The organism is Halorubrum miltondacostae, from assembly GCF_041379815.1.
GTDB lineage: Archaea > Halobacteriota > Halobacteria > Halobacteriales > Haloferacaceae > Halorubrum > Halorubrum miltondacostae.
Genome location: NZ_JBEDNY010000003.1, coordinates 279688 through 333407 on the forward strand (window position 1 = coordinate 279688; position 53720 = coordinate 333407).

A 53720-nucleotide genomic window follows, 5' to 3' on the forward strand; every position below is an offset into this window, starting at 1 on the left:
GGGTCGAATTCTCGGGATATACCGGCCTCGCCAGGTCGGGCCCTACAGCGCGTCGGCGAACTTGTCCCGCCGGAAGAGGTCGATCTCTTGGGCCGTCGAGCCGGGCCGCGACGCGGCGAAGGCGATCGCCTCCGCCACCTCTTCCGGCTCGGTGACGCTCCCCGGCTCGAACCGCTCCTCGAACGGCTCGCCGTCCTCGCTGCCGAACTCCGTCCGGACCTCCGAGGGGTTGACCACGGAGACGGCGACGCCGTCGTCGCCGACCTGCGCCGCGACGCTGTGGGCGAACCCGCGGACCCACCACTTCGTCGCGGCGTACACGGGGTTGAACGACCGCGGGTACTCCCCGGCGAAGCTGCCGACTGCGACGAGGCTCCCCTCGCTCTCCGTGAGGTGCGGGAGCGCCTCGCGCGTCAGGAAGAACGCGCCGTCCACGTTCGTCTCCTGCATCACGGAGTACTCCTCGTCCGTCATCGTCGCTACGTCGCTCCCGCGGGCGATCCCCGCGTTGACGACGGCCACGTCGAGGCCGCCGAATTCCTCGACCGCCGCCTCGACCGCCGCCGCCGAGGTCGCCGCGTCGCGCACGTCGCCGGCCGCGACCACGGCCTCAACGCCGTGCTCGGACCGCACGTCCGCCGTGACCGATTCGAGGGCCTCGCGTCGCCGCGCCACGAGAACGACGTTCGCGCCGCGCTCGGCGAGCGCGTGCGCCGTCGCCTCGCCGATGCCCGAACTCGCTCCGGTGATCACCGCCGCCGCGTCGTCGAGAGTCGTCATGTACGGGCCGTGGTCGACGGGGCAGCAGATAAAGGATCCGCGGGGCGGGGCTCACGGCCGGCCGCCGCTCGTCGCCGCCGGCGCGACGATTACGGGTCGGCGCGAGCGGTCGTCTCCCCCTCCGAAGCGTCGTCGAGTCCGCGCAGCACGTGCGCCAGCTCCCGCTCCACGACCGCGACGGCGTCCTCGACCGCGTCGAATCGATCCGTGCCGACGCTCGAACAGTCGACCGTCTTGTCGAGCCGTACCGCGCGCTCCGTGAACAGCTCTGGGCGGACGGTCAGCTTCGCCGCCGTACAGGGGCTCTCGTCGCTCGGCAGTCGGTACTCCACGGTGCCGGTGGTGTCGGCGGTCCGGGTCCACTCGCCCGGCGCCGGGGGGAGTCGATCCCGGAGCTCGTCCGGGTCCGCGGCCGTCTCAGCGGTCTCGAGGTCCATGAGTGAGAGTGGGACAGCGTCGGCATATCGGTTACGGCGGGGGCCGTCGCGTCCGGCCGCCAGGCGCGGCGGTCCGACCGTGGCCGCGCTCAAGTGCGTCCAGGCTCAACGATCGGTATGACAAACGATCCGGAGCACATCGCGAGCGTGGCGGACGTCGACTGTCGCGGCCGCCAGGCGCTCGTGACCGGCTCGACGAGCGGGATCGGTCGCGCCGCGGCGCTCGCCCTAGGGCGGCTCGGCGCCGACGTGATCGTCCACGGCCGGGACCGGGAGGCCGGAGAGGCCGTCGTCGAAGCGCTCGCGGCCGTCGGCGCCGACGGCCGCTTCGTCCGCGCGGACTTCGCCGACCCCGACTCGGTGCGCGAGCTGGCCGCGACCGTCCGCCGCGAGACGGACGGTCTCGACCTGCTGATCAACAACGCCGGCGGGTTCTTCCGCGACGGACGGCTGACCGACCTCGGCGTCGAGTACACGTTCCACGTCAACCACCTCTCCCCGTATCTGCTGACGGCGGAGCTGCTCGACCACCTCCGACCGGGCGCGCGGGTCGTCACCACGGCGTCGGCCGCGCACCGCGGCTCGGAGCTCGACCTCACGCGGGTACGGACGGTCGACGGGTACTCGGCGACGTGGGCGTACGGCCACTCGAAGCTCGCGAACGTGCTGTTCGCGGCTGAACTCGCCGACCGCCTCGACGCGGCCGACCGCGACATCACCTCGAACAGCGTCCACCCCGGCGCGATCCCGGGCAGCGGCTTCAGCCGGTTCCTCCCGGGACCGGTCTCGCGCGTGCTGGGGGCGCTCGACGGCCTCCCGTTGGTGACGAGCGTCGCCGAAGGAGCCGCCGAACTGCTCGTGCCGGCCGTGTCGCCGGAGACGGCGACCGTTTCTGGGCGATACTTTGCGGATCGAGAGCCGACGGCGCCGTCGCGCGCGGCCCGGGACGAGACCGCCGCCCGCCGGCTGTGGACGGTGAGCGCGGACCTGCTCGGCGTCGAGCCGCCCCTAGCGGCGGCGCCCGAGCGCGACGCGGCGGCGGACGGCGGGTGACGATCCGGCGGGCGATTGCTCGGCGGTCAGTCCACCGGACAGCGGTCGATCCCGAGCGCGCGGTAGAGCAGGCACCGGCGCGTCGCGCCCTCGACGACGAGCACGGCGCCGGCGATCGCGAGTCCGACGCCCGAGACGACCGGCACGCTGACGTCCGTCGTCGCGACGAGGAGCGCGAGGACCCCGATGGCGACGCCCCCGACGATCCGCGCGACCGCGTCGATCCGGCCGACGTTTCGTTTCATGGGCGATCGTCGGCGCCGCTCGGTCAAAAGCGTTGAGCCGTTCGTGAGCGACCGCCGACGGTGACCCGAGCGGCGGGCTGTGGCGCGTTGCGGTCAGGGCTCGTCGCGCCACGCGAGCGACCGCTCGTCGTACCGCTCGACCGCGGGGCGTCCCTCCGCGAGCATCGCGTCCGCGACCGCGATCGCCGCCTCCAACTCGTTGGCCGAGAGGTGTCTATACGCCGGCCGTCCCGAGACGTGCTCGTCCCACCGACCGCCGAACGCGTTGTCGAGCGCGACGCGGGCGAAGCAGTGGTCCTCGCGGATCGGCCAGTCGCCCGCGTCCCTGGCCCGCGCCGGAAGCTCGCGGTTGACCTTCCGGTCGTACTCCGTCCGCAGCGCGGTGATGTCGACGCCGTCCAAGGTCTCCTGTCCCATAGTCGTCCACCCGCCGCCGCGTCCGAACGGCCGTCGCGTTCGGTCGCCCCCAGCAGGTCGGTACGGCGACATGTACGCCCGTGTCGCACAAGACGGTTACGCGGACGCGGTCGGACGGCCGGACGCACCGAACGCGTCTAACCCTCGGCGCCCGAACGGTCGGTCATGCTCGGATACGCCGCGATGAACCGGACGCTCCGCGAGCGCGACCCGCCGCGGCGCTGTAACCGGGACATCCGCAAGCGGACGTGGGAGGCCGAGGGGATCGAGCGCGTCGCCGAACTCGCCGAGCGGAACTTCGAGGACCTGCGGGCGATCCTGCGGTGGAACCGCGACCGCGACGTCGACTTTTACCGGTGTAGCTCCACGCTCGTCCCGTGGAACTCGCAGTTCGAACTCGACGAGCTCCCGAACTACGAGCGCGTCCGATCTATCGCGACCGACTGCGGCGAGATCGTCCGGTCGAACGACATGCGGCTCACCTTCCACCCGAGCCACTGGTGTAAGCTGGCGAGCGAGTCGAGCGACACGGTCGCGCGGTCGGTCGAGTCGGTCGAACACCACGGGCGCTGGCTCGACCTGATGGACTTGCCACGGTCGCCGCGACACGCCATCAACGTCCACATCGGCGCGCACTACGGCGACAAGGCGGCCACGGCGGACCGGTTCTGCGACGTCGTGACTGACCTCGCGCCGCCCGCCAGGGATCGGCTGGTTGTCGAGAACGACGACAAGGAGTCGCTGTTCGGCGTCACCGAACTCGTCGACGCGGTCGCGTCCGACGCCGGGATTCCGGTGACGTTCGACTACCACCACCACGCCTTCACCGACCGCGGTCACACGTACCGCGAGGGGTTCGAAGCGGCCCGCGAGACGTGGGGCGACGTCAGGCCGATCACGCACTACTCGGAGCCGGCGCGGCTCCACGGCGATCCGGAGGCGGCGCCGCAGAAACACGCGCGCCACGTCGCGAGCGTTCCGGAGTGGCTCCGGGCCGAATCGGACGTGATGATCGAGTCGCACGGGAAGGAGAAGTCGGTGCTGCGGCTTCGCGACTGATAATCGCGACTCCAAAGGAAGACGGTCGCGGCTCCGAAGACAGGCGGTTGCGGCTACGAGGGTCGACGGTGAGCCAACGGCGCCGTCTCGAACCCAACAAAAACGGCTACGCTGCGGGGTGAACGGCGGCAACAACGAAGGAGCGGGCCGGGCGCGATTTGAACACGCGACCGACGGATTAAGAGTCCGTCGCTCTCCCTAACTGAGCTACCGGCCCTCACAAGTTCGTACCCGGGTCACGCTAAAAGGCCTTTTCATTCGACCCCGTCGGCGCTCAACGGACCGCAGTGGAATCGCACGAGTGCGACGGTCTCGCGTCCGGAGTCGTGAACGCTTCTCCGGCGCCGGAGGCGCCGGATTTCCGGCCCCGTCGACGGGGGCAACGCCGAGAGCGCACTCGTTAAGTGTCGTGCCGCGGAATTCCCTCCAATGAGTAGTGGGGCATCCGGATCCGCGCGGACCCGATACGCCATTCTCGGCTGCGGAAGCGTCGGCCACGCCGTCGCGGAGGAACTGACCGAGCGCGGCAAGGACGTCCTCATCCTCGACCGCGACGAGAGCCGGGTCGAGGCGCTCCGCGACCAGGACCTCAACGCGCGCGTCCAAGACATCGCCGAGCCGGACGTCGTCGACGAGCTCGCCGACCGCGACATCGTGCTGATCCTCGCCAGCGACGTGGAGGCAAACAAGGCCGCCGTCTCGGCGGTCAGGGAGACCGGCGGCGACCACTACCTCGTCGCCCGGGCCTCCGACCCGGTCAGCGAGGACGAGCTGCGCGAACGCGGCGCGGACGTCGTGATCAACCCCTCGACGGTGATCGCCGACAGCGCGCTCCAGTCGTTGGAGACGGGCGAGCTGGAGTACATGGCCCGCCAGCTGGCGGAGATCATCGAAGAGGGCGGCGACCGGATGGCGATCCTCACCCACGACAACCCGGAGCCGGACTCGATTGCGTCCGCGACCGCGCTCCAAGCGATCGCGGAGGCGTTCGGCGTCGACGCCGACATCATCTACTCCGGCGACGTCGGCCACCAGGAGAACCGGGCGTTCGTCAACCTGCTCGGGATCGACCTGCTTGCCCGCAGCGAGGCCCCGCCGCTCGCGGAGTACGCGACGGTCGCGGCCGTCGACCTCGCGAAAGCCGCCGCGGAGGACCTCGATCTCGACGCCTCAGTCGACATCTACCTCGACCACTTGGAGGCCGAGGTGCCGTTCGACGCGCGGTTCGTCGACGTGCGGACCAACGTCTCCTCGACGTCGACGATCCTCACGAAGTATCTCCAGGAGTTCGACCAGTCGCCCTCGGAGGCGGTCGCGACCGCGCTCCTCTACGGGATCCGCGCCGAGACGCTGGACTTCAAGCGGGACACGACCCCCGCGGACCTGACCGCCGCCGCGTACCTCCACCCGTTCGCGAACCACGACACGCTCGAGCAGGTGGAGTCGCCGTCGATGAGCCCGGAGACGCTCGACGTGCTCGCGGAGGCGATCCAGAACCGCGAGGTCCAGGGGAGCCACCTCTTCTCGACGGCCGGGTTCATCCGCGACCGCGAGGCGCTCGCGCAGGCGGCCCAACACCTCCTCAACCTAGAGGGGATCACGACGACGGCCGTGCTGGGGATCGCCGACGACAGGATCTACCTCGCGGCCCGCTCGAAGGACATCCGGCTGAACATCGGTAACGTGCTCGACGAGGCGTTCTCGGAGATGGGCGACGCGGCGGGCCACTCCACGCAGGGGTCGCTCGAGATCCCGCTCGGCATCTTCACGGGCATCGAGGCGAGCGGCGAGAACCGCGACACGCTGCTCCACCTCACCGAGGAGGCGGTCCGGCGGAAGCTGTTCGACGCGCTGGGCGTCGAAGGCGGGAGCGGCGACGGGTCGAACGGCTCCTGAGCCGCCACGGTCGCCGACCCCCGCCGCGGCCGTTTTCCGGCTCGGGAGCGTAGCGTCGACCGACACGCCGTATGTACGTCCCCGAGGACCCGCCGGCGAGCTGTCCCGCCTGCGGCGACCCGTACGACTCGGTTTCGCGACACACCGGCGGCTTCGTCGCGAACCTACTGGACAACGAGCGCTACCAGCGGGTCTGTTTCTACCCCGCGACCGACGGCGGCGACCCCGCGTTCGACTGCTACCACCACACGCACGCGCAGGCCGGGACCGACGAGTGAGCAGGCTCCGAGAACCGAGCCCGACGACCGGCGGCGGCCGCGGCGACTCCCGCTAGAAGTCGTCGCCCTCGGTGATCGAGGTGTACGAGCCGATCAGCGCGCCGGAGAGGTCGACGCCCGTCAGGGTCGCGCCCGTGTCGATCACGGAGTTGCGGATCTCGGAGTCGCCGATCGTCGCGTCCGGGAAGACGACGGCGCGGTCGAGCGTCGAGTCGGTCACCGTCGCGCCGTCCATCACGTGGACGACGTCGCCCAGGTCGCTGCCCTCGACGGTCGCGCCGTCGGCGACGAGCGTCCCGCCGTCGAGCGCGTACTCGACCGCGTCGAGGTAGCTGTCGGCGGTGCCGATGTCGAACCACGCGCCGTCAAAGGTGAACGCGTTGACCGCCCCGCGCTCCTGGAGCCACTGGAGGAACCAGCCTGGCTCGTCCGGGTTCTGGCCGTTTTCGAGGTAGGTCGTGAGCTTCGGGAGCGTCCCGGCGGGGAACCCGTAGCAGGCGATGGAGACGAGCGTCGACTCCGGATGGTCGGGCTTCTCTTGGAAGTCGATCACCTCGTCGCCCTCCAGCTGGACGAGCCCGTACGACTTCGCGCGCTCGCGGTCGCCGACATCGTAGGCCGCCAGCGTCGGCGTCCCCTTGTCCTCAAAGAAGTCCGCGAAGTCGCCGAGATCGAAGCTGATCATGTTATCGCCCGCGACGACGATCAGGTCGTCGTCGACCTCTTCGCGCTCGATGAGCTGTTCGAGCGCCCCCACGACGCCGAACTTCTCGTCCTCCTCGACCGTCTCCTCGACCGACAGCGTCGGCTTCTCGAAGGGACTCTCGTCGAGGTAGTCGGCGAACGTGTCGGCGAAGCGCTCGTTCGTCGAGACGAACACCTCGTTCACCCGGTCGTCCGCCTCCAAGTCCTCGAATATCTCGTCGATGACGGTGTTCTCGCCGACCGGGAGGAACATCTTCGGCCGGTGCTCGGTGATCGGCCAGAGTCTGGTCGCGTAGCCACCTGCGAGTACGACAGCTTTCATACTCCTCCGTCTCACCCCGGTGACATACCTCTTGTGCCCGCGTCACCGCCGGGTGGTGCGCCGGCGGCGTCCCGGGCCGTTTTAGCCGGCGCGGGGCGAAGGCGGCGCATGGAGACGACCCGCCAGCGGATTGCCGACGCGCTCCGGGAGGAGCCGCGGACGGCGAGCGACCTCGCGGCGACGCTGTCGCTGCCGACGCCGACGGTATACGAGCACCTCGAACACGTCTCGCGGTCCGTCGCCGACGAGAGCGGATCCGAAGCGGGCAACGGCGACGCAGACGAGGAGTTCCTCGTCGCGCCGCCGACCTGTCGCGACTGCGGGTTCGACGGCTTCGACGATCCGGTCAACGAGCCGTCGCGGTGCCCCGAGTGTAAGAGCGAGCGGATCGAGGAACCGGCGTTCGTGATCCGCTGAGCGGTCGGTCAGCGGCTCACTGCGCCGCGACGACCGCGTCGCAGCGAACGCCGCCCGGAATCCGCCGCATGAACAGGTCGATCCCGTACATCGCGTCGCCGGCGAGGCCGACGTCGAACGGTAGTTCGGCGACGCAGCACTCCTCCGCGGACTCGGACCGCGGGTCGCGAACGAGCACTCGGAAGCCGTCGGCCGTCGTTCGGGCGTCGATCGCCACCGCGTCGACCTCCTCCCCTAGCGCGGCTTGGAGGATGTTTCGGACGGCGAGGACGACGGTCGCACGGTCGCGGTCGACGGACCCGTCCGGTTCCACCGTCACAGTCGCCGTCCCCGAGAGGCCGCTCTGTGACACCGCTTCGCCGACGGCGTCGGAGAGCTGTACGGGGCGGGTCGAATCGGGGGTGGCCGGCGACGAGTCGCCGGTGTCGAGCGCTTCGAGGACCTCGGCGAAGTGCGTGTTCGCGGTCGACAGGAGCTGGGCGTCCAGTTCCGACGGCGGGCGCGAGAGGATCCGGCTCGCGGCCTCAACGCGGCTCCGGACCGCCTGGGGGGCCGCCGCCTCGTCCGCGCCGGTCGGCTGGATGAGCCCGAGGATCGCGGGCTCGCCCCGGTAGGTGACGCGGCTCCCGACCACCGTCGCCTGAAACGTAGAGCCGTCCGCCGCCAGGAGGTCGACCGTGTATCTGACGCGGTCGTCGTCGCCGGACTCTCGCCGTCGGATCGCCCGGACCACTCGGTCCCGGTCGTGCGGGGCGACGATCGACGACACCGATTCGCCCACGAGTTCGTCGCGCCGCATCCCGAGCATCTCGGCGAGGCGGCGGTTCGCCAGCTTGAAGCTCCGGTCCTGTGACAGCCCCGCGCCGATCAGCCGCTGTTCGAACAGCTGCGAGTACCAGTCCTCGACGCGCTCGCGGTCCCGTCGTTCCCTGAGTCGCGTGACGCACGTCCTGATCCGGTTCGCGAGGAGTTCGTACTGCTCTTTGCCGCCCGTCTTCTGGAGGTAGTCGGAGACGCCCGAGGAGATCGCCTCGCTCGCGATGGCCTCGCTGCCGCGCCCGGTGAACAGGATGAACGGCTTCGACGGGTAGCGCTCGCGGACGGCGTCGAGCAGTTCGAGGCCGTCGACGTCGGGCATATCGTAGTCGCTGACCACGCAGTCGAACGTCGACTCGTCGAGTCGGTCCAGCGCCGCCTCGGCGGAGGTGACGCCGACGGCCCTGATGTCGTCGTGCTGTTGGTCCAAGATGTCCGCGGTAAGCGTCGCGAACCCCGGCTCGTCGTCCACGCAGAGGACGCGTATCGGCGGCCGGTCGGCCATAGACATGTGTTCACACGAGACGCGATCGTTTAATAACTATTGTATATAGTATCGGACTATTTTGCCGCGAAACTGAGGGCATCACTTATTAATTCGCTCGGGGAGGTTGATGGCGTGATCGGCTCCTCGAAGGCACACAGCGAGGCCGACGCGTCGAACGCCGAGTCGTTCTACGCGGCCGATCGCCGGATTGGGAGCGTGTTCGGCGCAATGTCGCTGACCGCGACGCAAGTCAGCGCGGGGACGCTCATCGGGACGATCGGGATCCACTACGCCGTGGGCGTGAGCTTCGGGCTGGTGTGGCTCGGTATCTGGGCCGGCTGGGTCACGTCGCTGCTGTTCGTGGGGCCGCACCTGCGCGCCCGCGGCGGGATCACCGTCTCGGAGTTCCTCTCGGCGCGCTTCGACGGCGACAACGAGGTGGTCGGCGGGACGACCGCGGCCCTCGTCAGCGTCATCTACCTCGTGTACACGACCGCCCAGTACGTCGCCGGGGCGGTCGTCCTCGACGCCGTCTTCGGCGTGCCGCGGGTCCTCGGCATCGTGGCGTTCGCCGCGGTCGCGCTCTCGTACACGCTCGTCGGTGGGATGCGGCTGAGCATCTACTCGGACGCGGTTCAGGTCACGGCCCTCCTCATCGGCGTCGCGGCGGCGGCCGTCGTCGGAGTCGCCGAGACGGGGGGCGCGGGCGCGCTCGTCGACGCGGCCGCGGCTATCGACCCGGCGTTGCTGTCGGGCACCTCGGCGCCCGGGCTCACGACCGGGCTGGCGCTGTCGTTCGGGTTCGGCATCGCGGTGGCTCCGTACGAACTCTCGCGGGTCTACGCCATGCGAGACCCGGAGACGGTCAAACGAGCGATCCCGATCTCCATCGCGATTCAGGCCGTCATCGCCGTGTGTATCCTGACGCTGGGGCTGCTCGCGCGCGTCCGGTTCCCCGGGCTGGCCGATCCGGACGCGTCCGTCGTCCGGCTCGCGCTCGACCTGTTCGGTCCCGGGGTCGGCCTACTGTTGCTCGGTGCGATCGTCGCCGCGGTGCTCAGCACCGTCGACTCGGTGCTGCTGGTCACGTCGGCGGCCGTGGCTCACGACATCTACGAGCGGACGCTGCCGGCCCTGGGCCTCGTCCCGGAGCCGACACCGGCGCGCGTGCGACGAGTCAGCCGGATCGCGACCGTCGGCGCGGCGGTCGTCCCCGCCGCTCTCGCCGTCAACCCCGGCCCGTTGGGCGGGGTGGTCCAGCTCATCGTCGCGCTCTACACGTCCGTGCTCGGATCGACGCTGTTCGTGCCCGTCCTCGGCGGGCTTCACTGGGACGCGGCCACGAGAGGCGGGGCCCTCGCCGGCGTCGTCGTCGGGTTCGTCACCGCGACGGCGTGGCAGGTCCTCACCGAAGTCTGGACGGTCGGCGCGCTCGGCCCGCTGACGGCGCTCGACCCGGTCGTCCCCGGCGTCGCCGCGAGCGCCGTCGCGTTCGTCACGGTGTCGCTGGCCGACGGCAGTCGGTTCGGATCGACTTGACGCTGCCGGCGCGCTCAGAACTCGTCGAGTAGCGTCGCGGCCGCGGCGGCCGACGACTCCGGGCCGCGGGCCGTGATCAGGTCGCCGTCGACGGTGACGCTCGTGTCGGCGTCGAGTTCGGCGTCCCAATCGGCGCCCGCCAGCCGGACCTCGTCTTCGACCCAGTACGGGAGCTTCCGGCCGTCCGGCATCACGTCGTGGTCGTCGACGATGCCGTCCTCCCAGTCGTTCGGGAAGCCGGTGACGGCGCGCCCCTCGACGAGCGGCGTCCCGTCGGCCTCGCGCGTGAACCCGAGGATGCCGACCGCGTGACAGACGACGAGGGCGACGCCGTCGTCGCCCGCGACCGCGTCGAGCAGCAGCTGCCGGGCGTGGCGGTCCTGGTTCACGTCCCAGACGGTGCCATGGCCGCCGGGGAAGACGACCGCGTCGTAGCCGTCGGCGTCGACGGTCGCGATCGGTTCCGGATCGTTCAGTTCGGGGTGCTCCTCGTCGACCTCGCGGAGCTCCGCGACTCGCTCCTCGCCGCCCGCGGCCTCGGGGTCGAGCGAGCGCTCGTCGACGACCGGCGGCGACCCCGACGGCGTCGCGACGGTCACGTCGACGCCCTCGCTCTCCAGAGTCGTCAGCGGCTCGATACACTCCTCGGCCCAGTACCCTTCCTCGCTCACGACGAACAACGCGCTGGTCATGTGTGGTCCGCCATTGACGACCGCGATATAAAAGCCGCCCGCGCCCGGCAGCGACGAAGGGCGGCGCGAAGTTTATACATCGACGCTGCGCCGCGGTCGGCGCGCGCCGCCGAGCGGCCGCCACCGGCGGCCGCGAGGGGCGCGTGCGAGGGACGCCGTGAGCGGCGGGCGACCGAAGGGAGCCCGAGCGAACGGCGAGGCTGGGGAGGCGTGGGGCGCGGTCGCTGTGAGGGGTGAGACTCGAAGGGGCGGCCGGGGCTTTAGAGAGGTCCGCGTAGCTACGATCGATCGCTTACAGATAATCTGGTGAAAAGTCGGCCGCGTCGTACGCCGATCCGGGAATTACGACTTATTCGTCGCCCTGCGCGTCGACGACGACGACCTCACCGTCCTCGACGGTGACATTGATCAGCGTCTTCACGTTGTAGTCGGTGTCGTCGAGCTCGTTCTCGCCCGCCTTCTTGATGACGGCGACGACGTCGACGACGTCCGCGCCGACCTCGTCGGTGAGCGCGTCGAGGATGGCCTTCATCGTGCCGCCGGTCGAGAGCACGTCGTCCAGGACGAGCACGCGGTCGCCCTCCTCCACGTCGTTGATGTACATTTCCGACTCGGAGTAGCCGGTCTCCTGGAACAGCGGAACCTCGCCGTCGAGGCCGTACTGGCGCTTGCGGATGACGACCAGCGGGATGTCGGTCATCAGCGAGAGCGCGGTGGAGATGTGGATCCCCATCGCCGCGGGGGTGACGATCTTGTCGACGTTCTCTAACTCCGCCTTCCGGATGATCCGGATGACGATCTCCCGGAGCAGCTCCGGTTCGAGCATGGGAACGCCGTCGCTGATCGGGTGGACGAAGTACTGGTACTCGCCTTTCTCGATGATCGGCGCGTCGAGGAGCGACTGCCGCAACTGGTCCATGCCGCGGGTACTCGCGGCGATTAATAAAGCGTGGCGATCCCGGGGTTCCGTGGACCTCGGTCGCACGGGGCGCGGCCGGGCACAGCACCGAACGCCGTGCGATGCCGCTCTGGCTCAGCGCGCGTCCACGTGCCGCGCCAGCGCCTCCACTGTCGGTCCGAGCATCTCCGGGAGCCCGCGGTCGGCGTCCGCCTCTGGTACCCACTCGTCGGGCGCGAGGTAGTCACCGATCTCGTGGACTGTCGCGGCGTCCGCGTCGCGGTACTCGGCCACCGCCCACAGCGCGGCCGACTCCATACAGAGAGTTACGACGCCCTCCTCGCGGTAGCGTTCGACCTCGGGTACCGTCTCGCGGTACATTGCGCTCGTCGTCCACGTCGTCCCGCGAGGCGTGTCGAAACCGGCGCGCGAGAGCGACGCGTCGAGTTCGTCGACAAGCGACGCGGTCGCGGTCACCGGCTCGGCGGGCGGGAGGTAGTGGTGCGAGACGCCCTCGTCGCGGATCGCGTCGGTCGGGAGGACGGCCGCGTCCGGGTCGATCTCCGGCTGGAGCGCTGCGCCGCCACCGAGCATCGCGACCGCTTCCGCGCCGGCGGCGACGACGTTCTCCGCGACGATCGCGGTCACCGGCGCGCCGATGCCCGACTCGTGGACCGCGACGTACCCGACCGCCTCCGAGAGCAGGTCCACGCGCTGGCCCCTGACGACCTCGACGTGGTCGTCGCTCCGCTCCCGCACCGCGTCGGTGAGGTCGGACTGATAGCCGAGCACGACGGCCGGCGGCACGTCCGGCAGGCCGTCGCCCTGCGCGCCGACGGCGTCGGCGGGCGAGAAGAGGGCGTCGGCGTCGTACTTGTCGCCGAAGTTCGGGATCACTCGAACTCGGGCTCGCGCTCCTCCAAGAACGCGGCCATCCCCTCGCGCTGGTCGTGCGTCCCGAACAGCCCGGCCCACGCCCGGCGCTCTAAGGCGAGCCCGGTCGCAGCCGACCCCTCGCCGGCCGCGTTCAGCGCCTCCTTCGCCGCGCGCAGCGCGGTCGCGGGGTTCGCGGCCAGCTCGCCCGCCAGCTCGTCGATCCGGTCGTCGAAGGCGTCGTCCGCGACGACCTCGCCGACGAAGCCGACCTCGGCGGCCTCGCCCGCGTCGATGCGCTCGCCGAGGAAGATCAGCCGGCGGGCGACCTCGTCGCCGACGAGTGCCGGGAGGCGCTGCGTGCCGCCCCAGCCCGGGATGATCCCCAGGTCGATCTCGGTCTGGCCGAGCACCGCGCTCTCGGCGGCGACCCGCAGATCGCAGGCCAAGGCGAGCTCGCAGCCGCCGCCGAAGGCGTAGCCGTCGATCGCGGCGACCGTCGGCGCGGGGAACGTCTCGATCGCGTCCGCGACGCGGTGGCCGAGCTCGGCGTACGCCTGCGCCTCGGGCGTCGACAGGTCGACCATGTGCGAGATGTCCGCGCCGGCGACGAACGCCTCGTCGCCCGCGCCGGCGATCACGAGGGCCCGCGCGTCGCGATCCGCGGCGTCGTCGAGCGCGTCCTCGATGGCTTTGAGCGTCTCGGCGGTGAGCGCGTTGAGCTGTTCGGGGCGGTCGACGGTGATCGTCGCCACGCCCCGGCCGTCGACGTCGAAAGCGATGGTGTCCCGAGTCATACGCACCCCGTCGCGCGGCGGCGTGAAAACGGTTCGGCAGGCGGATCCGGTCGCTTCTGAAACGGGAGCGGCCGGCGGCCGCGACTCGCCGGTCAGACCTCTTCGCGGCTGTCGATCCCGGTGTAGATGAACCACGCCGTCGTGTAGACGCCGACGAACAGCAGGTACCCGACGATCAGTCCCCCGAGCTGTCGGCTCGCGAGCCCGCCGGGGAGCGTCCGCGAGAGGATCCAGAGGGCGAAAGCGAAGACGACGAGCGAGAACAGCCCCGAGAGAGCGTACACGCCGAGGTCGGAGGTGAGGCGATCGCGCACGCCCCCACCAACGCGTTCCCGTTACATACCCTCATCGGTCGCGCGTCGGCCCGGGAAACCACTGGACTCAACCGACTCATCGGGACGGCTCGGCCGGTTTCCCGTCCCGGATCTCGGCCGGCCGATCGCTTAATCGAGTGGGACGCCTACTGAGTGCCATGAGACGCACCCGACGCGAATTTCTCGGCCTCAGCGCGGCGATCGCCGGCGCGTCGGCGGCCGGCTGTCTCGGACAAAGCGGCGGTCCGGCGAGCGACGGCGTCTCAGGAGCGTCGCCGCAGGTGGACGCTCCGGTGACGGTCGACGACCCCGACTACGTCGCCGTGTACGACGCGGTCGTCCCCTCCGTCGCGCGCGTCCAGACGTACGTCGAGAGCCGCGATACCGTCTTCGGCTCCGAGGAGGGCGGTCCCGCGGGACAGGGCTCCGGCTTTCTCTACGACGAGTCGCACCTAGTGACGAACGACCACGTCATCGGCGACCCGGACGCGATCCGCGTCCGGGCCACGGACGAGACGTGGGTGAACGCCTCCTTGGTCGGCCGTGACCCGTACAGCGACCTCGCGGTCGTCGAGCTCGACGGCCAGCTCCCGGGGGACCCGCTCCCGGTGGTGCGGGAACTCCCGCCGGTCGGGACGCGGGTGTTGGTCGTCGGCGCGCCGCTCGGGCTGTCGGGGTCGGCCACGCAGGGGATCGTCAGCGGTCGCGACCGCACGATCCCGGCGTCGACCGCGCCCGGGCGCTTCTCGATCGCGGACGCAATCCAGACTGACGCCGCGCTGAACCCCGGCAACAGCGGCGGTCCGATCGTCACCCTCGACGGGACGGTCGTCGGCGTCGCGACCGCGACGCGCGGGGACAACGTTGGCTTCGGCGTCTCCGCCCGGCTCGTGAACGAGGTCGTTCCGTCGCTGATCGAGACCGGGGAGTACGACCACTCGTACATGGGCGTCAGCGTCGCGCCGGTCGACCCGCTAATCGCGGCCGGGAACGACCTCCCGGACACCAGCGGCGTGTACGTCGCAGACGTGGTCCCCGGCGGCCCCGCCGACGGCGCTCTCCGCGGGTCGGACGGGGAGACGACCGTCGACGGGGCGACGGTCCCCACCGGTGGCGACGTGATCGTCGCGCTCGACGACGCGGCGGTAGCGGACAACCCGGACCTCTCGCAGTACCTCGCGCTGGAGACGACGCCCGGCGACACGGTCGCCGTCACCGTCGTCCGCGGCGGCGACGAGGAGACCGTCGACGTAACGCTCGGGGAGCGGCCCGAGCCCTGACCGCGGAGCCCGGAAGCGGGAGATCGGGTGCGCGGGCGGTCCCACTCGTTGCGCGGATTGCAACCCCTATATGCCCCCGGCCACACGTGACAGTATGAACGGGAACCGGTTCGGCCGACTCTTCCAGCTGACGACCTACGGCGAGAGCCACGGCGACGCGATGGGCGTCACCGTCTCCGGCGTGCCCGCGGGCGTCGAGCTCGACGAGGAGGCGATCCAGGCGCAGCTCGACCGGCGCAAGCCGGGCCAGTCGATGATCACCACCTCGCGGGGCGAGCCCGACGAGGTCGTCGTCAACTCCGGCGTTCAGGACGGCTACACCACGGGCACCCCCATCGGGATGGTGATCCAGAACAAGGACGCCCGCTCGGGGAAGTACGAGCCGTTCGTCACCGCGCCGCGCCCCTCGCACGGCGACTACACCTACTCCGCGAAGTTCGGCACGCGCAACTGGGGCGGCGGCGGGCGCTCCTCGGCGCGCGAGACGGTGAACTGGGTCGCGGCCGGCGCGGTCGCCGAGCAGGTGCTCGACGCCTCCGACCACGACGTCGAGATCAAGGCGCACGTCAACCGCATCGGCGACGTCGAGGCCGCCCCGGTGAGCTTCGAGCAGATCCTCGAACACAGCGAGGAGAACGACGTGCGCTGCGCCGACCCCGAGGCGGCCGCGGAGATGCAGGAGCTGATCGAAGAGTATCAAGAGGAGGGCGACTCGATCGGGGGATCGATCTACTTCGAGTGCCGCGGCGTCCCCCGCGGGCTCGGATCGCCGCGCTTCGACAGCTTCCCCGCCCGCCTCGGGCAGGCAATGTTCTCCATCCCGGCGACCACCGGCGTCGAGTACGGGCTGGGAAAGGACGCGACGCACGTTGCGGGCAGCGACCGCAACGAGGACTGGACGTTCGACGACGGCGAGTCGTTCGACCACGTCGAGAGCGAAGAGGGTGACCCGGTCCCCGTGGGCAACGACCACGGCGGGCTCCAGGGTGGGATCACGACCGGCGAGCCCATCTACGGCGAGGCGACGTGGCACGCGCCCACGTCGATCCCGAAGAAGCAGCGGTCGGCCGACTGGGAGACCGGCGAGGAGAAGGAAGTCCAGGTCGTCGGGCGGCACGACCCCGTCCTCCCGCCGCGGGCCGTCCCCGTCGTCGAGGCGATGCTGTACTGTACCGTGCTCGACTTCATGCTGCTCGGCGGCCGGATCAACCCCGACCGCGTCGACGGGAACCCGGGCGAGTACGACACGGGGTATCACCCGAGCAGCCCGCGCAACGAGTAGCGGACGACGGGCGGCCACGCCTCGGCTTCCTCACGCCCCGGGTGACCACTCGCAGGCGTTCCCCGCGGTGAGGTCGTTCTCGTCGACGTGCGCGGAGAGACAGGCGTAGTTACAGAAGTACGCGGGCGAGCCGCAGCCGTCGTCGCAGTCGCGCACGCAGATCGGGTCGTGGTCGAAGATCCGGGAGCCGCAGTACGCGCACGTCTCGTCGGCGTCGGGCGTCGAAACGGTCGTGGACATACCGGAGATGACGGCCCCTTCGGTCGAAAGCGTTTCGCGGCCTTTCGAGCGTCGCGTCCGTCGCCGCACGGTCGGCGTCGTAGACCCGGCTCACACCACGACGACCGCGTCCACGACGACGAGCAGGACGAAGCCGACGAGGAACGCGCCGGTCGCGGCGTCGGCGTGCCCGTGGCCGTGCGAGGAGGGGATCAGCTCCCGGAAGACGACCGCGAGCATCGCCCCCGCCGCGAATCCGGACGACACCGGGAACAGCCCGGCCGCGACCGACACGAGCGAGAAGCCGAAGACTGCGGCGACGACCTGCGGCACCACTCCCGAGAGGGTCGTGTACAAGAGGACACGCGCGTTCGACATCCCGGTGTCCGACATCGGCACGGCGAACGCGAACCCGTCGGGCACGTTCTGGAGGCCGATGACGACCGCGAGCAGTAGCGCGACCTCCTCCAACCTGGAGGCGAACGCGACCCCGATCGCCAACCCCTCGGGGGCGTTGTGGAGAGTGATCGCCCCGCCGATGAGCAGCGCCTTCCGGAGCGTCACCTCGCGGGCCGCGGCGTCGGCGGACGCGGTTCCACCGTCGACGCCGGCCTCGTCGGGCGCGACCGCCGGGTCGCCCTCGACGGGCGAGGGCATCGACGCGACGTCGACCTCGGTCGCGCCGCCCTCGGGGAGCCACGCGCGGTACTGCGCGTGGAGGTGCGGGATCGCGTAGTTCCCGCCGAGCAGCGCGACGCCGCCGAGAAAGAAGCCCCCCATCACCGCCGCGAGCGTCCCCGCCTCTAGTCCGGGGACGATCAGGCCGAAGACGCCGGCGGCGACCATCAGCCCCGCGGCGAGCCCGAGCGCCGCGTCGTACGTCCGGTGGCTGACCCGGGATCGGAAGAACACGGGTATCGCTCCCAGCCCCGTCGCGAGTCCCGCGACGCCGGTGACCGTCACGAGCCCCGACAGCGTTGTCATGGTCCCCGGTTCCGACCCCGGAGTCGTAAAGGCGGTCGGCGCGATTCGATTGGGATCCTATTGGACGACGATCTCCCGGAGGTCGCCGCCATACGCGACGGCCGCGACGGCGAGCGTCGCGAGCGCGCTCGCGGGTAGCACGGCGAACCACCCGGCGGTGGACCCGACGCCGAACCGCACGCCGAGCCCCGCCGCGACCCACAGCGTCGCGGCCGCCGCGAGCGCCAGCAGCCCGCCCGTCACCCGGCGGTCCTCCCGTCCGAGGGCGACGCCGCCCGTTGCGCTGCCGGTCGCGGCGAGGTGGAAGCCGACCGCGACGGGCCACGCCCGGATCGACGGAGGGAGCGTGGCGAACGGGCGCGGTTGGTCGAGGAAGTATGCCCAGACCGGGTAGCCGCCGACCCCGTAGCCGTCGCCGCCGAGGGTGATGAACCCCCAGAGGCTCACCAGCGTCGGCTCCCCGTCGCCCGGGACGACGGCGATCGGGACCGCGAGCAGCGCCACCACGAGGAGCCACTCGGTCCGACTGCTGGGCGACGGCGAGTCCGACTGCGACGTGGACGCCGGTCCAGACGAGGCGGACCGCGACCGCGACTCCGGGCCCGACGGCGACTCCGACTCCGCAGTCGGTCCGGTGGCGTCCGCCGATTTCTCCATAGGGGCGATTCGATCCCCGAAAGTAAGTATGGTCGGGGCGCTCCGAGGCCGGGCGCACGGCGCGGGGCGATAGGCGTAACCCGCCGCCGCCCGTACCGCGCGTGTGAACACCGACGACGGCGGCCACCACGATGCGGCGGTCGACGCGCTGGCAGCGCGAAAGTACGAGCGTGCGGGGGACCGCTACACCCGCGGGGGTCGGCGCGTCCTCGCCGACCCGCGGCCGGAGATCGACCCCTTCGAGCCCGACGAGAAGGGGTGGATCGGGCAGGGACTCCAACAGCTGCTCGCCGCGGCGGTCGCGTACCGCGTCGCCGGCGCCGACGGCCGGGCGACCCAGCGCGCGGTTGAGGGGATCGCGGCGAGCCGCGACTTCGGCCGCGTCCTCGACGAGCCGGGGCAGGGGGCCTGCCTGAGCGAGTTCGTCGCGGACTTCCGCGTCGCGGGCGGCCTCGACGGGGCCGGGGGAGCGTACGACGACGCGGCGCAGCAGTACGAGGCCGCGGGCGCGGACGTCGACACGCCGCAGGCGCTCGCGACGACGCCGCTCTTCGAGGCCGCGGCCGCGACGATCAAGCAGGTCGCGAGAGGGCAGGCCGACGGCGAGATCGCGATCAAGTGGGAGGACCTCCACGGCGCCGACCCCGACCGCCCCGGCGACTTCCTCGCGCACCGAGCCCGGTTCAAGAAGCAGCGGTTCCGCGGGCTCCTCGAGCGCGCGGTCGACGACGAGCACCTCGCCGCGCCCCGCGGGACGACCGAGTATAACAACGAGGGGCACCGCTGTCCCGAGTGCGGGTCGAGACACGTGAACTGGGCCGGGACCGGCATCCTCTGCCTGCGGTGTTCGACCCCGACAGAGAGCATTTAACCCTCGGCGTCGAACCGAGCGACAGTCGATGTCGCCCTCCGTTCCCTCCGCCGAGAGCCGACGGCATTCGGTCTCGTCCGACGACTCCGGAACGCTCAGCCCCGACCGCGGGCTCCGTGCCCGGATGCTCGTCGCGACGGGGCTCGTCGTCGCGCTCCCGTTCGCGTTCGTGTACGCGTTCGTCTTTCTGATCAACGCGGTCGGACTTCCCCTCTTGGAGTGGGCGAACGGCCGCCCGTACACCGGCGAGGTGTACGTCGACCCGGTCCTCCTCGCGGTCGTCGTCCTCGGCGGCCTCGCGGTCCAGTACCGATACGGACCGGCGACCGTGTTGCGCTCCGTCGGTGCGTCGGGCGTCTCGGCCGACGAGTACCCCGAACTCCACGCCGCCGTGACGCGCCTGGCCGCGCAGGCCGACCTGCCCGCCCCCAGTGTCGCGGTCAAACGCACCGACCTCCCGAACGCGTTCGCGGTCGGGACGCCCGGCGACGGGACCGTCGTCGTCACGACGGGACTCCTCGATCGACTGAGCGACGACGAACTGGACGCCGTGCTGGCCCACGAGCTGTCCCACCTCGCGAACCGCGACGCGAGCCTGATGACCGTCGCGTGGGTGTTGCCGACGGTCACCTACTACCTCGCTATCGCCGCCTTCTACGTCCTCTACGGGCTCGTCAATCTCCTCCGGTTCGGCGGCGGCGGTGGCGGCGGGAACCGCGACGGGCGCGCGCTCGCCGTGGGGTTCGTGGTGATCACCGTCAGCGCGCTCCTGACCCTGACCGTCTCCGCGATGTTCTGGGCCGGCAGCGTGCTGATCCACCGCGTCCTCTCCCGGTATCGCGAGTACGCGGCCGACCGCGGCGCGGCGGAGATCACCGGCTCGCCCGCCGCGCTGGCGAACGCGCTCCGGACCGTCGACGAGGCGATGCCCGAGGTCCCTGACGCGGACCTGCGCGAGCTCGACGGCGGCGCGGAGGCGCTCTACCTCGCGCCGCTGGAGGCCCGCGCGTTCGGCGACGAGGAGCTCGTGAGCACGGACGTCTTCCCCGAGACGCACCCGCCGACCCGCGAGCGCATCGCGCGGCTTCGGGACCTCGCGGGTGAAGAGCCGTGACGGGCACGGACCCACCGCCGACGTCGGCGACCCGGCGCCGGTTCCTCGCGGCCGCCGCGACCGGGCTCGCAGCGGCGACTGCCGGCTGCGGCTACGTTCCCGGGGGCGGCGACCTCGCGTGGGAGACGTCGCTCCGGGCGGGTGGCTTGGCGTTCGGGTCGGACCGGTGGTACCGCGCGCTGGGGAATCGGCTGGTCATGGTCGAGAACCAGTCGGGTCAGCAGTACGACATCGATAGCGACGAGTGGCGGGAGGTATCGAACGCGGCCGTCTCGGCCCTCGCACCCGACGGGTCCCACCGCGAGGTCGGAGAGACCGACCGGCAGGCCGTCGCCGCGCCGGCAGTCGCCGGCGGCGCCGTCTTCCTCCCGGTCGAAGGCGGTCGGGTGACTGCGATCGATCTGTCTACCGAAGGGACGGGCGACGACTCGCGAGACGACGCGACGGCGACGGATTCAGAGGGGGACGCGGTCCGCTGGCGAGTCGACGTAGGAGCGGTCCTGGGCGCGGGACCTGGCGACGGAGACGAAACGAGTGAGCCGGTCCTCCGGGGCGTCCGCCGCGGTGACGCGCTCGCCGTCGCGATCGGTGGCGGGGGGATCACCGCGTTCGACGCCGAGACGGGCGAGGAGGCGTTCGCGGTCCCGGACCTGTGGACCGGCGCGAGTGGAGACGGAACGCCGGCCGATGCGATGTCACACATCGCGATCGACGACGAGACCGTGTGGACGCTCGTCCCCGAGGACGCGTCTGCGGCCGGCGACGCCGCGATCGTCGGGTACGACCGGACCGGCGAGCAGATCGCTCGGCGGGCGGTCGCAGCCGACTACGAGTGGATTGTCGCCGTCGACGAGGGGGTCGTCGCCGGGAAACCCGGCGAGTCGGTCGTCGGCTTCGACGGCAGGCTCGACCGCCGCTTCGCGCTCGACGTATCGGCGCCGACGAGTCGCTCGACTCTGATCGTTACCGACGAGGGGCGGCTCCACTACTCTCGCGGGCGAACGGTCACGGCGATCGACGTCCAAGGAGGCGAGATCGCCTTCGAACGGTCGAACGTCCCGCCAGATCACCTCGCGGTCGGGGCCGGCGGGACGTACGTCGCGGCGAACGAGGGCGGGTTCAACGACCCCACCGAGGCGCGGGTCGTCGCGATCGACGACGGCGGGGAGACCTGGTGGGAGGCACCGCTGCCGGACGACGTCGATCCGGAGGCGCTGTTCGCGATCGGCGACCGAGTGGTCGTCGTCGACGAGCAGCGAGCGTACGGGCTTCACGCGACCCCGGGCGAGCGGTGGTCACCGCTCGGGTAGCGTCGGAGTAGAAAGAGGAAGACTGCCCCGCCGCGTCAGGCCAGCAGGCTCTCGCCGTCGAACTCGGCGTCGGCGTCGACGTCGAGCAGGTCGAGGATAGTTGGCGTCACGTCGAAGAGGTTCGCGTCGGTCAGGTCGAGGTCGGGATCGGTCGCGTACAGCAGCGAGTTCTCGAACTTGTGCATCCCGTTGCGCGGCCCCTCGGTGAATACGGCCTCCTTGCCCGAGAAGCCGGACTTGAGGTCGAAGCCGTCGGTCGGGATGACGACGAGGTCGGGCGCGATGCCGTCGTGCGCGCCGTCGAAAGCGTCCTCGCCCTTCACGATCCGCCGGCAGACCTGCTGCCCGTCGGGACCGGTGAGCGATTCGAGGTCGTCGATGAGCGCCTCGCGGGTCGCCTCGTACTCGTCTTCTGGGACGACGCCGTTCGGCTCGCGGCCCTCTAGGTTGAGGTAGAACCGGCCGGGGATGAGCGAGTACGCGCGCGTCTCGTCGTCGATGTCGGTCAGCGAATCGTGGTCCTCGTCCTCGTAGGAGAGCCACCCCTCGTCGGCGAGGAACTGGTTACAGTTCACTTCCCACTCCAGTCGGGTGAAGCCGTGATCGGAGGCGACGACCAGCGTGGTGTCGTCGTCGAGCGAGTCGCGGATCGCGCCGATGTACTCGTCGAGCGTGCGGTAGAACTCGAGGAACTCCTCGGCGTACTCGCCGTCCGTCGCGTAGTCGCCGAAGAGGAAGTGGTTCACGCGGTCGGTGCTCATGAAGACGCCGAAGAAGAGGTCCCAGTCGTCCTCGACGAGGTAGTGGGAGAACGCCTCGTACCGGGCGTCGAGGGTGGCGTGCGCGTTCTCGAGGAACTCCGTCTTGTCGTCGTCGTGGCCGAGCTTGGCGTTGACGTCGATGCGGTAGTCGAAGCCGTCGAGCGTCTCGCGGAGCGACTCGTCGCTCGTCGCGGACTCCAGATCGGGCGAGAGGAACCCGGAGGCCATCCGCTGGACCCGCGTCGACGGCGGGAAGGTGACGGGGACGTTGAGGACGGTCGCGTCGCGGCCGGCGTCGGTGACGCGGTCCCACAGCCGGGTCGCCTTCACGTGTCGCCCGAGCGGGACGTACGTCTCGTAGGAGTTGACCTCGCGGTCCTGGAAGCCGTACACGCCCGTCTCGCCGGGGTTCACGCCGGTCGTGAGGCTCGGCCAGCAGGCGCTCGACTCCGGCGGCACGATGCTCTCTAACCGCCCGCCGGAGCCGGTCTCGGCGATGTCGGTCAGGTTCTCGAAGACCGCTGGGTGGTCCTCGACGAGGTCGAGCGGTACGCCGTCGATGCCGAGGAAGACGACGCGCTCGTCGTCCTCGCCGCGAAGCCGATCGAACAGACCCATGGTCGACGGTTCCGGGGCGGTCGTCATATCCCTTGTGTTCCGCGGAATCGCCAGGGGACGGCCGCAGCGAACGCGACCGCGACGCGGGCGCGATTCAGAAGGCCTATTTCCCTTCGCGGCAACATACCCGGCGTATGAGCGACGAGTTCCCGGCGAGCGTCGACGTCGACTACACTGATGGCGAGGGAGAGACCCCGGACGACTACCCCTCGATCCAGCACAAGATCGAGAAGGCGGTCGAGGTCACGCGCCGCGGCCTCGAACAGTACGATAACCCCGCGGTGATGTGGACCGGCGGGAAAGACTCCACGCTGACGCTGTACTTCATCAACCAGGTCGCCGAGGAGTACGGCTACGAGAAGCCGACCGCCGTCTTCATCGACCACTTCCAGCACTTCGACTCGATCACCGACTTCGTCGAGCACTGGGCCGACGAGTGGGCGATCGACCTCGTGTACGCCCGCAACGAGGACGTCGGCGACTACGTCGCGGAACACGGCCTCGAACCCGGCGACGACATCCCCGTCGACGCGCTCTCGGAACACAACCAGCACCACATCCGCGAGATCCTCGAGTTCGAGGAGGACTCGTTCCCGTTCCTGCTCGACACCTACGTCGGCAACCACCTGCTGAAGACGGTCGCGCTCAACGACGCCCTCGAAGAGTACGACATCGACGGCGTCATCTCTGGCGTCCGCTGGGACGAGCAGGAGGCGCGCGCCGACGAGACGTTCTTCTCGCCGCGCCACGACCCCGACCTCTTCCCGCCGCACGACCGCATCCAGCCCATCCTCCAGTTCGCCGAGGCGGACGTGTGGGAGGCCTTCTGGAACTTCGTCGTCCCGGACACCGTCGAGGCGTTCCCCGACGAGGGGTACATCCCGCAGGCCGACGACGACCTGCCCGAGGGCGTCACCCAAGAAGACGTCCCGATCTCGCCGAAGTACTTCGCCGGGTTCCGCTCGCTCGGCAGCGAGGTCTCGACCGAGAAGACGACCGAGGAGCCCGCCTGGCTCCAGAACCTCGAGGGCACGACCGAGCGCGCCGGCCGCGCCCAGGACAAAGAGGACCTGATGGAGCGTCTGCGCGACCTCGGCTACATGTGATCGACGGGCGGGAAGGAACCGCCTGACAGTCTCTTTTACGCCTCGCCGACGTCTGCCGTGAAGCCGACCTCCCGGAGCCGGTCCGCGAGCGGCAGACCGATCCCCGACGCCGGCGTCAACACGCCGCCGTCGAACGGGGAGTCGACGTCGCCGCGCGCCAGACAGACGGCCGACTCGCCGAGCATCCGCGCCGTCGCCCCGTAGCCGGGGTCGCGGTCGGTCCCGAACTCGGCCTCAACCGTGAAGGACCCGTCTGCGCCCGTCCCGCGGCCCAGCACGCGGATCAGGAAGCTCCCCGCTTCCGCCTCCTCCCGCGTCGGTCCCTCGCCGGGATCGGGGAAAACGTAGCGTCGGAGCGCGTCCCGTACCGGCCCGACCGACATGGCCGCGGAGAACAGCCCAAGCCCGCCCGCGACGGCGCTCGCGGTCGCCGCGCCGATCGGCCCAGAACTAGTCGGCACGACCTCACCGCACTTGAACTCGCGTCCCCACGGGTAGCCGAGCAGGGCGTTGCTCCGACGGACCACCCGCTCGTTCACCGGCGCCATCGGCGACGGGGCGGTCCACTCGTCGCGGAGGGGGTCGCGCCGCGGCCAGCGCTGTTCGCCGGGGTCGACGCCGCTCCGCTCGCCGCGGGGGGCCAGCGAGTAGGGGTTGCGGAGCGCCTCGCGGGCGAGCGGGTCGGTCGCGGCCGCCTCGAACAGCTCGCCGAAGCTCGCCAGCGTGCCGCCGCTGACGCTGCCGCTGCCGCCGTCGAGGTAGATCCGGACCGCCTCGCAGGGTTCGCCGTACGTCTCCGCCGCGAACGACTGGACGAGCAGCGTCCCGAGGTCCGCCGGCACGGAGTCGAAACCGCAGCTGTGGACGATCCGGGCGTCGTTCTCGACGGCCGTCTCGTGGAAGCGGTCGACCGTCTCGCGCACCCAGTTCACCTCGCCGGTGAGGTCACAGTAGTCCGTGCCGGCTTCGACGCAGGCCTCGACTAGCGGCGTGCCGTAGGCCGTGTACGGGCCGACCGTCGTACAGACAACCCGGGTGTCGCGGGCGATGTCCCGCAGGCTCTCTGGGTCGGTCGCGTCGCCCACGACGACAGGTACGTCCTCCCACCCGTCGCTCCGTCGGGTGAGGTCGTCGACGAGCGCGTCGAGCTTCTCCCGGTTCCGCCCGCCGACGGCGAGCGAGAGATCCGCGGGCCCGTACCGCTCTGTGAGGTACTCGGCGGTGAAGCGCCCGGCGACCCCGGTCGCGCCCCACACCACCACGTCGTGCGTCCGATCCGTGTCGGTCATTCGTGCGTCCGTACGAGCCGCCCGCCTAAACCCGCAGGGGTACGTGTCGTCGGGATGAATCGGGAGCGGGAGATGACGCGGGAGGCGAGGTGAGCGTCTCTCGGGACGCGCTACCTCTTTACATTGGCAGCCGCAACGGACGGTATGGCCGTTGGTACTCGGTTATCACTACAGCTCGCCGACTTTGGCACCCGATCGCTTGTCACGCACGCGCTCATGGCGCTGGGGTTCGTCGGTGCGATCGTCACGGGACTGTTCGTCGAGGGACAGCTCGGCACCGTCTCGATGGCGGCGTTCATCAACTTCACCGCCGGCCTGTGGATCAGCCAGTCGATCCACTCGCTCGGCAACGCCGCCACCGAGGAGGACTATCAGGGTGTGCTCAAGGAGATATTAAATCGTGTCTAGCGAGCCCGGCATCGACACGGGCCGCTTCGGGCGAACGCTCGTGCTCATCGGCTTCGTCACGACCGTTTTCCTGTTTCTGATCGCCGAGCGCCTCTCCGGCGACACGTTCCGGATCGGCGCGATCGCGATCGGGACGGTCGCGCTGATCACTGCGATCACCGGGTTCCTCATCGCCGCCGGTAGCGCGGTGGACGCCACCTAACGCCGGTCGGCTCGCCGGGGATGAGTCGTCGACCGGACTGACGCCTACTTGTACGACTCGCACACCATCTCGACGCCCTCCTCGAAGCTGATTTCGGGCTCCCAGCCGGTCGCCTCGTGGAACGCCGAGTAGTCGGCCATCGTGTCGTGGACGTAGCCGTCGAACGGGCATTCGATGTACTCTGGGTCGACGTCCGTGCCGAGCGCGTCGTTGATCATGCCGACCATCTCGTTGAACGTGTACGCCTCTTGGGTCCCGACGTTGTACACGCCCGTCAGCGCCTCGTCGGCGGCGAGCTCGCAGGCGCGCGCCACGTCCGAGACGTGCGTGAAGTCGCGCGTCTGGCTGCCGTCGCCGAACAGCTCCGGCGCCTCGCCGTTCGCGATAGCGTCCGCGAACTGCGCGACCGTGTTCGCGTACTCGCCTTTGTGCTCCTCGTTGCCGCCGAAGCCCTGGTACACCGAGAAGAAGCGGAGCCCCGCCACGTTCATGTCGTGGTGGTTGGCGAAGTACTCGGCGTAGTGCTCGCGTGCCAGCTTCGACGCCTCGTAGGCCGTGTGCGCCTCGACGTCCATGTCGACGGGCGAGGGTTCGGTGCGGCTCCCGTAGATGGAGGAGGTGGAGGCGTAGACGACCGTTTCACAGCCGGCCTTCCGGGCACGCTCGACCGCGTTGACGAACCCCTCGACGTTGACGCGGCAGCCGCGCTGGGGGTCGTTCTCGTGCATGTTCCGCGAGGAGAGCGCGGCGAGGTGGAAGACGACGTCGACATTGACCGGGAAGTCGTCGTCGACGACCGAGGTCTCGACGAATTCGACGGCGTCGTCGAGGTTCTCGGCCGCGCCGAGGTAGAGGTCGTCGACCGCAATCACGTCGTTGTCGACCGCGAGGCGGTTCGCGAGGTTCGAGCCGATGAACCCCGCCCCGCCGGTGACGAGGACGCGCTTGTCTTCCATGGTCGCGTGTCCTCAGGGACGACAATTCAGCGCTTCGGTTTCGCGCGGGAGCGGGGGGTCGTCACCGTCGGTAACGGCGACACCGTCGGCTCACGCCCGGATCGTGACGTCGCCGTCCCGCGTCCGGGCCGTCATCGCCGCGTCGCCACCGTTGACGGTCGCCCGAAGCCGAGACTCCGTCCGCTCGCGAACGTTGAACGCGGAGCCGCCACCGGAGACCGCAAACTCCCCGTCGTCGGTGCGCGCGGTGAGCGCCGCGCTCAGGTCGTCGCCCAGTCGGAGCAGGAGGTCGCCGTCGGTCGACGCGACGACCGCGTCCGACGCCGCGGCGGGCACGTCCGCGACGACGTCGCCGTCCCGGGTCCGCAACGCGTCGACCCGACCGGGGTTCTGGACGCGGATATCGCCGTCGACGGTCGTCGCCGAGACCGTTCCCTCAGTTCCGTCGACGAGAACGTCTCCGTCGCGGGACTCGGCGCGCACGTCGCCGCGGGCGTCGGAGACCGACACGTCGCCGTCGGTCGTTGTAAGCGTCGCGCCGTCCGGGACCGACTCCGCCCGCACGTCGCCGTCGACGGTGCGGAGCTCGTCGACCGCGAGGCTCGGCGGCGCGTGAACCTCGATGTCGATCCGCCCGCCGCCGAGCCCGACGACCTGCGGCTCGTCCGTCGTCACTTCGAGGCGGTCGTCGGCGGTCCGGACCGTCGCGTCGAGGTCGTCGAACGAGACGCCGCCGAGGGCGTGCTTCCGGACGACGACCGCGACGTCGTCGCGGGACTCCGCGCGGAACGCGACGTCGCCGGAGACGTCCGTCACGGCGAGCGTCGAGACCGACGACGGGTCGACGCTGCGGCGCTCCGTCTCGGTCCGCCGGTCGACGTCGACGACCGCACCGCAGCCGGCGAGGGCGGTCGCCAGTCCGGCGCCGGCCGCGCCGAGCAGTCGTCGCCGCGTCGTGGACTCGTCGGCGTCCGGGCGCTCACCCATCGGTCGCCTCCGCGGACCGCGTCGCGCCGCCGAGCAGCGCGTCGGTGAGGAACCCGCCGAAGCGGGCGAGTCCGTTGCTCACGTGGAGCGACACGAGGACGAGGAGGACGCCGAGGCCGGCCCCGGCGACCGCCTCGCGCAGCGTGTCGACCGCGTACGTGCCGATCGTGTAGGTGACGCCGGGGGCGTCGTAGAGCGCCGGCGCGGCGAGGAGCGTTGCCGACACCGCGAACGCGGTGACGAGCGCGGTGAACGCGACGATGCCGTAGACGAACTTGAGCCCGACGAGAAGCAGCCCGGTCCACGTCGTCGGCGCGGTGAGGACCCGCTTCGTCGTGCCGATCGCCTCCTCGACCGACCCGAAGGCGAGTTCGACCTCTCCGGTGTCACAGTCGACCTCGACGTCGAGGAGGTAGTCGGCGAGCCGGCGCTCGAAGGAGCCGATTCCGAGCGTCACGAGCAGCGTCGCGAGGACGATCGGGACGCCCGCGAGCGTGACGAGGAGCCCGAGCCCCGTCGAGAGGCCGGTCGTGACGACGGTGAAGTAAGCGATGCCCAGCGGGAACGCCAGTAGCAGGTACGCTAGGTTGCGGTACGTCTGCGCGTCGAACGGCACACCGACGAAGCGCGCGAGCGCCTCGCCCGGCGAGCGTGGGGACCAGCTGTGGTCACTCATGCTGTACTTTCCGCTTGTCGCCGAGTTCACATATAAAGAATTGAGCGCTGCTGAGCCGGCAACGCCACCCAAAATATAAATACGATATTTTTCCACCGGGCAGTTGGTCCGTGCGACGACCGGCGACGGGTCAGTCGTCGGCCACCGAGGGGATGTCCGTCCCCAGCGTGAGTTCGGCCCACCGCGCGCAGAGCCAGCCGGCGGCGGACAGGACGTTGAGGCCGAGGAGGAAGACTCCGACCCCGAGAAGCGACATGAGGAGCGCGCCCGGCAGCGTCGATACCTCCCACGACGTGAGCCGGACGATGAACGAGACGCCGACTTCGAACTGCTCCCACGGGACGACGAGCGAGAGCTCTCGACGGATCGGTTCCGGGAGGATGAGCCCGACGGTCGCGCCCGGCGTATCGTAGTACAGCGGCGTCGCCAACAGCGACCCGCCGACGCTGAGCACGACCGTGAGCAGCGTGAAGCCGGCGACGCCGACGACCAGTTTCGAGAGGACGAAGACGAGCGCGCCCCAGACGGCGAGGTCGGTCACCACCGCCAGGATCCGGTCGGCGACGCCCGACGCCTCCGTTACCTTCCACGACGGGGCGTCGACGTCGGCCCCGAGGAGCCGCCGGGCGAGGACGCGCTCACCGACCGACACCAACACCACGCCGCCCAGCGTCGCCGCGAGGATCGGGACGCCGACGAGAAGTACGGAGAGGCTGAGACCGAGCGACAGCCCGACCACGGTACAGACAAAGTACGCGATTCCGAGGGGGAACGAGAGGGCCAAGTACACGGCGGCTGCGTAGGTTCGAACCCGAAACGGGGTTCGCAGCGCCGCTGCGGCGACGCGTCGACTCGCGGGGGGGTTCGAGAGCGCGTCCGAGAGGGCCATTCCCTGCGTGAACCGTCGGTCAGCAGCCGTAAGAAATCTCGGTCTCGTCAGTGACCCGAGCGGTTCACGCGTCGCGGGTCCGCGCGGCGAGGCGGAACGAATACGATCGGACGCGGCCTCGCCGGGGAAACTAAGTTTCCCGATTGCGAGGTTTAACCGAATGGCTTCGGAGCCGTCGGTCGATCCCCGGGAAGTGTACTCGCTGCTCGACGACGAGTACGCCCGGCAGATCCTCATCGAGACCTACGAGGAGACCCGGTCGGCCCGCGCGCTCAGCGAGGCATGCGACGCCTCCGAGGCGACCGTCTACCGCCGGCTCGAACGGCTCCGCGAGCAGGAGCTCGTCGAGACGGTCCAGGAGGTGGACCCGGACAGCGGGCCCCAGCAGGTGTACGCCGCGCGGCTCAACCGCGTCTCGGTGGACCTGACCGCGACCGGCTTCGAAGTGAGCGTCGACTACGTGGAAGAGACGGCCGCTGACCGACTGACGCGGCTCTACGAGGAGCTCTCCGGATGACACTCACACACGCGGCGGCGACGGCGCTCGCGACGCTCGCTTCGCCAGCGGCCAGGACGCTCAAGCGGGCCGCGGCCCCGGCGCAAGTCGATGCGGTCGGCGGGGGTGCCACTCTCGCGGCCGTCACGGTCGCCGCGTTCTTCCTCTCGGTGCTGCTCGCGGTGTACGTCACTTACCGCTTCGCGCGCGGCTACCTGCGCACGCGTCGTCGTCCGTTGCTGTTCCTGACGCTCGGGCTCCTGCTCTTGGCCCCGCTCCCGATGTTCCTCCGGCTGGCGTTCGGCAACGTCGCGTGGGTGACGGCCACCGAGCGGACCGTGGTCGTGACCGCGAGCAAGCTCTGCGGGCTCCTGCTCGTCCTCGGGGTGGTCCACCGGTGACGCTCTCGCTCGTGGCGACCGCCGGCGGCGTCGCGACCGCCTGCCTCGGGGCGTACGTCTCGTACCTCGCCTACGACGGGAGTCGCCGGAACGGGAGTCGGACGATGCTGCTGTTGGCCGTCGGCGTCGCCTGTATCGCGGTGGTGCCGTACGTCGTCGCGTACGGCGTGACGCCGCTGTTCGGGCTCTCCGACGCCGCGACCGTCTTCGGCGTCACGATGGCGCACCTCGTCGGGCTCGGCGCGCTGGCGCGGTCGGTGACCGACTGATCCCGGCCGGGACCGGCGGCCCTCGTTTCGACCCCGTAGACGTCGCCGGGCCGACGAGCGGTCAGTCGGGATCGATTATCGCGTCCCGGACCGCGGGGTACGCCTCCAGCTTGGCGCCGCCGATCAGCGCGTAGAGGTACGCCTCCAGCCGTTCACGCCACATCGGCTCGTCGCGGCCGCCGCCGAAGCCACCCTCCGCGACCTGGAGGTCCTCGACGGCGCGCCCGATCTGCGTGATCAAGAGCGGGCTGGGATCGGATCCGACGACCGACCGGTATGTCGCCTGCGCCCGGCGCTTCGCGGCGAGGGCGTATCCCGAGTCGAACCCCTCGTCGTCGGGGTCGACGACGAGCCGGTCGACCGCGATGGCGTGGGCCCGACGGCGAGCCAGCCCGATCGAGAGTCCGACGACCCGCAGGGTGAGCAGGTCCGCGTCGATCGGGGTCCGCCACGGCACGGGCGCGCTCGCCCCGAAACACCACCGCGCCAGCCGCGAGTGGGCGAACTCCCACGGTCCGTACTCGTCGACATCGGGGTCGCCATTACGTCGAACTCCGCGTCGAGCGCGGCGAACTCGTCCCAGTCGGTGACGACGACCGCCCCGTCGCCATTTTGACACCGAGGTCTCTCCGTGCTGAATAGTGACTACGGCATCAATGCGGTATTAGAAGTCTTTGTGAATCTGTCAATGGGTAGACCACAACACGGCCGAGACGTGTCTCCAGGCAATGATACATACATATGTTTAAATTGATAATATAACTATCAATATACTAACGTTATACGCAGTAATTGGGTCCGTGATGGCCTCTGCGGGGCGCGTAATTTGTCGAAGGGTCTACTGCGAACCTAGCTATCATCGTACAAGCACATCCGAAAAAATTCCAACAGGATGTGTTACTGGTACTCAGAAATCACGCGATTCGCTTCACGATCCGCCGGATAACAGGAAATAAAACATTACTGATCGTGAGTCGAAAGTGTGGGCTGAGGACGGATAGTGTACTGAAATAGACCGTAGCGCCGAAACCGACAAGCCCGATAACCGGAAGCCACCACGACAACGCGACTAAGCGCATAGTTGTAGTAATCGCAACGTACATTACTACTGCGCTTCCGAGCTGTGCCCACACCGGTCGGGGAATGATAATGCCGCCCAGATGTTTCCTACTTACGTACTGATAAGCAAATAGTAATACTATTTCAACAGATAGGGTCGCCACAATGATACCCAGCAGGCCGTTCCAGTAGTAGCCAAGCACACCAGCGAGGGGCAGGTGTATGAGAAGAGCCACTACTCGGAGCCAGAAGACAAACTGCGGCCGATCAGAGCTTTCAAGCGCCGTCGCGAAAGGGTCCTGGTAAATGTAGAAGATGAAGAAGCCAGCCACACCGACAAGTGCTACTCCACCAGCGCCGAAGTCCGACCCAAAAAAGGTACGCATCAGTGCTGCTGGCATCGCCAGCGCACCGAAGAACATCGGGAGAATAAGCAGCCCGGAGTAGGCGACCGTATTTACTACGTCTTCTCTTATCTCTTGGCCGAGAGAGGTGAGACCGCTCACTTTCACACCGAGTGCGTTTGAGATGCTCCCGGAGAGCTGTTGGGCTGGAGTGACAATCCGGAGCGCTGTCTCGTAGAACCCCACCGCCGCATCACCTGCGAAGAATCCGATTAGAATCACGTCAGCACGCTTGTAGAAATCCTCGACAACCGCGGTCGGCACTGAGTAACGCGCAAATATATAAACGTCCTGAGCAGTACCACCGACCCTCTCAACACCGGGCCGAACACCCGCGGCGATGAATACTCCGAACGCGGCAATGAGCGTCCCACTGGCAAGCCCCGCGAGCAGGCCGAATGCCTCGTAGCCCGCGAACAGCAGGGGGAGCTGGAATCCGATCGTAAGCACACTACGGGCCGTGTCAGCCCATAGAGAGCGACTGGGGTATCCAAGCCCAGCGTAGAAGCGATTGAGGATCTGAAAGAGTCCGACGGTGGCAAGGACGGCTACAATGGCTGCGACGACAAGCGGCGTCATCGGCAGGAACGCGGTGTATCGCGTGACGACAAGTGTGGCAGTCGCAACGATGACGACCCACACGAAGTGAAAAGCCAATCCCACGGATAGATACGGGCGAGGATCCGTATCCACCTCGCTGACGCGCTTCTTTAGTGCAACCCCAACGCCCGCATCAACACGGACGAGGAGCAGTGCTATCGCAAGCGCAAAGTAGTACTGGCCAGTTCCCGCGGGACCGAGGACACGGGCGAATAATACCACCCCAATGAACCCTAACCCGGACATCGTGAACTTTGCCGCGACAGAAGAGAGAGCCTCGCTACCTAGATCTAGATCGGCGGTGTTGTCCGCCATCCGCTATTTGTAGCCCAAAGCTTCGAGGTCGTCTTCGGGGAGTTGGTCCTTCGAGACCGGTTCTGATGCCGTGGCGGCCCACTCCTCCAGCGCATTTTCAAGATCACGATTTGTCGCTGTCTCGCCCTCAAGGGTGCGAATTCCCTCAGCGCTGGCAAAGTGCTTAGCGTTCATCGCAGCGTGGCTGCCGTTTGACGCAGCGAATGCGGTGTCTCGCGAGAGAGCACCGTCGCCGTGTTCAGCTCCAAGAAACACCGATGGAACATCAACGAGGCTGCGGACCTCACTGCTAGCAAGATCAACGGGCAGGTTCCGCCCGGCGGCCGGCACGCGTAGTATCTCGGGGCACATTGTCGCGTGGTGGCCCCACTCACCATACTCGCCGAGCAACTCGCCGTGGTCCGCGCAGAACATCACCCGCGTCTCATCGGACACCGAGTCCCAGAGATGTGCGAGGCGGTCGTCAAGCTCCTTGACCTCGCCTCGGTAGAGCTCACGTCCGAGTTCGGCGTCGGCCTCGCTTCCACGCCCGTCAAGTAGGCGGCGAGTTACCTGCTGAGCCTCCGTTCGTGAGACGGGAGCATCATCAGGGTTGTACGGGTGGTGAGGCTCCATGAAGTGGAGCCAGCCGAACCAGTTGTCGTCGGGCGCCTCCACCGCGACGCTCCGTAAAAATTCATCGATGACCTCGGCCGCGGGCCGGTAGTCACGGGAAGCCTCCTGGACTGTTCCTCGGAGGCTCTGGTAAGCGTTGTATACCCGTGAAGCGATACCGTATACAGTGCTTTGGGGCGTCATGTTCGCCGCCACACGGTCTTTTAATGAGTTTCCGTCACGATCCGGCTCAACGAACCGGTCAAAGCCAGCGTCGTAACCGTAGCGTGCGGAGAGGAAGCGATTCGTGGAGATACCCATCTTATGCCTGTGATCAAGTTTTGAGACGAAACTCTCCTCAGGTGCGACGCCGGGTTGGCCGGGATAAAGACCTCCTATAATTGACTGGAAACAGGATGGAGTTGCAGTGTTCGTCGCGAATGTGGCAGGGTGCGTGTCACCCAAGAATGATTTTGTCGCCGGCATGTATCCATAGTGGTCATATCGCAGAGAGTCTACAGTGACTAGAAGGGCGGGCTTCATACGATCACCTGTATCCCAATGCATTTAATCGTTTTTTGACGTCCGCGTCGTCTACATCGTCGTTATTCTCAGCTGGTTCAAGCGTTGGTTCGTATGTTTGATTGTCGGTCCCAGATGTTTCCACCCACGGGACCTCACGGAGAGCGCGGACCGGCACATGGCGGTAGTGTCCATAAAGGCCCCACTCGCCGAAAGCCTCGCCGTGGTCAGAGCTCAACACGACGGTCTCCGCGTCTAGATTTGAGAGAAGGAGTTCCACGTCTCCTAGCACCCACTCCAAGTTATCCCGATATGCCTGCCATGCTGATTCTCGTGTAATGCTTCCGCTTTGGAGGAGGTCCCAGACTGAGAGGTCCGCGTCACCCGGGGCCATGACATCGGTATCGGCAGTCGTGTCGAGAGAGCGATACGGCGTGTGAGGTTGCATGTAGTGAATGACGAGCCGGTCAACGTCAGCTTCCCGACCCGTTGCGATTGCTCGATCTGTCACCGGTCGGGGTGGAATTCCATTGAATTCATCGTCCCAGCCGTAACGCCACACCTCATCAAAGGTGTGGAACGCGCTAGTCTTGACTTGGAACTCGTCGCCAAAGCGCTCGGTGTGCGCGTTCGCACTCACGTAGGCGGTGTTCGCAATTTCATCTGTATAGACCGGGTCAAACGTATCGTGGAGCCACTCCCAAGAAGTTGATCCGACGGAGTAGAGCGTCGGCACTGACTCCGGTAGAAACCGGAAGCTATCCGCAACCTCCATGAGTACGTCAGGTCGGCAAGTATCAAGAAGAATCAATACGTCCCACTCGCGCTCATAAATATTTGTTCCGCCTGCGTCAACGCCAAGCGCATGACAACCTCGGCGGAGGGCGCCGCCCCAAAAATCGCAGAGCCCCGAGCGCACTCCTTGCCGGAATCCATAGGCGCTAACTTTTGAGGCGGTCTCGGTGGTCCAGTCTCGGAGTGTCATTTGTAGCCGAGTGCGGCGAGTCGTTCGTTGATGTCCATTTTATCATTCTCCTTTGTCGGTGCTTTGAGGCTGGGCTTGTAGGTTTGTTCGTCTGTCGCGCTCGTGAGGACCCACGGAACCTGCTTTAGCGCCGGTACAGGCGCGTAATCGGGGTGTCCGTAACACCACCACTCGCCCATCGCGTTTGCGTGGTCCGCAGTAATGATCACCGTCTCGGCGTCCAAATTCGAGAGGAGAATCTCCACGTCCGCTAACACCCACTCCAAGTTATCCCGATAAGCGTCCCAAAGACGCTTTCGGGAGAGGTCTCCGTCACGATATTGCTGCCACGGTCCACGATCATCTCCCGCTGCCCCGTCTTTGACCCCGAAGTTGTCCTCAGGGTCGCCCCAATCGATAGCAATATCTTGGAGCGATCGGAACGGAACGTGTGGTTGGAGGTAGTGAACAAGCAATCGGTCGGCATCTGTGTTCCGGCCCGCAGCGATCGCCCGATCAGTAACTGGACCTGGTTTTATGCCGCCAAAGTTCTCGTCCCAGCCGTAACGCCACACCTCATCCAGCAGAGCGAAGCGCTCAGGATCTAACTCTCGTGTGAACGGGTTCCCTGAAATATACGCTGTCTCTAGAGTTTTGTGCTCATCGGGATCGAAGTTCTTCGCCATCCACTCGGCTGACATTGAACCGGCCGACATGAAAGTCTCGAAGGAGGGGTCAATGAAGGCATACTCGCTCTCTTGGGCCACCTCTCGCAGGAGGTCAACACGACAAGCGTCGAGCACTATAAGAGCGTCCCAATCCCGCTCGTAGATTCGTTCCCCGTAATTCCAGTGATGGCCCAATCGGCGGAGACCGCCGACCCAGAACTCGTTGATGGACGCCAAGAGACCACGCCAAAGTCCAAGATTATTTATCCGTGCCCTTGAGTCGCGAAGCCAGTCCGTGAGCGTCATCTACGCGTACCCGAGGTCTCGCAGTCGTTTCTGTACCTTCTCGTCATCAACATGGTCATCCTCAACAGTGACTCTCGGCTCGTAAATTCCCTCGTCGATGGCCTCGAAAGTCACCCACGGAACACGTTTCATGGCTTTCAGCGGCGCTGTGGTTTGGTGGCCGTAACACCACCACTCACCCATCGCGTTAGCGTGGTCAGCAGTGATGACACAAGTACCGTCAAGATTCGATTTGAGCGTATTTACCTCGTCCATAACCCACTGGAGGTTATCGACATACGCATCCCAGATGAGTTCTTCACCAACCTCGCCGTCTCGAAGGCGGCGCCAGAGCGTTTTGAACGGTGCCTCAGCAGGATTGTCTAGGCCAACCTCAAATTTGAACCACTCGGGGTGCTCGTCCACAAGCGAGCGGAATGGGAGATGAGGTTGCATATAATGTGCAATTACTGGGCCATCATGTTCACGCGCGACAGAAATAGTCCGGTCGGTCATCGTTTCGGGTGGAACGACGCCCCACTCTGTGTCCCAGCCGTACTTCCAAACCTCGTCAAGCTTGGCCAGCGCACTCGGGTCGGGGACGTCTCGCGAGTGGGGGTTTGCCGTCACATAAGCCGTCTCTAGGAGAATGTCATCCCATCGCTCAGGGTCGAAAGTTTTGGCTATCCACTCCGGTGAGCGAGACGCAACCGAGTCCATCGTGTCTGCGTCGGGGTCAAAGCTTTTGAGCACGTCGTAGTCACCGCTTCGGGCGACCTCGCTCATCAGGTCAACCCGGCAGGCGTCGAAGACCAGCAACACGTCCCATTCGCGCTCCCAGATTGGTGTGCCATAGTTCCATACCTGTCCGACCTTACCGAGAGCGCCCGCCCAAAACTCCTGTGCCGAGGCAGCGCTCCCCGTCCGGAGCCCGTCGTGGCGAAGCCGATTGCGGCTTTCACGTACCCAGTCACCAAATGTCATTGTAAGTCACGAAATCAATAGGACTCATTATTAGCGACTCATGAGTCAACCTACTTGTGTCCATCGGACTCTTGAGTTCTACTGTGATACATTCTTTCGCGTTCTACATCCAACACCCTCACCTGAGAGTCCTCTCTGGCGCGCAAAACGGCTTCGCGCATCCCCTCTCGGAACGCAGTGGCACTGTAGCGCTGGGCATACGTCTCAATCTGCGCAGAGGACCATGCGACATCTTCACGTTCGAAGCGCATTATCGATTCGCGAATGCTCTCTGGAGTTGGGTTATGAGTGTAGCCGTTCTTACCATCCCGCACTTGGTACTTCGTGTACCCCTCCGCGACCCCGAGGACAGGTGTACCGCTGGCAAAGGCCTCAACAGGTATCATTCCGAAGTCCTCGTTCATTGCGTTGAACAGCAGGGCTTTCGTCTCACCAAGGCGACGTTTTTTTTCTTGCTCATCCATGTAGCCAACAAATGTAACGTTCTCGGGAGAGCGGGCTTGTAGCTCGTCGCGCTCTCCGCCCGCCCCGCCGACAACGAGTTCGGCGTCCAACTCGTTGAAGGCGTCAACAATGGCGTCGATACGTTTCTCGGGGATTAGCCGCGAGTACGTCAGGTAGTAGTCCGCTCGCTTACGGGGTTCGTACTCCTCAACCGAGACCGGTGGGTATACGACGCTCACCTTCTCACTTGGGACACCCCAGTAGCGCTGGACCCGTCGTGCGACGAGTTCACTGTTGGCGACGAAGCGGTCCGGGTAGTTCGTGTTGGGTAGGAACAGCGTCCTAGCGAGGAAGGCATAGAGACGGGTAATCGGACTCTCAGCGCGCTGCTGGAACAAATCGTATGGCGTGCGCGGCGTGCTATGGATGTAGTGTACGAGCGTTTGTTCATCTTCAGGGACGTACCACGACAGCTCGTTCTTCGAGAGAATGAGCGTATCGTACTCGGTTAGTTCGGGAAGTCGCTGCGCAGCCCACGCGTAGTAAAGGTCCCGAGTGAGCACGTTCCGTTTCAGGAAGGAAACGGGCGAGTCGTTGAACAGGCTCGTCGTCTCCACATCTTCGGGCAGGTAATCGTCATCTCCGAAGCCATAGTACAAAGGCGCGTCGAAGAGCCGCGCGAGCTCATTCGAAACACGTTCGGCACCACCTCGTTCAAGATAATTGCCGTGCGCAACGGCGATGCTATCAAATATCTCACTGCTACCTAAGCCCGGGTCCGCATCAGCAGTCTCGTCTACCCCTTCGTCATCTTCCGATTCTTTGCTGTTCATTCGTAAATCTCCCTGAGTTCCGCGTCCACTTCCCATGTCCCGTCTCCTTTCCCGCGGAGTAGACCGATTCCACCACGGAGAAGCGACACCTGCGTGTCGAACAGTGAGTACAACGCCTGGGCGGGACCAAGCAGGTCTCGTTGTCCAAGATACGCAAACAGCCCTACACCCAGCGGCAAGGCCAGCCCGAGGGCTCCGAATTGTGCGAGCATGCCGACCGTCCCAAGCACCAGTGTTATCGCCAGCATCCAGGGTGATGCGATCATGAACCACCAGTTGAATGGCAACACCATTTTTCCGTACTTCCCATACTTCCCGATCGCGTCGCGGTGCTGGACCAGCAGCCGGATCAGCCCCATCGCGCGTCGGTCCTTCTGTTTACGCCGCTTGACAAATTCCGAGTGGCTAGCTTCCTTGTACTTTACTGCGGGATCGAAGACCACTCGTCCGCCCTGTCGTCGGATCTTAAGTGCGAGTTCTGTGTCGTCGGCAAGCGAGTTCGGGTCGATTGGGAGCAATGCGTCGTTTTCGAACGCCGAAAACGGCCCGTGGAAGATCAGCGTCGAGTCGAGGTGCGACTCCAGCTGCTGAATATGCGACTGGACGCCGCGGTAGCTCGACTCTACCCCGCTGCCACCGAGAACCTCAACGTTGCGTCCCGTGACAGCATCCACCTCCGGATCAGCGAGGTTCGCGGCTGCCTCCCGGAGAACGTCTGCCGGGAGCTTTGAATCGCAGTCTGTCTTCACGACCATCTCACGTTCGGCGGCCTCGTAGGCCTCGTTGAGCGCGGGCGCGAGGCCGCGACGCTCGTCCTCCTCGATCAAGGTGAGATCCGGTGCTTCGAGTTCCGAGAAGTACTCGCGAATAATGTCGCGCGTGTCATCGGTAGACGAGTCGACGACGACGAGTTCAACCTTCTCCATCGGGTAATCTAGCGCCAGCAGGTCGTCAAGTTTCGTTTCGACAATTCGTGACTCGTTGTACGTCGGGAGCACGACGCTCACCGTCGGTTCATTCTCGGACTTCTCGGCCGGCGAGCCAGACGGACGCACCAGCGCGTACACTCCCAGAAACGCGAGGTACGGCGCCGCTGTAACCGTGAGCAGCGTCCCGGCAATGGTCACGAGCGGACTCATGAACGGCGCTTGACGCCTAGGGCATAAAAACCCACACGGAGAGCAGTCGAAGGAGTAAATCCTACGCCACGACGACTCAAGTATATAACAAGCCTTAAGAACGTTTTGACAGTTCTTTCCTGTAATGAGCCAGCAACAGGATTCGTCCGAGAGTACGAGTTCTTCCCCGCTCAATCTTCTTGAACGCTGGTTCCACGTCCCAGCACTCATCGGCGTGTTCGCCGTCATGCTGTGGACGCGGATCCGATCGTACGACAACTTCGTTCGTGGCGGCGAAGTATACTTCCGCGGCAACGACGCGTGGTACCATCTTCGTGAAACGACCTTCCTCTTGGAGAACTGGCCGACCACGATGTCGTTCGACCCCTGGACTGGCTTCCCATTCGGATTCAATGCTGGTCAGTTCGGAACCCTCTGGGACCACATCATGGCGGTCGGCATTTGGATCGCTGGACCCACCATGGGGAGTCCGGAGGAAGTCATGCTCGTCATGTCCCCCATCGTTGGGGCACTCGTCGCGGTGCCGACATACTTTATCGCGCACCGGTTCACCGAGCGCATTCCGGCCCTCGTCGGGGCCGTGACGCTGGCCCTGTTCTCGGGCACTTTCCTCCGATACTCACTCGTCGGGTTCCCGGATCACAGCGCGGCCGAGGTCCTCTTTCAGAGCACCGCCGTACTCGCGTTCCTCGTCGCCATCGGTGTCGCCGAGCGAGAGAAACCGGTGTGGGAGCTCGTTGTCGACGGCGATTTCAAGGCTCTGAAAGACCCGCTCGGCTTCGCCGTCGCCGCGGGCGTCGCAATCGGCCTCTACATGTGGACTTGGCAGCCCGGCGTCCTTCTCGTCGGCATTACCGGGGTTTTCCTCGCGGTAAAGATCACGAGCGATGTCTATCACGAAAAAAGTCCGGAGCCGATCGCCTTCGTCGGCGCCGTAGCCATGTCCGTTGCCGGGGTGATGCAGCTGATACCGCTCGATACGTTCTCGTTCACGCCCACCCAGTACTCGGTCCTCCAAGTGGTCCTCCCGCTTGGCGTCGCGGTCGGCGCCATCTTCCTCGCTTGGCTCGCTCGGCAGTGGGAGTCGCGCGACCTCTCTACCGACGTTTACCCGCCGGCTGTCGGTGGTGTGGGCCTCGCCGGCGCCGGCGTCGTCTCGGCAGTGATTCCATCGCTGTGGTCGACACTGACTCAGAACCTGTTGAACTTCGTCGGATTCAGCGCCACCGCGCAGTTCCGCACCATCGGCGAAGCCCAACCACCGCTCCAGAACGCGCAGTTCATCGACTTCGTCCTCTCGCAGTACGGACTCGCCTTCTTCCTCGCCCTCGCGGCGATCCTCTACATCGTCGCGCGCCCTCTCTACCGCTCCGACGATACCAACCACACGCTGTACATCCCGGCTGCGCTCGCAGTGATCGGTTCCGTCTACGCCGTCCCCCAGGCGTACGACGCGATCGGCGGCGTCGTCGGCGTCGACTGGCAGGTGATCGGCCTGCTCATCGCCGCCGCCTTCCTCGTCGGCGCGACGCTGCTCGTCGAGTACGACGCCGAGGAGCTGTACTTCGTCGTGTGGGCAGCGTTCATCGGCAGCGCTGCGTTCACGCAGACCCGCTTCAACTACTACCTCGCGGTCGCCGTCGCGGTTGGCACGGCGTACTTCCTCCAAGTCGCGCTCGACGCACTCGACCTCAGTACGCTCGACGCGGTCCGCGACATCGAGGGGTGGCAGGTGCTCACCCTCGCGGCCGTCCTCGCCGTCCTCATCGTCCCTCTCGTCGGCGTCGCCACGCCGGTCTGGCAGGCGGGCAACTCCAGTCAGCCGGGCAACGTCGTCCAGTGGGACGAGAGCCTCCAGTGGATGAACGACGAGACGCCCCAGCCGGGCGAACTCGAGGGCGCGAACAACCCGATGGAGCTGTACGGCACCTACGAGCGCCCCGCGGACGGCGACTTCGAGTACCCCGAGGGCGCGTACGGCGTCCAATCGTGGTGGGACTACGGCCACTGGATCACCACCCGCGCCGAGCGCATCCCGAACGCCAACCCGTTCCAGCAGAACGCCGGGGAAGCCGCTGATTACCTGCTCGCGCCCAGCGAGGAGGAGGCGGCCGAGGTGCTCTCGAGCCAGAGCACCGAAGGCGCGAATACCCGCTACGTGATGGTCGACTGGCAGATGGCGTCGCCGAACTCCAAGTTCAACGCGCCGGTGACATTCTACTCGGGCAACGAGACGGTACGCGATTTCAACGAACTGCTCTATCAGCGCGTCGAGGGAGCACAGGGCCAGCAGGGCGGACTCCGTCCTGCGCTCCAAGTTCGCACCCAGCGCTACCACGAGAGTCAGATGATCCGGCTTTACCAACACTACGGCAGCGCGGTCGAGCCGGACCCGGTCGTGCTCGACTACGAACGCCAGACCGCACAGACCCAGAGCGGCGAACAGATCGAGATCAAGGTCCTACCGAGCGAGGGACAGGCAGTCCGGCAGTTCGACAACCTCTCCGCGGCGCGGTCGTACGTCGAGGAAGACGGCTCCGCGCAGGTCGGCGGCGTCATGGGCGTCCCCTCCGAGCGCGTCGACGCGCTCGAACACTACCGGCTGGTCCACGCCACGCAGGCCCCCGGTCGGTCGCCGTACGCCCAGCAGGCGCAGATCCTCGCCCAGCGGTTCGGCGTCGACCTCCAGGCGACGTTCGGCGAGTCGCTGTTCGGCGCGTTCGGCGACGACTTCGTCAAGACGTTCGAACGCGTTCCCGGCGCGACCGTCGAGGGCTCGGGCGCTGCGCCCGGCCAAGAGGTCGAGGCGACCGTCGAGCTCCGGAAGCCGAACGGGCAGACGTTCGAGTACACGCAGTACGCCACCGCGGACGACGACGGGACCTTCGAGCTTACGCTCCCGTACTCGACGACGGGCTACGACGAGTTCGGGCCCGCAAACGGGTACACGAACACGAGCGTCCGCGCCACCGGGCCGTACAACGTCACCACCGCACAGACGACCGGTGACGATCTGTACACGACCCAGCGCGTCGGGCAGGTCGAGGTGACCGAGGGCCAAGTCGTCGGCGCGGACGACGCGGCGGCGACGGTCGAGCTCGAAGAGGAGGTTATCGACTGTCCCAGTGGTGACCCCGAGTGTCCGGTCGGCGACGACGGCGGCGACACGACGAACTCGACGGACGCCGGCTCGCTGGTCGGCGTCGAGCCGACCGCGACGACGAGCGAACTGACCGGAACTGCGACCGCGGTCGACGCGGCTGCCTGACGCCCGGTCCACCTGAGACCGGACCTTCATAACGGCGGCACTGTTTCTTCGGAGCAGATGGCCGGACTCCGCGAGTGGGCAATGATATACCTGAAGGGTATTGCGATGGGCAGCGCCGACGCCGTGCCGGGCGTCTCCGGCGGCACCATCGCGCTGATCGTCGGGATCTACGAGCGCCTGATCGGCGCGGTCACCACGGTCGACCCCGATCGGATCCGGCGCGTGCTCGCAGGCGTGTTGTCCAGAAGTCGAGACGACGCACGCGCCGCGTTCCGCGAGGTCGACGGTGCGTTTCTCCTCGTGTTGGGCGCCGGGATCGGGACCGCCGTGGTCACGGTGTTGAGCGGCGTGAACTACCTGCTCGGATCCCGGCCGGTCGCGACGTACGGCTTCTTTTTCGGGCTGATCGCGGCCAGTGCCGCGGTGTTGCTCGGCGACGTCGACCTCTCGACGCCGCGCCGGAAGGTGGCCGCAGTCGGCGGGTTCGCGCTCGCCTTTCTCGCATCAGGCGTCGCCGCGACGGCGCTCGGCAGCTCGCTGCCGGTCATCTTCGTGGCAGGCGCCGTCGCGGTCAGTGCGATGGTGTTGCCGGGAATCTCCGGCTCGCTGTTGCTCGTCGTGCTCGGACAGTACGAGTACATGTCTGGCGTCGTCTCTCGGTTCGTCGACGCCACCGCCGCGATCGCGCTCGGCAACGGTACAGACGCGCTCGTCGAGACGCTACCGCCGGTGGCGACGTTCCTCCTCGGTGGGGTCGTCGGCCTCTTCACGATCGCCCACACCGTCCGTTACGCGCTGGCGCGAGCGCGGGCCGCCACGCTCGCCTTCCTCGTGAGCCTGATTGTCGGGGCGCTGCGCGCGCCGCTCGTGGAGGTGTCCGTCCGGCTGGCCGAAAGCGGCGAGTCGTGGCGGGCGGCAGCGCCGCGGTTCGCGCTGGCAGCGCTCGCCGGCGCCGGACTCGTGGTCGTGTTGAACCGCTACTCTGCGGCCATTGAGTACTAACAGGCGGACTCAATCACGATCACACGATGAATATAATGATGCGCTACCGGCCCGGCAGATCCGCAGGACTGGTGACGATATGCGGGTCGTCTTCTGCGGCCTCGTAGAGCTCTCGACGGCGCTCTTCGACCGCCCGCATTTCTTTGGGGTGGTCGTGATAGTACGCCAGCGCGTGGTATACGTCCGAAGCGGTGAGGTCGAAGCGGTCCGCGACCGTCTGCGCGTCGCGGCCGCGCTCCTCCACCAGCGCGTGGATATGGCGCACAGCGATCCGCCGGTCTCGAATGTGCGGCTCGTCGTGGATTCCGGACTCAGCACCCGAGGTGACGGCGTTCATCTGCCTCGACATACCACAGCTACCGGCGTAGTTGTCTTTATTCTTTACTGGCGCGATCGGTCACCGAGCGTGTTTCGCGACTGAACTCAGGCGGTTCGGTGCTGTTGAGTTCCTATTGTTCGAGTGAACTGCCTCGAGGTCAAGCCCCGAGGCACTCGGCCCGCTCCGCCTGTAGATTTTCCCATGGGGTTATGTTCTATGTGGTCATAACTCATAGTACAGGGAAATGCCGGCTCCTCAGCCGATCGAGTTGAACCGCGCTGTCCCAGGTGGACGCGTGGAGATATTCGCGGTCCAGAATCAAGAGTATCCCGACGGGTGGTTCTACTGGTTCCAGCACTACCACCTGGAGACGGGCGAGCTGCTCCGGTACGACGACGCGCATGATGACGATGATCTCAGCTGGCATCACCGACACGTTCGATTCGGTGAAGACACACAGATCGGGTTCCACGGGCTCGCAGCACACGTGAATCGGTTTCTGAACGAAATCGCGACGATGGCGGACACGGAGAACACACATGAGTGACCCTGACCGCGACGACTGGCCTGACAAGTACAGCGACCTTCGCGAGCGGCCGCATCCCGACGTGCTCCGCGTCACGGTCGAGTCGTTCGACGAGGCGTTCGAGGACACGCGGGACGCGGTCGACGCGGTCACCGACGGAGAGCTCCGGCCTGCGATAGTATCGTTCGCGACGGTCGGCGAGCTGCGGAAGATTCTCACCGACCGGCGGATCGGTCTCCTTCAGGCGCTGATGGATACCGACGGCGCCGTAGAGAGCATCAGCACGCTCGCAGAGTCGCTCGACCGGGGCTACAAGACCGTTCACGACGACGTCACCCTCTTAGCGAAGTACGGTATGGTGTTCCTCGTCAAGGATGATGGCCGTGCGAAGCAGCCGTACCTCCCATACGAGCGCATCCGCCTCAAGATCGAACTCACCGGGAGCGACACCCGCGAAAAACCCGCAACGGCCTAACCGACCGGGTCGGTCCGTGCGGCTCGCAACGCATTTTCTCCTCCCGAACGTACATCCACGCATGGTCCAGATGGAATCCGACTCGGAACTCGATCGCGGCGAAGCCGCGCCAGACTTCGAACTGCTCGGCGCGGACGGCGAGACGCACGCGCTCGACAACTTCGAGACGGACGCGTTACTCGTCGTGTTCACGTGTAACCACTGCCCGTACGCGAAGGCGAAGATCGACTTATTGAACGACCTCGCGGTCGAGTACGACGACCTCGCCGTCGTCGGGATCAACCCCAACGACGCCGCGGAATACCCCGCTGACTCCCTCGACGCGATGCGCGAGGCGGTCGCGGACGGCACCGTCGCGTACGACGCCTATCTCCGCGACGAGACGGGTGCGGTCGCGGCCGCCTACGACGCAGTCTGTACCCCCGACCCGTTCCTCTTCGGCCGCGAGGATGGCGCGTGGCGGCTGCGCTACCACGGGCGACTCGACGACGCGCTCAACCCCGACGACGAGCCGACGGAGTTCTATATTCGCGACGCGGTCGACGCCGTCCTCGCGGGTGACGACGTCAAGATCCCCGACCGGCCGTCTCGGGGGTATTCGATCAAGTGGCCCGCAGAGTAGGGCGACCTCGCCGGCCCGCGTCCCGACAGTGGATCGCCGTGTTAACAGAGACGACTTAACAAGGGTCCGGACCGAACTACTCGTATGAGTATGAAAGGCGGCGAGCCGGACCTCCACGAGATCGATCGGTATGACGGCGGCGTCGGCTGGATCGCCTACCCCGACGAGACGATGGAACGCGCGAGCCACGCCTTCGCGGTCGCAAACGAGGAGGCGGACGAAGACAACGTGTGGGTTATCGACCCGGTCGACGCACCAGGCGTCGACGACCTCCTTGAGGAGCTGGGCTCCGTCGCCGGCGTCGTGATCGGACTCGACCGCCACGTGCGCGACAGCGGGGAGGTCGCCGCGCGCCACGACGTGCCGGTGTATGTCGCCGAGTGGATGACGGGGGTCACCGAAGATCTCGGCCCGGACGTCGAAATCGAGCGGTTCGAGTCACACCTCGCCGACACCGGTTTCGAGGCGCTCCGAATCCGCGACTCCTCGCTGCCGCCATGGCAGGAGGTCGGCTTCTTCGACGGGGAGACGCTGATCGTCCCCGAATCGCTCGGCAGCGGGTCGTACTTCCGGGGCGACCGCGAGCGGCTCGGCGTCCACCCAATGCTGCGGATCACGCCGCCGACGAGCGTCCTCTCCGGACTCGACCCCGAGCGCGTCCTCGTCGGCCACGGCGTCGGCGTCCACGAGCGCGCGGCCGTCGCCCTAGAGGACGCCCTCTCGAACTCGCGGCGGAAGGCTCCCGGCCTGTACGCGAAGACGCTTGCGTCCGCGCTGCCGTTCTGAGCGCGGCCGAGACGCCGGCCGTGTGAGGCGGCTCGTGCGTGACCTTTTGCCAGTCCGTCTCGTAACGTGGCCCGAGCCGTGATCTACGTCACCCGTGACCTGCTGACCGTACTCCGCGAGCGCGCCGCGAGCGAGGACCCCGACGAGGTGAACATCCGGCTCTCGGCGACGCCGGCGGGAGAGTTCGAGGCCGACCTCGGGCTCGACCCCGAGACGCCAGTCGTGACGCACTTTACGCTCCCGTCGGTGGGGAGCTCGGTCAGCTCCGTGTTCGGGGTCGACCTTGGGGCGCCGGCCGGTGAGGGCAGCGCGCGGTTCCTCTCGCACCCGGACGGCTTCCTCGGGGTGTCGCGGACCGACGACCTCGCGGCCGTGGTGATCGTCGCTGTCCCGCCGTACGACGACGACGCGGTTGCCGCCTTCGACCGGGCCGGCGATGGGGTCGAACTCGCCGTCGTCGACGCCGCTCCGCCGAGCGAGTCCGTCCCGGAGTGAGCGGAGAACAGGGGTTTCAAGCCGTCGGAGGGAATACCGAGGCGCAATGGCAGCACGGCCACCCGGCGGCGGCGATACGAAAGAGCCCGAGGCGATCGAGTTCGGCATCGCTGCGCTCGACGCCCGGCTGGACGAGGCGGACGTGTCGTTTCCCGCGACGGCCGCGGAGCTCCGCGACGCGCTCGGCGACCAGGAGGTGCCCTACGACGCGCAGGGGCGCTCCCTTACGATGGCGGACGCGCTCGACCGCGTGCCCAAGCAGCGGTTCGAAAACGAGACGGCGTTTCTCGACGCGCTCTACCCCGTGTTCGACGAGGCCCGCCGCGAGGAGCGCGGCGTGATCGCCAGCCTCCGCGACGCGTTACCCTTCTGAGGCGGGGCGGGCGGAGTCGTGGTCGCCGATCCGCCGGTCAGCGCGACTCCGGCTGGGCCTCGATCTCGCTCCCGTCCTCCTCCGGCTCGCCGGCGTCGTAGCGTTCGATGACGTCGTTGATCAGGACGACGTCGCCGACGGCGCGGACCCAGCGGTACGGGACGATGACGCCCGTCGACCGGCTCACCTGGCCGGCGAACAGCTCGTGGTTGAGCTCGGCGAGCGCGAGACCGGTCACGGCGCGGGCGTCCAAGTCGAGCTGGATGTCCTCGATCTCGCCGACGAAGACGCCGTTGCTCGAGTACACCTCGCGACCGACGAGCGACGTGATCTCTTCGGGGGCTGCGTTCATACCTGATACGGTCACGAGCGCGCCTAATAAGCGTTCGTTGTCGAATGACGCGCGTCCGATGCCCGACGGGACCCGAATGGCGCGCGGCCCGCTACGATCGCGGCGCGACCACTTCGATCGGGTGCGTCGGGGCGGCGTCGAGCAGGGCGTCAAGCTGTTCGGTACAGGACGTGCCGGGCGCGACGACGACGCGGTCGGTGTCGCCGAACTGCTCGCGCAGCGGCTCGCCGACATCCATGCTCAACTCGTAGTACTCGGACTTGTAACCGAACGAGCCGGCCATCCCGCAACACTCCGTCTCGGAGACGCGCACGTCGTAACCCAGTCGCTCGAACACCGCGGTCGCGTACTCGCCCACCCCGATCGTCCGGGCCTGACAGTGCGGGTGGTACGCGATCCGCTTTCCCGAGGCCACCGGCCCTGTCCCCGCGGCGGGCGCGCGCAGCGCCGCGGGGTCGGCACCGCTCTCCAGTAAGCCGAACACGTACTCCATCGCGTCGTAGCTCGCGTCCGCGAGCCGCTCTTGGGACGCCTCGGGGAGGAACCGCTCGTACTCGCGGCGGAACGTCGCGAGGTCGCTCGGCTCGATCACGACCACGTCGCGCCCGGCGTCGACGTGGGGCGCGAGGCCGGCGTACACGTCCTCGGCGGCGGCCTCGGCGGTCGCAATCATCCCCTGCGAGAGCGGCGGCCGGCCGCTCCCGGGCAGATCCGGCACGCGGATGTGGACCCCGAGCGCCTCTAGCGCGCGCACGGTCGCCTTCCCGCGCTCGACGTCGACGTAGTTGGTCGCGGTGTCCGGGTAGACAACGGCCTCTCGGGTCGCTTCGACGGCCGGAACTGCCGGGCCGCCGCGGGCCTCGAACCAGTCGACGAGCGACTCGCTCGCGAACTCGGGGAGGTCGCGCCGACGATCGATCCCGGCGACCCGCTCGGCGATGGCGCGGACCGGTCCTGCGTTCGCGAGGCGATTGGCGATCGGGGCGGTCCGGTGGCCCCACTTCGCGAGCGTCGCGTAGTTGCCGACCAGCCGCGTGGGGAGGTCGAGGCCGCCGGGCTCCTCGTCGGGCACGAGCTCCTCGAAGGCCCAGTCGAGCTGGCTCGGGTCGGCCTCGCCGCGGTTGATCCGGTCGCGGACCGCGGTGTTGATCCAGGGGATGTCGATACCGACCGGGCATGCCGGCACGCAGCGAGAGCAGCCGGTACAGAGGTCGTTGAACTCGGCCGCGACGTCGAGCCCCTCGATGCCCGCCTCCCAGCCCGTAGCGATGCCGCCGGAGTAGGTCTCGCCGCCGAACGCGTGGCCGCCGACGCTCTGGAAGTTCCCGCAGGCGTTCGAGCAGGCCGAACACCGGATACAGTACAGCGTCTCTTTCAGCGCCTCGTCGTCGCGCATCGCCATGCGGCCGTTGTCGATAAGGACGAGGTGGAACTCGCGGTCGTCCCCGGAGACATCGGCCAAGGGCTCTCCGTCCTCGTCGAAGTCGGGCACCGGCGAGTCGACCGGCGGGGTGAGCGTCGAGATGTAGGAGGTCACGTCCTGGCCCGTGCCCGACCGCCCGATCAGCTCGACGAACGGGGAGAACTCCTCGACGCTCGGGACGAGCTTCTCGACGCCCGCGACCGCGACGTGGGTGTCGGTCGCCGTCACCGTCTTCCGGGCGTTCCCCTCGCTGGTGACGAGGAGCATCGTTCCCGAGTCGGCTGCGACGAAGTTCGCGCCGGTCATGCCGAGGTCGGCGTCCTCGATCAGCGCGCCGAGCCGCTCGCGGGCGAACATCGTGAGCTCCTCGGCGGTCTCGGGCGGGCCATCGGGGTCGAACCGCTCGGCGAACAGCTCGGCGATCCCCTCGCGGGACTTGTGGATCGCCGGCGCGACGATGTGGGAGGGCTCCTCGTCGGCCAGCTGGAGCACCCACTCCCCGAGGTCGGTCTCGACGACGTCGACGCCGTCGGCCGCGAGCGCGTCGTTCACCTCGATCTCCTCCGAGGTCATCGACTTCGACTTGACCGCACGTTCTGCGCCGCGCTCGGCCGCGACCTCCCGGATGTACCGGTTCGCGTCGGCCGAATCGTCGGCGAGGTAGACCGTGCCACCGTTCGCCTCGACCGACTCGCGCACCTCGTCGATGAGGGCGGGGAGCCGCTCGATCGCGTCTTCCTTTATCGAGCGGGCTTCGTTCTTCAACGACTCGTAGTCGTCGAGCCGCCCGGTCGACTCGTAGCGCCCCTCGTTGAAGCCGCGGGTGTTCGCCGCGACCGCGTCGCCCTCCGTGGCCAGCAGCTCGCGGATCCGGTCGGCCTTCGCCTCGCGGTCGAGCCCGCTCGCCGCCTCCGCGCCGCCGGAGGTGGGATCAGCGTCGCTGCTCATCGGTCTCCCTCCGGAGCTTCGAGCGGTTCGTCCGCTGCGTCGCCGTGGCGCAACAACACGACGTGGACATTCTTTGGCCCGTGGGCGCCGTGGACGAGCCCGCCCATGTCCGCGGTCGCGCTCGGCCCGGTCGCGAACACCACGTCAATCGACTCGTCGCGCGTCCGCGGCCCGAGCCAGTCGAAGGCGTCGGCCATGTCCGGGACGAGGTCGGCCTCGCGGAGGACGACGACGTGGCGGTCGACGAAGAGGCTCACCGGCTCTGTGCCGGCCGCGTCCGCCTCTAAGGCGACGCTCCCGTACGCGGCGACTCCGAGCGACGCCCCGGTGACGCCGGTGTGGGCGGTGCGGAGGTCGGCGGTCGTCGGCTCGGTCTCGACGCGATCGGGGAGCGACGCCGGCGAGTCGGCGAGCGCGTCCGGCCCCGAAGTGCCGAGCGGCACGCCCACGGCCGGCTCGCCTGCGGCCGCGTCGACCAAGGCCGCACACTCCTCGGGCGGTCCCGCGGAGACCTCGACGCCGAGGTCGGCGAGCCGACCGGCGAACGTCGACGTGTCTGCGAGTGACATACTCGGTTCCTTCGCCGGCCGGCATATGGGTGTTGCGGCCGTTCTCGGCGGCCAGCAGAGCGCCGCCGGCGCGGTCGCGGCGCGGTCCGAGCGGGCGAATTCCCGCGACGCGCGGACGGCAGGAGCTTTTTCATTACTCGACCGTGAGGGATTCGCATGGCGACTCACACCCCCGGCCCCGACCCGACGGACGGCGGGGACTTCGACTACACCGGCGGCGCGGTCGAGCGACCGGACCTCGTCGACGCGCTCGACCGCCGCGTCGCGGGCGACGTGCGGTTCGACGACTACTCGAAGCGGCTGTACGCGACGGACGCGTCCGCGTACGAGGTGACGCCCATCGGCGTCGTGATCCCCGAGTCGACCGCGGACGTCGCGGCCGTCCACGAGTACTGCTTCAACGAGGGGATTCCGGTCCTCCCGCGCGGCGGCGGCACCTCCCTCGCCGGCCAGACCGTCAACGAGGCGGTCGTCCTCGACCTCACCGGCGAGATGGACGGCGTGCTGTCGACCGACCCCGACGCGGAGACCGCCCGCGTCCAGGCGGGCGCGTACATCGGCGACCTCAACGCCGCGGTCGAGCCCCACGGGCTGAAGTTCGCGCCCGACCCGGCGTGGCGCGACAAGTCCGCGGTCGGCGGCGCGATCGGAAACAACTCCACCGGCGCGCACTCGCTGAAGTACGGGAAGACGGACCACTACGTCGAGGAGCTGGAGGTCGTCCTCGCGGACGGCACAGTGGCGACGTTCGGCGAGGTCGCGGTCGAGGAGCTCCGCGCGTCGGCCGACCCGGACGCGGACGACCTCCTCCCGCGGATCCACGCCGAGATCGTGCGAATTCTCGACGAGGAGGCCGACCAGATCGACGAGCGGTTCCCGGAGCTGAAGCGCAACGTCTCCGGCTACAACCTCGACCGGCTGCTCGCCGAGCACCGCGGCGAGTACGGCGAGGCGGGCGTCGTCAACCTCGGCCGGCTCATGGCGGGCAGCGAGGGGACGCTCGCGACCGTCACCGAGGCGACCGTCTCGCTCGTCGAGATTCCGGAGACGAAGGCGGTCGCACTGCTCACCTACGACGAATTGCTCGACGCGATGGAGGACGTGGCGGCGTGCCTTGAACACGACCCCGCCGCCGTCGAGGTGATGGACGACGTGCTCTTGGGCCTCGCGGCCGAGACGCCGGAGTTCGAGGACGTGGTCGGGATGCTCCCCGACGGCACCGACTCCGTGCTGCTCGTCGAGTTCTACGCCGAGGACGACGCGGCGGGGAGACAGAAGGTCGCGGACCTGATCGCGGACCGGGTCGGGGCCGCCGAGGGTGCGGCGGAGGAGGGCGTCGAGACGGCGGCCCAGCCGAGCGACGGGGCCGCCGAGACGACGAGCCACCCCCGTCGGGCGGCGCACGCGATGGAGGCGCACGACCCCGCGGAGCGCGACCGGTTCTGGAAGATGCGGAAGGCGGGGCTCCCGATCCTGCTCTCGCGCACCACCGACGAGAAGCACATCTCCTTCATCGAGGACTGCGCGATCCCGCCGGAACACCTCCCGGAGTACACCCGTGAGTTCCAGCAGATACTGGAGGACAACGACACGTTCGCCACCTTCTACGCGCACGCCGGCCCGGGGGTGTTACACATCCGCCCGCTGATCAACACGAAGGAGGTCGACGACGTGGACGCGATGGTCGACATCGCCGACCGCGTCACCGACGCCGTGGTACGGCTCGGCGGCTCCGTCTCGGGCGAGCACGGCGACGGCCGCGCGCGGACCCAGTGGAACCGGAAGCTGTACGGCGACGACCTCTGGGAGTCGTTCCGCGATCTCAAGACCGCGTTCGACCCCGACTGGCTGCTGAACCCGGGGAACGTCTGCGGCGATGTCGACATGGGCGAGAACCTGCGGTTCGACGCCGACTACGAGTACGACGCCGGCTTCGACCCGGCGATGGAGTGGGCGGTCGACAACGGGATGCAGGGGATGGTCGAGCTCTGTCACGGCTGCGGCGGCTGCCGTGGCCCACAGGAGACCACCGGCGGCGTGATGTGTCCCACCTACCGCGCCTCGGAGGAAGAGGTCCAGTCGACCCGCGGCCGGGCCAACATGCTCCGCGGGGCCATCTCCGGCGAACTGCCGGACGACCCGACCGACGACGAGTTCGTCACCGAGGTGATGGACCTCTGCGTCGGCTGTAAGGGGTGTAAGGTGGACTGCCCGAGCGGCGTCGACATGGCGAAGCTGAAGGCGGAGGTCGAGCACGCCCACCACGAGGAGCACGGGATCGACCTGCGGACGCGGCTCCTCGGGCGCTTCGAGTCGCTCGCGCCGCTCGCCTCGCGGTTCGCGCCGCTGTCGAACCTCCCGAACAAGATCCCCGGGAGCGGGCTCATCGCCGAGAAGGCGCTGGGGATCGCGAAGGAGCGGGACCTCCCCGAGTTCCGCTCGGAGACGCTCGTCGACTGGTTCGAGGCCCGTGGCGGCGCGGCCGTCCCGCGCGAGGAGGCCGACCGCGACGTGCTGCTGTTCCCCGACGTGTACACCACCTACACGAACCCGGGCGCGGGGAAGGCCGCGGTGCGGGTGCTCGAGGCCGCGAACTGCCACGTCTCGATTCCGGACGTCGACGGGAGCGGGCGGCCGCCCCACTCGAAGGGGATGCTCGACGTGTCGCGCGCGACGGCGAGAGACGCCGTGGAGACGCTCGCGCCGCGGGTCCGCGACGGCTGGGAGGTCGTGGTCGTCGAGCCCTCCGACGCCGTCATGCTCCAGTCCGACTACCACGACCTGCTCGACGGCGACGCCAGCGCCGTGCCCGACGCCGACGTGGCCGCCGTCTCGGATCACGCCTACGGGATCATGGAGTACGTCGACGCCCACCGGCTCGACGAGACCCTCCCCCTCGACGCGCCCACCGAGTCGCTCACCTACCACGGCCACTGTCACCAGAAGGCGAC

57 protein-coding genes, 1 tRNA gene and 2 pseudogenes (1 of these 60 running past the window's edge) are annotated in these 53720 nt (G+C 67.8%); 26 read left to right on the plus strand and 34 right to left on the minus strand.

What is annotated here, in order from left to right; genetic code table 11:
* Nucleotides 1-42 precede the first annotated feature (42 nt).
* Together ABNG04_RS10395 and ABNG04_RS10400 are read right to left on the minus strand one after the other, a co-directional pair.
* Nucleotides 43-780, minus strand: coding sequence for an SDR family oxidoreductase (locus ABNG04_RS10395; RefSeq protein WP_371162352.1), 738 nt, complete (start codon nucleotides 778-780; stop codon nucleotides 43-45).
* A gap of 89 nt (nucleotides 781-869) precedes the next feature.
* Nucleotides 870-1217, minus strand: a complete 348-nt coding sequence (locus ABNG04_RS10400) for a hypothetical protein (RefSeq protein ID WP_371162353.1) — start codon at nucleotides 1215-1217, stop codon at nucleotides 870-872.
* Nucleotides 1218-1334: 117 nt separating this feature from the next.
* On the opposite strand from ABNG04_RS10400, the gene ABNG04_RS10405 reads away from it, so the two are divergent.
* Nucleotides 1335-2270, plus strand: a complete 936-nt coding sequence (locus ABNG04_RS10405) for an SDR family NAD(P)-dependent oxidoreductase (protein WP_371162354.1) — start codon at nucleotides 1335-1337, stop codon at nucleotides 2268-2270.
* Between the two features lie 26 nt (nucleotides 2271-2296).
* On the opposite strand, the gene ABNG04_RS10410 is transcribed toward ABNG04_RS10405, so the two are convergent.
* Entirely contained in the window at nucleotides 2297-2515 is a 219-nt protein-coding gene (locus ABNG04_RS10410; protein ID WP_371162355.1) for a YgaP family membrane protein, read from the minus strand.
* Between the two features lie 93 nt (nucleotides 2516-2608).
* Complete coding sequence (locus ABNG04_RS10415) at nucleotides 2609-2932, minus strand: hypothetical protein (protein WP_371162356.1); 324 nt, start codon at nucleotides 2930-2932, stop codon at nucleotides 2609-2611.
* Nucleotides 2933-3097: 165 nt separating this feature from the next.
* Between ABNG04_RS10415 and uvsE the strand changes: the two genes are divergently transcribed.
* Nucleotides 3098-3991, plus strand: a complete 894-nt coding sequence (uvsE, locus tag ABNG04_RS10420; RefSeq protein ID WP_371162357.1) for a UV DNA damage repair endonuclease UvsE — start codon at nucleotides 3098-3100, stop codon at nucleotides 3989-3991.
* A 143-nt stretch (nucleotides 3992-4134) separates the two neighbouring features.
* On the opposite strand, the gene ABNG04_RS10425 is transcribed toward uvsE, so the two are convergent.
* A tRNA-Lys gene (locus ABNG04_RS10425) sits at nucleotides 4135-4208 on the minus strand.
* Between the two features lie 212 nt (nucleotides 4209-4420).
* Between ABNG04_RS10425 and ABNG04_RS10430 the strand changes: the two genes are divergently transcribed.
* The gene (locus ABNG04_RS10430) at nucleotides 4421-5887 is read left to right on the plus strand and encodes a DHH family phosphoesterase (RefSeq protein ID WP_371162358.1); all 1467 of its coding nucleotides are present in this window, start codon (nucleotides 4421-4423) and stop codon (nucleotides 5885-5887) included.
* Between the two features lie 71 nt (nucleotides 5888-5958).
* Entirely contained in the window at nucleotides 5959-6165 is a 207-nt protein-coding gene (locus ABNG04_RS10435; protein WP_371162359.1) for a DUF8145 family protein, read from the plus strand.
* Between the two features lie 52 nt (nucleotides 6166-6217).
* Here ABNG04_RS10435 and ABNG04_RS10440 read toward each other — a convergent pair whose 3' ends face one another.
* Nucleotides 6218-7192 (minus strand): nucleotidyltransferase family protein, encoded by a 975-nt coding sequence (locus ABNG04_RS10440; RefSeq protein WP_371162360.1) that lies wholly within the window; start codon nucleotides 7190-7192, stop codon nucleotides 6218-6220.
* 108 nt (nucleotides 7193-7300) lie between these two features.
* Here ABNG04_RS10440 and ABNG04_RS10445 point away from each other — a divergent pair, with 108 nt between their 5' ends.
* The gene (locus ABNG04_RS10445) at nucleotides 7301-7609 is read left to right on the plus strand and encodes a transcriptional regulator (RefSeq protein WP_371162361.1); all 309 of its coding nucleotides are present in this window, start codon (nucleotides 7301-7303) and stop codon (nucleotides 7607-7609) included.
* 16 nt (nucleotides 7610-7625) lie between these two features.
* On the opposite strand, the gene ABNG04_RS10450 is transcribed toward ABNG04_RS10445, so the two are convergent.
* Entirely contained in the window at nucleotides 7626-8936 is a 1311-nt protein-coding gene (locus ABNG04_RS10450; protein WP_371162362.1) for a response regulator, read from the minus strand.
* Between the two features lie 108 nt (nucleotides 8937-9044).
* Between ABNG04_RS10450 and ABNG04_RS10455 the strand changes: the two genes are divergently transcribed.
* Nucleotides 9045-10451, plus strand: a complete 1407-nt coding sequence (locus ABNG04_RS10455; protein ID WP_371162363.1) for a sodium:solute symporter family protein — start codon at nucleotides 9045-9047, stop codon at nucleotides 10449-10451.
* Between the two features lie 14 nt (nucleotides 10452-10465).
* Here ABNG04_RS10455 and ABNG04_RS10460 read toward each other — a convergent pair whose 3' ends face one another.
* The 5 genes from ABNG04_RS10460 to ABNG04_RS10480 all read right to left on the minus strand — a co-directional run bounded on the left by ABNG04_RS10460 (nucleotide 10466) and on the right by ABNG04_RS10480 (nucleotide 14025).
* Complete coding sequence (locus tag ABNG04_RS10460; RefSeq protein WP_371162364.1) at nucleotides 10466-11143, minus strand: DJ-1/PfpI family protein; 678 nt, start codon at nucleotides 11141-11143, stop codon at nucleotides 10466-10468.
* A 349-nt stretch (nucleotides 11144-11492) separates the two neighbouring features.
* The gene (hpt, locus tag ABNG04_RS10465; protein ID WP_371162365.1) at nucleotides 11493-12062 is read right to left on the minus strand and encodes a hypoxanthine/guanine phosphoribosyltransferase; all 570 of its coding nucleotides are present in this window, start codon (nucleotides 12060-12062) and stop codon (nucleotides 11493-11495) included.
* A 114-nt stretch (nucleotides 12063-12176) separates the two neighbouring features.
* The gene (locus tag ABNG04_RS10470; RefSeq protein WP_371162366.1) at nucleotides 12177-12938 is read right to left on the minus strand and encodes a phosphorylase family protein; all 762 of its coding nucleotides are present in this window, start codon (nucleotides 12936-12938) and stop codon (nucleotides 12177-12179) included.
* Nucleotides 12935-13711 carry an enoyl-CoA hydratase/isomerase family protein gene (locus ABNG04_RS10475; protein ID WP_371162367.1) on the minus strand — a complete coding sequence of 259 codons (777 nt, stop codon included), beginning with the start codon at nucleotides 13709-13711 and terminating at the stop codon, nucleotides 12935-12937. Before ABNG04_RS10475 ends, ABNG04_RS10470 begins: the two co-directional genes overlap by 4 nt.
* A gap of 92 nt (nucleotides 13712-13803) precedes the next feature.
* Nucleotides 13804-14025: a hypothetical protein gene (locus ABNG04_RS10480; RefSeq protein ID WP_371162368.1), complete on the minus strand. Its 222-nt coding sequence runs from the start codon at nucleotides 14023-14025 to the stop codon at nucleotides 13804-13806.
* Between the two features lie 158 nt (nucleotides 14026-14183).
* Here ABNG04_RS10480 and ABNG04_RS10485 point away from each other — a divergent pair, with 158 nt between their 5' ends.
* Nucleotides 14184-15305: a S1C family serine protease gene (locus ABNG04_RS10485; RefSeq protein WP_371162369.1), complete on the plus strand. Its 1122-nt coding sequence runs from the start codon at nucleotides 14184-14186 to the stop codon at nucleotides 15303-15305.
* 94 nt (nucleotides 15306-15399) lie between these two features.
* Complete coding sequence (gene aroC / locus ABNG04_RS10490) at nucleotides 15400-16587, plus strand: chorismate synthase (RefSeq protein ID WP_371162370.1); 1188 nt, start codon at nucleotides 15400-15402, stop codon at nucleotides 16585-16587.
* A 30-nt stretch (nucleotides 16588-16617) separates the two neighbouring features.
* Here aroC and ABNG04_RS10495 read toward each other — a convergent pair whose 3' ends face one another.
* From ABNG04_RS10495 to ABNG04_RS10505, 3 genes are all read right to left on the minus strand, one after another.
* On the minus strand, nucleotides 16618-16827 hold the full coding sequence (locus ABNG04_RS10495; RefSeq protein ID WP_371162371.1) for a hypothetical protein: 210 nt from the start codon (nucleotides 16825-16827) through the stop codon (nucleotides 16618-16620).
* A 90-nt stretch (nucleotides 16828-16917) separates the two neighbouring features.
* Nucleotides 16918-17790: a ZIP family metal transporter gene (locus ABNG04_RS10500; RefSeq protein ID WP_371162372.1), complete on the minus strand. Its 873-nt coding sequence runs from the start codon at nucleotides 17788-17790 to the stop codon at nucleotides 16918-16920.
* A 57-nt stretch (nucleotides 17791-17847) separates the two neighbouring features.
* Nucleotides 17848-18447, minus strand: a complete 600-nt coding sequence (locus ABNG04_RS10505; RefSeq protein ID WP_371162373.1) for a TIGR04206 family protein — start codon at nucleotides 18445-18447, stop codon at nucleotides 17848-17850.
* A gap of 103 nt (nucleotides 18448-18550) precedes the next feature.
* Between ABNG04_RS10505 and ABNG04_RS10510 the strand changes: the two genes are divergently transcribed.
* The 3 genes from ABNG04_RS10510 to ABNG04_RS10520 are packed head-to-tail and all read left to right on the plus strand — an operon-like array spanning nucleotide 18551 to nucleotide 21742.
* Nucleotides 18551-19318, plus strand: coding sequence for a hypothetical protein (locus ABNG04_RS10510; protein WP_371162374.1), 768 nt, complete (start codon nucleotides 18551-18553; stop codon nucleotides 19316-19318).
* Between the two features lie 28 nt (nucleotides 19319-19346).
* Nucleotides 19347-20432 carry a M48 family metalloprotease gene (locus ABNG04_RS10515; RefSeq protein ID WP_371162375.1) on the plus strand — a complete coding sequence of 362 codons (1086 nt, stop codon included), beginning with the start codon at nucleotides 19347-19349 and terminating at the stop codon, nucleotides 20430-20432.
* Nucleotides 20429-21742, plus strand: a complete 1314-nt coding sequence (locus tag ABNG04_RS10520; RefSeq protein WP_371162376.1) for a PQQ-binding-like beta-propeller repeat protein — start codon at nucleotides 20429-20431, stop codon at nucleotides 21740-21742. The genes ABNG04_RS10515 and ABNG04_RS10520 overlap by 4 nt, the downstream gene beginning before the upstream one ends.
* A gap of 35 nt (nucleotides 21743-21777) precedes the next feature.
* On the opposite strand, the gene ABNG04_RS10525 is transcribed toward ABNG04_RS10520, so the two are convergent.
* Entirely contained in the window at nucleotides 21778-23121 is a 1344-nt protein-coding gene (locus ABNG04_RS10525; protein WP_371162377.1) for an alkaline phosphatase family protein, read from the minus strand.
* A 134-nt stretch (nucleotides 23122-23255) separates the two neighbouring features.
* Between ABNG04_RS10525 and ABNG04_RS10530 the strand changes: the two genes are divergently transcribed.
* The gene (locus tag ABNG04_RS10530) at nucleotides 23256-24227 is read left to right on the plus strand and encodes a phosphoadenosine phosphosulfate reductase family protein (protein WP_371162378.1); all 972 of its coding nucleotides are present in this window, start codon (nucleotides 23256-23258) and stop codon (nucleotides 24225-24227) included.
* Nucleotides 24228-24262: 35 nt separating this feature from the next.
* On the opposite strand, the gene ABNG04_RS10535 is transcribed toward ABNG04_RS10530, so the two are convergent.
* The gene (locus tag ABNG04_RS10535; protein WP_371162379.1) at nucleotides 24263-25516 is read right to left on the minus strand and encodes a saccharopine dehydrogenase family protein; all 1254 of its coding nucleotides are present in this window, start codon (nucleotides 25514-25516) and stop codon (nucleotides 24263-24265) included.
* A 144-nt stretch (nucleotides 25517-25660) separates the two neighbouring features.
* On the opposite strand from ABNG04_RS10535, the gene ABNG04_RS10540 reads away from it, so the two are divergent.
* Nucleotides 25661-25924: a hypothetical protein gene (locus ABNG04_RS10540; RefSeq protein ID WP_371162380.1), complete on the plus strand. Its 264-nt coding sequence runs from the start codon at nucleotides 25661-25663 to the stop codon at nucleotides 25922-25924.
* Nucleotides 25917-26126, plus strand: coding sequence for a hypothetical protein (locus tag ABNG04_RS10545; protein ID WP_371162381.1), 210 nt, complete (start codon nucleotides 25917-25919; stop codon nucleotides 26124-26126). The genes ABNG04_RS10540 and ABNG04_RS10545 overlap by 8 nt, the downstream gene beginning before the upstream one ends.
* A gap of 44 nt (nucleotides 26127-26170) precedes the next feature.
* Here ABNG04_RS10545 and ABNG04_RS10550 read toward each other — a convergent pair whose 3' ends face one another.
* The 4 genes from ABNG04_RS10550 to ABNG04_RS10565 all read right to left on the minus strand — a co-directional run bounded on the left by ABNG04_RS10550 (nucleotide 26171) and on the right by ABNG04_RS10565 (nucleotide 29634).
* Nucleotides 26171-27082, minus strand: coding sequence for an NAD-dependent epimerase/dehydratase family protein (locus tag ABNG04_RS10550; RefSeq protein WP_371162382.1), 912 nt, complete (start codon nucleotides 27080-27082; stop codon nucleotides 26171-26173).
* 90 nt (nucleotides 27083-27172) lie between these two features.
* On the minus strand, nucleotides 27173-28069 hold the full coding sequence (locus tag ABNG04_RS10555) for a DUF4097 family beta strand repeat-containing protein (RefSeq protein ID WP_371162383.1): 897 nt from the start codon (nucleotides 28067-28069) through the stop codon (nucleotides 27173-27175).
* Entirely contained in the window at nucleotides 28062-28745 is a 684-nt protein-coding gene (locus ABNG04_RS10560; RefSeq protein ID WP_371162384.1) for a sensor domain-containing protein, read from the minus strand. The genes ABNG04_RS10555 and ABNG04_RS10560 overlap by 8 nt, the downstream gene beginning before the upstream one ends.
* Before the next feature lie 130 nt (nucleotides 28746-28875).
* The gene (locus ABNG04_RS10565; protein WP_371162385.1) at nucleotides 28876-29634 is read right to left on the minus strand and encodes a sensor domain-containing protein; all 759 of its coding nucleotides are present in this window, start codon (nucleotides 29632-29634) and stop codon (nucleotides 28876-28878) included.
* A gap of 160 nt (nucleotides 29635-29794) precedes the next feature.
* Between ABNG04_RS10565 and ABNG04_RS10570 the strand changes: the two genes are divergently transcribed.
* Genes ABNG04_RS10570 through ABNG04_RS10580 form a run of 3 tightly spaced genes read left to right on the plus strand, consistent with a single transcriptional unit; the run spans nucleotide 29795 to nucleotide 30800 of the window.
* Nucleotides 29795-30151, plus strand: a complete 357-nt coding sequence (locus ABNG04_RS10570) for an ArsR/SmtB family transcription factor (protein ID WP_371162386.1) — start codon at nucleotides 29795-29797, stop codon at nucleotides 30149-30151.
* The gene (locus ABNG04_RS10575; RefSeq protein ID WP_371162387.1) at nucleotides 30148-30531 is read left to right on the plus strand and encodes a hypothetical protein; all 384 of its coding nucleotides are present in this window, start codon (nucleotides 30148-30150) and stop codon (nucleotides 30529-30531) included. The genes ABNG04_RS10570 and ABNG04_RS10575 overlap by 4 nt, the downstream gene beginning before the upstream one ends.
* Complete coding sequence (locus tag ABNG04_RS10580) at nucleotides 30528-30800, plus strand: DUF7521 family protein (protein ID WP_371162388.1); 273 nt, start codon at nucleotides 30528-30530, stop codon at nucleotides 30798-30800. The genes ABNG04_RS10575 and ABNG04_RS10580 overlap by 4 nt, the downstream gene beginning before the upstream one ends.
* A 61-nt stretch (nucleotides 30801-30861) precedes the next feature.
* Here the strand turns inward: ABNG04_RS10580 and ABNG04_RS10585 are convergent.
* The 9 genes and pseudogenes from ABNG04_RS10585 to ABNG04_RS10625 all read right to left on the minus strand — a co-directional run.
* Nucleotides 30862-31299: pseudogene (locus ABNG04_RS10585) on the minus strand (hypothetical protein); the annotation flags it as partial.
* 29 nt (nucleotides 31300-31328) lie between these two features.
* A pseudogene (locus tag ABNG04_RS10590) lies at nucleotides 31329-31406 on the minus strand (UDP-glucose/GDP-mannose dehydrogenase family protein); the annotation flags it as partial.
* Nucleotides 31407-31714: 308 nt separating this feature from the next.
* On the minus strand, nucleotides 31715-33178 hold the full coding sequence (locus tag ABNG04_RS10595) for a lipopolysaccharide biosynthesis protein (RefSeq protein ID WP_371162390.1): 1464 nt from the start codon (nucleotides 33176-33178) through the stop codon (nucleotides 31715-31717).
* 3 nt (nucleotides 33179-33181) lie between these two features.
* Nucleotides 33182-34315 (minus strand): sulfatase-like hydrolase/transferase, encoded by a 1134-nt coding sequence (locus ABNG04_RS10600; protein WP_371162391.1) that lies wholly within the window; start codon nucleotides 34313-34315, stop codon nucleotides 33182-33184.
* 4 nt (nucleotides 34316-34319) lie between these two features.
* Nucleotides 34320-35069, minus strand: a complete 750-nt coding sequence (locus tag ABNG04_RS10605) for an alkaline phosphatase family protein (RefSeq protein WP_371162392.1) — start codon at nucleotides 35067-35069, stop codon at nucleotides 34320-34322.
* 206 nt (nucleotides 35070-35275) lie between these two features.
* Nucleotides 35276-36232: a hypothetical protein gene (locus ABNG04_RS10610; RefSeq protein WP_371162393.1), complete on the minus strand. Its 957-nt coding sequence runs from the start codon at nucleotides 36230-36232 to the stop codon at nucleotides 35276-35278.
* Entirely contained in the window at nucleotides 36233-36997 is a 765-nt protein-coding gene (locus ABNG04_RS10615; protein ID WP_371162394.1) for a hypothetical protein, read from the minus strand.
* A 248-nt stretch (nucleotides 36998-37245) separates the two neighbouring features.
* Nucleotides 37246-38472 (minus strand): glycosyltransferase, encoded by a 1227-nt coding sequence (locus tag ABNG04_RS10620; protein WP_371162395.1) that lies wholly within the window; start codon nucleotides 38470-38472, stop codon nucleotides 37246-37248.
* Nucleotides 38469-39611: a glycosyltransferase gene (locus ABNG04_RS10625; protein ID WP_371162396.1), complete on the minus strand. Its 1143-nt coding sequence runs from the start codon at nucleotides 39609-39611 to the stop codon at nucleotides 38469-38471. Before ABNG04_RS10625 ends, ABNG04_RS10620 begins: the two co-directional genes overlap by 4 nt.
* Nucleotides 39612-39735: 124 nt before the next feature.
* On the opposite strand from ABNG04_RS10625, the gene ABNG04_RS10630 reads away from it, so the two are divergent.
* Both ABNG04_RS10630 and ABNG04_RS10635 read left to right on the plus strand, forming a co-directional pair.
* On the plus strand, nucleotides 39736-42879 hold the full coding sequence (locus tag ABNG04_RS10630; protein WP_371162397.1) for an oligosaccharyl transferase, archaeosortase A system-associated: 3144 nt from the start codon (nucleotides 39736-39738) through the stop codon (nucleotides 42877-42879).
* Nucleotides 42880-42936: 57 nt separating this feature from the next.
* Complete coding sequence (locus tag ABNG04_RS10635) at nucleotides 42937-43881, plus strand: DUF368 domain-containing protein (RefSeq protein ID WP_371162398.1); 945 nt, start codon at nucleotides 42937-42939, stop codon at nucleotides 43879-43881.
* Nucleotides 43882-43924: 43 nt separating this feature from the next.
* Here ABNG04_RS10635 and ABNG04_RS10640 read toward each other — a convergent pair whose 3' ends face one another.
* Nucleotides 43925-44230, minus strand: coding sequence for a DUF433 domain-containing protein (locus ABNG04_RS10640; protein WP_371162399.1), 306 nt, complete (start codon nucleotides 44228-44230; stop codon nucleotides 43925-43927).
* A gap of 265 nt (nucleotides 44231-44495) precedes the next feature.
* Here ABNG04_RS10640 and ABNG04_RS10645 point away from each other — a divergent pair, with 265 nt between their 5' ends.
* The 6 genes from ABNG04_RS10645 to ABNG04_RS10670 all read left to right on the plus strand — a co-directional run bounded on the left by ABNG04_RS10645 (nucleotide 44496) and on the right by ABNG04_RS10670 (nucleotide 47477).
* Nucleotides 44496-44747: a toxin-antitoxin system TumE family protein gene (locus tag ABNG04_RS10645; protein ID WP_371162400.1), complete on the plus strand. Its 252-nt coding sequence runs from the start codon at nucleotides 44496-44498 to the stop codon at nucleotides 44745-44747.
* A complete protein-coding gene (locus ABNG04_RS10650) occupies nucleotides 44740-45201 on the plus strand; it encodes an HVO_A0114 family putative DNA-binding protein (protein ID WP_371162401.1) in 462 nt (153 codons plus the stop codon). The genes ABNG04_RS10645 and ABNG04_RS10650 overlap by 8 nt, the downstream gene beginning before the upstream one ends.
* 61 nt (nucleotides 45202-45262) lie before the next feature.
* On the plus strand, nucleotides 45263-45823 hold the full coding sequence (locus ABNG04_RS10655) for a thioredoxin family protein (RefSeq protein WP_371162402.1): 561 nt from the start codon (nucleotides 45263-45265) through the stop codon (nucleotides 45821-45823).
* Between the two features lie 90 nt (nucleotides 45824-45913).
* The gene (locus ABNG04_RS10660; RefSeq protein ID WP_371162679.1) at nucleotides 45914-46609 is read left to right on the plus strand and encodes a hypothetical protein; all 696 of its coding nucleotides are present in this window, start codon (nucleotides 45914-45916) and stop codon (nucleotides 46607-46609) included.
* 78 nt (nucleotides 46610-46687) lie between these two features.
* Nucleotides 46688-47104, plus strand: coding sequence for a JAB/MPN domain protein-containing protein (locus tag ABNG04_RS10665; protein WP_371162403.1), 417 nt, complete (start codon nucleotides 46688-46690; stop codon nucleotides 47102-47104).
* A gap of 46 nt (nucleotides 47105-47150) precedes the next feature.
* Nucleotides 47151-47477, plus strand: coding sequence for a DUF5789 family protein (locus tag ABNG04_RS10670; RefSeq protein WP_371162404.1), 327 nt, complete (start codon nucleotides 47151-47153; stop codon nucleotides 47475-47477).
* Nucleotides 47478-47514: 37 nt separating this feature from the next.
* On the opposite strand, the gene ABNG04_RS10675 is transcribed toward ABNG04_RS10670, so the two are convergent.
* The 3 genes from ABNG04_RS10675 to ABNG04_RS10685 form a co-directional block, all read right to left on the minus strand.
* Entirely contained in the window at nucleotides 47515-47829 is a 315-nt protein-coding gene (locus ABNG04_RS10675; RefSeq protein WP_371162405.1) for a PRC-barrel domain-containing protein, read from the minus strand.
* A gap of 91 nt (nucleotides 47830-47920) precedes the next feature.
* The gene (locus ABNG04_RS10680; RefSeq protein ID WP_371162406.1) at nucleotides 47921-50200 is read right to left on the minus strand and encodes an LUD domain-containing protein; all 2280 of its coding nucleotides are present in this window, start codon (nucleotides 50198-50200) and stop codon (nucleotides 47921-47923) included.
* Nucleotides 50197-50769 carry an LUD domain-containing protein gene (locus tag ABNG04_RS10685; protein ID WP_371162407.1) on the minus strand — a complete coding sequence of 191 codons (573 nt, stop codon included), beginning with the start codon at nucleotides 50767-50769 and terminating at the stop codon, nucleotides 50197-50199. The genes ABNG04_RS10680 and ABNG04_RS10685 overlap by 4 nt, the downstream gene beginning before the upstream one ends.
* A gap of 156 nt (nucleotides 50770-50925) precedes the next feature.
* Here ABNG04_RS10685 and ABNG04_RS10690 point away from each other — a divergent pair, with 156 nt between their 5' ends.
* Nucleotides 50926-53720: the 5' portion of an FAD-binding and (Fe-S)-binding domain-containing protein gene (locus ABNG04_RS10690; protein ID WP_371162408.1), read on the plus strand. The gene runs 283 nt beyond the window's last position; 2795 of the gene's 3078 nt are visible here — the first part of the coding sequence; its start codon is at nucleotides 50926-50928; the stop codon falls past the right edge of the window.

Excerpts from the sequence above, each read along its gene's own strand:
- ABNG04_RS10395 (WP_371162352.1), bottom strand. The coding sequence starts at position 780 with ATGACGACTCTCGACGACGCGGCGGCGGTGATCACCGGAGCGAGTTCG.
- ABNG04_RS10400 (WP_371162353.1), bottom strand. The coding sequence starts at position 1,217 with ATGGACCTCGAGACCGCTGAGACGGCCGCGGACCCGGACGAGCTCCGG.
- ABNG04_RS10405 (WP_371162354.1), top strand. The coding sequence starts at position 1,335 with ATGACAAACGATCCGGAGCACATCGCGAGCGTGGCGGACGTCGACTGT.
- ABNG04_RS10410 (WP_371162355.1), bottom strand. The coding sequence starts at position 2,515 with ATGAAACGAAACGTCGGCCGGATCGACGCGGTCGCGCGGATCGTCGGG.
- ABNG04_RS10415 (WP_371162356.1), bottom strand. The coding sequence starts at position 2,932 with ATGGGACAGGAGACCTTGGACGGCGTCGACATCACCGCGCTGCGGACG.
- uvsE (WP_371162357.1), top strand. The coding sequence starts at position 3,098 with ATGCTCGGATACGCCGCGATGAACCGGACGCTCCGCGAGCGCGACCCG.
- ABNG04_RS10430 (WP_371162358.1), top strand. The coding sequence starts at position 4,421 with ATGAGTAGTGGGGCATCCGGATCCGCGCGGACCCGATACGCCATTCTC.
- ABNG04_RS10435 (WP_371162359.1), top strand. The coding sequence starts at position 5,959 with ATGTACGTCCCCGAGGACCCGCCGGCGAGCTGTCCCGCCTGCGGCGAC.
- ABNG04_RS10440 (WP_371162360.1), bottom strand. The coding sequence starts at position 7,192 with ATGAAAGCTGTCGTACTCGCAGGTGGCTACGCGACCAGACTCTGGCCG.
- ABNG04_RS10445 (WP_371162361.1), top strand. The coding sequence starts at position 7,301 with ATGGAGACGACCCGCCAGCGGATTGCCGACGCGCTCCGGGAGGAGCCG.
- ABNG04_RS10450 (WP_371162362.1), bottom strand. The coding sequence starts at position 8,936 with ATGTCTATGGCCGACCGGCCGCCGATACGCGTCCTCTGCGTGGACGAC.
- ABNG04_RS10460 (WP_371162364.1), bottom strand. The coding sequence starts at position 11,143 with ATGACCAGCGCGTTGTTCGTCGTGAGCGAGGAAGGGTACTGGGCCGAG.
- hpt (WP_371162365.1), bottom strand. The coding sequence starts at position 12,062 with ATGGACCAGTTGCGGCAGTCGCTCCTCGACGCGCCGATCATCGAGAAA.
- ABNG04_RS10475 (WP_371162367.1), bottom strand. The coding sequence starts at position 13,711 with ATGACTCGGGACACCATCGCTTTCGACGTCGACGGCCGGGGCGTGGCG.
- ABNG04_RS10485 (WP_371162369.1), top strand. The coding sequence starts at position 14,184 with ATGAGACGCACCCGACGCGAATTTCTCGGCCTCAGCGCGGCGATCGCC.
- aroC (WP_371162370.1), top strand. The coding sequence starts at position 15,400 with ATGAACGGGAACCGGTTCGGCCGACTCTTCCAGCTGACGACCTACGGC.
- ABNG04_RS10495 (WP_371162371.1), bottom strand. The coding sequence starts at position 16,827 with ATGTCCACGACCGTTTCGACGCCCGACGCCGACGAGACGTGCGCGTAC.
- ABNG04_RS10500 (WP_371162372.1), bottom strand. The coding sequence starts at position 17,790 with ATGACAACGCTGTCGGGGCTCGTGACGGTCACCGGCGTCGCGGGACTC.
- ABNG04_RS10505 (WP_371162373.1), bottom strand. The coding sequence starts at position 18,447 with ATGGAGAAATCGGCGGACGCCACCGGACCGACTGCGGAGTCGGAGTCG.
- ABNG04_RS10515 (WP_371162375.1), top strand. The coding sequence starts at position 19,347 with ATGTCGCCCTCCGTTCCCTCCGCCGAGAGCCGACGGCATTCGGTCTCG.
- ABNG04_RS10525 (WP_371162377.1), bottom strand. The coding sequence starts at position 23,121 with ATGGGTCTGTTCGATCGGCTTCGCGGCGAGGACGACGAGCGCGTCGTC.
- ABNG04_RS10530 (WP_371162378.1), top strand. The coding sequence starts at position 23,256 with ATGAGCGACGAGTTCCCGGCGAGCGTCGACGTCGACTACACTGATGGC.
- ABNG04_RS10535 (WP_371162379.1), bottom strand. The coding sequence starts at position 25,516 with ATGACCGACACGGATCGGACGCACGACGTGGTGGTGTGGGGCGCGACC.
- ABNG04_RS10540 (WP_371162380.1), top strand. The coding sequence starts at position 25,661 with ATGGCCGTTGGTACTCGGTTATCACTACAGCTCGCCGACTTTGGCACC.
- ABNG04_RS10550 (WP_371162382.1), bottom strand. The coding sequence starts at position 27,082 with ATGGAAGACAAGCGCGTCCTCGTCACCGGCGGGGCGGGGTTCATCGGC.
- ABNG04_RS10555 (WP_371162383.1), bottom strand. The coding sequence starts at position 28,069 with ATGGGTGAGCGCCCGGACGCCGACGAGTCCACGACGCGGCGACGACTG.
- ABNG04_RS10560 (WP_371162384.1), bottom strand. The coding sequence starts at position 28,745 with ATGAGTGACCACAGCTGGTCCCCACGCTCGCCGGGCGAGGCGCTCGCG.
- ABNG04_RS10565 (WP_371162385.1), bottom strand. The coding sequence starts at position 29,634 with ATGGCCCTCTCGGACGCGCTCTCGAACCCCCCCGCGAGTCGACGCGTC.
- ABNG04_RS10570 (WP_371162386.1), top strand. The coding sequence starts at position 29,795 with ATGGCTTCGGAGCCGTCGGTCGATCCCCGGGAAGTGTACTCGCTGCTC.
- ABNG04_RS10575 (WP_371162387.1), top strand. The coding sequence starts at position 30,148 with ATGACACTCACACACGCGGCGGCGACGGCGCTCGCGACGCTCGCTTCG.
- ABNG04_RS10595 (WP_371162390.1), bottom strand. The coding sequence starts at position 33,178 with ATGGCGGACAACACCGCCGATCTAGATCTAGGTAGCGAGGCTCTCTCT.
- ABNG04_RS10600 (WP_371162391.1), bottom strand. The coding sequence starts at position 34,315 with ATGAAGCCCGCCCTTCTAGTCACTGTAGACTCTCTGCGATATGACCAC.
- ABNG04_RS10605 (WP_371162392.1), bottom strand. The coding sequence starts at position 35,069 with ATGGAGGTTGCGGATAGCTTCCGGTTTCTACCGGAGTCAGTGCCGACG.
- ABNG04_RS10610 (WP_371162393.1), bottom strand. The coding sequence starts at position 36,232 with ATGACGCTCACGGACTGGCTTCGCGACTCAAGGGCACGGATAAATAAT.
- ABNG04_RS10615 (WP_371162394.1), bottom strand. The coding sequence starts at position 36,997 with ATGAGCGAGGTCGCCCGAAGCGGTGACTACGACGTGCTCAAAAGCTTT.
- ABNG04_RS10620 (WP_371162395.1), bottom strand. The coding sequence starts at position 38,472 with ATGAACAGCAAAGAATCGGAAGATGACGAAGGGGTAGACGAGACTGCT.
- ABNG04_RS10625 (WP_371162396.1), bottom strand. The coding sequence starts at position 39,611 with ATGAGTCCGCTCGTGACCATTGCCGGGACGCTGCTCACGGTTACAGCG.
- ABNG04_RS10630 (WP_371162397.1), top strand. The coding sequence starts at position 39,736 with ATGAGCCAGCAACAGGATTCGTCCGAGAGTACGAGTTCTTCCCCGCTC.
- ABNG04_RS10635 (WP_371162398.1), top strand. The coding sequence starts at position 42,937 with ATGGCCGGACTCCGCGAGTGGGCAATGATATACCTGAAGGGTATTGCG.
- ABNG04_RS10640 (WP_371162399.1), bottom strand. The coding sequence starts at position 44,230 with ATGTCGAGGCAGATGAACGCCGTCACCTCGGGTGCTGAGTCCGGAATC.
- ABNG04_RS10650 (WP_371162401.1), top strand. The coding sequence starts at position 44,740 with ATGAGTGACCCTGACCGCGACGACTGGCCTGACAAGTACAGCGACCTT.
- ABNG04_RS10655 (WP_371162402.1), top strand. The coding sequence starts at position 45,263 with ATGGTCCAGATGGAATCCGACTCGGAACTCGATCGCGGCGAAGCCGCG.
- ABNG04_RS10660 (WP_371162679.1), top strand. The coding sequence starts at position 45,914 with ATGAAAGGCGGCGAGCCGGACCTCCACGAGATCGATCGGTATGACGGC.
- ABNG04_RS10670 (WP_371162404.1), top strand. The coding sequence starts at position 47,151 with ATGGCAGCACGGCCACCCGGCGGCGGCGATACGAAAGAGCCCGAGGCG.
- ABNG04_RS10675 (WP_371162405.1), bottom strand. The coding sequence starts at position 47,829 with ATGAACGCAGCCCCCGAAGAGATCACGTCGCTCGTCGGTCGCGAGGTG.
- ABNG04_RS10680 (WP_371162406.1), bottom strand. The coding sequence starts at position 50,200 with ATGAGCAGCGACGCTGATCCCACCTCCGGCGGCGCGGAGGCGGCGAGC.
- ABNG04_RS10685 (WP_371162407.1), bottom strand. The coding sequence starts at position 50,769 with ATGTCACTCGCAGACACGTCGACGTTCGCCGGTCGGCTCGCCGACCTC.